At 45.9% G+C, this 57671-nt stretch carries 49 protein-coding genes, 1 tRNA gene and 2 pseudogenes (1 of these 52 running past the window's edge); 8 read left to right on the top strand and 44 right to left on the bottom strand.

Translation table 11 applies throughout. From position 1 onward, the window contains the following. From ACTO17_RS10500 to rimP, 15 genes are all read right to left on the bottom strand, one after another. Positions 1 to 2395, bottom strand: the 5' portion of a protein-coding gene (locus tag ACTO17_RS10500; protein ID WP_482557890.1) for a hypothetical protein. It extends 998 nt beyond the left edge of the window; the window shows 2395 of its 3393 coding nt (coding positions 1–2395); the start codon lies at positions 2393 to 2395; the stop codon falls past the left edge of the window. A gap of 352 nt (positions 2396 to 2747) precedes the next feature. Then, positions 2748 to 4196, bottom strand: coding sequence for a 4Fe-4S dicluster domain-containing protein (locus ACTO17_RS10495; protein ID WP_482557889.1), 1449 nt, complete (start codon positions 4194 to 4196; stop codon positions 2748 to 2750). A gap of 104 nt (positions 4197 to 4300) precedes the next feature. After that, positions 4301 to 6286, bottom strand: coding sequence for a ferrous iron transport protein B (feoB, locus tag ACTO17_RS10490; protein WP_482557888.1), 1986 nt, complete (start codon positions 6284 to 6286; stop codon positions 4301 to 4303). Further along, positions 6273 to 6521, bottom strand: a complete 249-nt coding sequence (locus tag ACTO17_RS10485; RefSeq protein WP_172537412.1) for a FeoA family protein — start codon at positions 6519 to 6521, stop codon at positions 6273 to 6275. The genes feoB and ACTO17_RS10485 overlap by 14 nt, the downstream gene beginning before the upstream one ends. 297 nt (positions 6522 to 6818) lie before the next feature. Then, on the bottom strand, positions 6819 to 7841 hold the full coding sequence (locus ACTO17_RS10480) for a C40 family peptidase (protein ID WP_482557887.1): 1023 nt from the start codon (positions 7839 to 7841) through the stop codon (positions 6819 to 6821). Between the two features lie 197 nt (positions 7842 to 8038). Beyond that, a complete protein-coding gene (locus ACTO17_RS10475) occupies positions 8039 to 9676 on the bottom strand; it encodes a Na/Pi cotransporter family protein (RefSeq protein WP_172537410.1) in 1638 nt (545 codons plus the stop codon). 181 nt (positions 9677 to 9857) lie between these two features. Continuing rightward, a complete protein-coding gene (locus tag ACTO17_RS10470; RefSeq protein WP_172537409.1) occupies positions 9858 to 10796 on the bottom strand; it encodes a bifunctional riboflavin kinase/FAD synthetase in 939 nt (312 codons plus the stop codon). Between the two features lie 9 nt (positions 10797 to 10805). After that, a complete protein-coding gene (gene truB / locus ACTO17_RS10465; protein ID WP_482557886.1) occupies positions 10806 to 11885 on the bottom strand; it encodes a tRNA pseudouridine(55) synthase TruB in 1080 nt (359 codons plus the stop codon). After that, entirely contained in the window at positions 11882 to 12838 is a 957-nt protein-coding gene (locus tag ACTO17_RS10460; RefSeq protein WP_172537407.1) for a DHH family phosphoesterase, read from the bottom strand. Before ACTO17_RS10460 ends, truB begins: the two co-directional genes overlap by 4 nt. A 2-nt stretch (positions 12839 to 12840) precedes the next feature. Next, a complete protein-coding gene (gene rbfA, locus ACTO17_RS10455) occupies positions 12841 to 13203 on the bottom strand; it encodes a 30S ribosome-binding factor RbfA (protein ID WP_172537406.1) in 363 nt (120 codons plus the stop codon). Positions 13204 to 13219: 16 nt separating this feature from the next. Then, positions 13220 to 16150 (bottom strand): translation initiation factor IF-2, encoded by a 2931-nt coding sequence (gene infB, locus ACTO17_RS10450; RefSeq protein WP_482557885.1) that lies wholly within the window; start codon positions 16148 to 16150, stop codon positions 13220 to 13222. Positions 16151 to 16164: 14 nt separating this feature from the next. After that, the gene (locus tag ACTO17_RS10445; protein WP_172535331.1) at positions 16165 to 16485 is read right to left on the bottom strand and encodes a L7Ae/L30e/S12e/Gadd45 family ribosomal protein; all 321 of its coding nucleotides are present in this window, start codon (positions 16483 to 16485) and stop codon (positions 16165 to 16167) included. Continuing rightward, positions 16472 to 16744 (bottom strand): RNase P modulator RnpM, encoded by a 273-nt coding sequence (gene rnpM, locus ACTO17_RS10440; RefSeq protein ID WP_482557884.1) that lies wholly within the window; start codon positions 16742 to 16744, stop codon positions 16472 to 16474. The genes ACTO17_RS10445 and rnpM overlap by 14 nt, the downstream gene beginning before the upstream one ends. Beyond that, entirely contained in the window at positions 16737 to 17948 is a 1212-nt protein-coding gene (gene nusA, locus ACTO17_RS10435; protein WP_172535329.1) for a transcription termination factor NusA, read from the bottom strand. The genes rnpM and nusA overlap by 8 nt, the downstream gene beginning before the upstream one ends. Before the next feature lie 42 nt (positions 17949 to 17990). Continuing rightward, positions 17991 to 18458, bottom strand: a complete 468-nt coding sequence (gene rimP, locus ACTO17_RS10430; protein ID WP_172535328.1) for a ribosome maturation factor RimP — start codon at positions 18456 to 18458, stop codon at positions 17991 to 17993. 267 nt (positions 18459 to 18725) lie between these two features. On the opposite strand from rimP, the gene ACTO17_RS10425 reads away from it, so the two are divergent. Continuing rightward, positions 18726 to 18797, top strand: a tRNA-Glu gene (locus ACTO17_RS10425). Between the two features lie 387 nt (positions 18798 to 19184). Further along, positions 19185 to 20546, top strand: coding sequence for a sodium-dependent transporter (locus ACTO17_RS10420; protein WP_172535327.1), 1362 nt, complete (start codon positions 19185 to 19187; stop codon positions 20544 to 20546). Between the two features lie 213 nt (positions 20547 to 20759). Here the strand turns inward: ACTO17_RS10420 and ACTO17_RS10415 are convergent. Continuing rightward, positions 20760 to 20804 (bottom strand): annotated as a pseudogene (locus ACTO17_RS10415) (hypothetical protein); the annotation flags it as partial. On the opposite strand from ACTO17_RS10415, the pseudogene ACTO17_RS10410 reads away from it, so the two are divergent. Continuing rightward, positions 20787 to 20912 (top strand): annotated as a pseudogene (locus ACTO17_RS10410) (DUF6783 domain-containing protein). The pseudogenes ACTO17_RS10415 and ACTO17_RS10410 overlap by 18 nt on opposite strands. 321 nt (positions 20913 to 21233) lie before the next feature. On the opposite strand, the gene mtaB reads toward ACTO17_RS10410, so the two are convergent. Continuing rightward, the gene (gene mtaB, locus ACTO17_RS10405; protein ID WP_482557883.1) at positions 21234 to 22601 is read right to left on the bottom strand and encodes a tRNA (N(6)-L-threonylcarbamoyladenosine(37)-C(2))-methylthiotransferase MtaB; all 1368 of its coding nucleotides are present in this window, start codon (positions 22599 to 22601) and stop codon (positions 21234 to 21236) included. Between the two features lie 220 nt (positions 22602 to 22821). Between mtaB and ACTO17_RS10400 the strand changes: the two genes are divergently transcribed. Further along, complete coding sequence (locus ACTO17_RS10400) at positions 22822 to 23052, top strand: HPr family phosphocarrier protein (RefSeq protein WP_172535325.1); 231 nt, start codon at positions 22822 to 22824, stop codon at positions 23050 to 23052. 123 nt (positions 23053 to 23175) lie between these two features. Here ACTO17_RS10400 and thiI read toward each other — a convergent pair whose 3' ends face one another. The 13 genes from thiI to ACTO17_RS10335 form a co-directional block, all read right to left on the bottom strand. After that, the gene (thiI, locus tag ACTO17_RS10395; RefSeq protein WP_482557882.1) at positions 23176 to 24363 is read right to left on the bottom strand and encodes a tRNA uracil 4-sulfurtransferase ThiI; all 1188 of its coding nucleotides are present in this window, start codon (positions 24361 to 24363) and stop codon (positions 23176 to 23178) included. An 11-nt stretch (positions 24364 to 24374) separates the two neighbouring features. Then, complete coding sequence (locus tag ACTO17_RS10390; RefSeq protein WP_172535323.1) at positions 24375 to 25529, bottom strand: cysteine desulfurase family protein; 1155 nt, start codon at positions 25527 to 25529, stop codon at positions 24375 to 24377. A gap of 1 nt (position 25530) precedes the next feature. After that, entirely contained in the window at positions 25531 to 26262 is a 732-nt protein-coding gene (locus ACTO17_RS10385; RefSeq protein ID WP_482557881.1) for an RsmE family RNA methyltransferase, read from the bottom strand. 27 nt (positions 26263 to 26289) lie between these two features. Continuing rightward, positions 26290 to 27240 (bottom strand): 50S ribosomal protein L11 methyltransferase, encoded by a 951-nt coding sequence (prmA, locus tag ACTO17_RS10380; protein ID WP_482557880.1) that lies wholly within the window; start codon positions 27238 to 27240, stop codon positions 26290 to 26292. 38 nt (positions 27241 to 27278) lie between these two features. Beyond that, positions 27279 to 28244: a hypothetical protein gene (locus tag ACTO17_RS10375; protein ID WP_172535320.1), complete on the bottom strand. Its 966-nt coding sequence runs from the start codon at positions 28242 to 28244 to the stop codon at positions 27279 to 27281. Further along, entirely contained in the window at positions 28231 to 29769 is a 1539-nt protein-coding gene (locus ACTO17_RS10370; protein ID WP_172535319.1) for an MBOAT family O-acyltransferase, read from the bottom strand. Before ACTO17_RS10370 ends, ACTO17_RS10375 begins: the two co-directional genes overlap by 14 nt. 16 nt (positions 29770 to 29785) lie before the next feature. Then, a complete protein-coding gene (locus ACTO17_RS10365) occupies positions 29786 to 30013 on the bottom strand; it encodes a phosphopantetheine-binding protein (protein ID WP_172535318.1) in 228 nt (75 codons plus the stop codon). Between the two features lie 27 nt (positions 30014 to 30040). Next, positions 30041 to 31264 (bottom strand): diaminopimelate decarboxylase family protein, encoded by a 1224-nt coding sequence (locus ACTO17_RS10360; RefSeq protein ID WP_482557879.1) that lies wholly within the window; start codon positions 31262 to 31264, stop codon positions 30041 to 30043. Beyond that, complete coding sequence (locus ACTO17_RS10355) at positions 31261 to 32796, bottom strand: amino acid adenylation domain-containing protein (protein WP_482557878.1); 1536 nt, start codon at positions 32794 to 32796, stop codon at positions 31261 to 31263. The genes ACTO17_RS10360 and ACTO17_RS10355 overlap by 4 nt, the downstream gene beginning before the upstream one ends. An 11-nt stretch (positions 32797 to 32807) precedes the next feature. Beyond that, complete coding sequence (locus ACTO17_RS10350) at positions 32808 to 33299, bottom strand: molecular chaperone DnaJ (protein WP_482557877.1); 492 nt, start codon at positions 33297 to 33299, stop codon at positions 32808 to 32810. Between the two features lie 249 nt (positions 33300 to 33548). Next, the gene (locus ACTO17_RS10345) at positions 33549 to 33821 is read right to left on the bottom strand and encodes a spore coat protein (RefSeq protein ID WP_172535314.1); all 273 of its coding nucleotides are present in this window, start codon (positions 33819 to 33821) and stop codon (positions 33549 to 33551) included. A gap of 52 nt (positions 33822 to 33873) precedes the next feature. Beyond that, positions 33874 to 34059 (bottom strand): ferritin family protein, encoded by a 186-nt coding sequence (locus ACTO17_RS10340; RefSeq protein ID WP_135989288.1) that lies wholly within the window; start codon positions 34057 to 34059, stop codon positions 33874 to 33876. 339 nt (positions 34060 to 34398) lie between these two features. After that, positions 34399 to 35451 (bottom strand): helix-turn-helix domain-containing protein, encoded by a 1053-nt coding sequence (locus ACTO17_RS10335; protein ID WP_482557876.1) that lies wholly within the window; start codon positions 35449 to 35451, stop codon positions 34399 to 34401. Positions 35452 to 35754: 303 nt separating this feature from the next. Here ACTO17_RS10335 and ACTO17_RS10330 point away from each other — a divergent pair, with 303 nt between their 5' ends. Beyond that, positions 35755 to 37110, top strand: a complete 1356-nt coding sequence (locus ACTO17_RS10330; RefSeq protein WP_482557875.1) for an MATE family efflux transporter — start codon at positions 35755 to 35757, stop codon at positions 37108 to 37110. 159 nt (positions 37111 to 37269) lie between these two features. Here ACTO17_RS10330 and ACTO17_RS10325 read toward each other — a convergent pair whose 3' ends face one another. Further along, complete coding sequence (locus ACTO17_RS10325; RefSeq protein WP_482557874.1) at positions 37270 to 38124, bottom strand: AraC family transcriptional regulator; 855 nt, start codon at positions 38122 to 38124, stop codon at positions 37270 to 37272. Between the two features lie 245 nt (positions 38125 to 38369). On the opposite strand from ACTO17_RS10325, the gene ACTO17_RS10320 reads away from it, so the two are divergent. Then, positions 38370 to 38720: a hypothetical protein gene (locus tag ACTO17_RS10320; protein ID WP_482557873.1), complete on the top strand. Its 351-nt coding sequence runs from the start codon at positions 38370 to 38372 to the stop codon at positions 38718 to 38720. 213 nt (positions 38721 to 38933) lie between these two features. On the opposite strand, the gene ACTO17_RS10315 is transcribed toward ACTO17_RS10320, so the two are convergent. From ACTO17_RS10315 to dapF, 8 genes are all read right to left on the bottom strand, one after another. After that, positions 38934 to 41135 (bottom strand): alpha-galactosidase, encoded by a 2202-nt coding sequence (locus ACTO17_RS10315; protein ID WP_482557872.1) that lies wholly within the window; start codon positions 41133 to 41135, stop codon positions 38934 to 38936. 87 nt (positions 41136 to 41222) lie between these two features. Next, complete coding sequence (locus ACTO17_RS10310) at positions 41223 to 43022, bottom strand: alpha-amylase family protein (RefSeq protein WP_482557871.1); 1800 nt, start codon at positions 43020 to 43022, stop codon at positions 41223 to 41225. A gap of 213 nt (positions 43023 to 43235) precedes the next feature. Next, the gene (locus ACTO17_RS10305; RefSeq protein ID WP_172535308.1) at positions 43236 to 44105 is read right to left on the bottom strand and encodes a carbohydrate ABC transporter permease; all 870 of its coding nucleotides are present in this window, start codon (positions 44103 to 44105) and stop codon (positions 43236 to 43238) included. Next, entirely contained in the window at positions 44105 to 44938 is an 834-nt protein-coding gene (locus ACTO17_RS10300) for a carbohydrate ABC transporter permease (protein WP_172535307.1), read from the bottom strand. The genes ACTO17_RS10305 and ACTO17_RS10300 overlap by 1 nt, the downstream gene beginning before the upstream one ends. 63 nt (positions 44939 to 45001) lie before the next feature. After that, a complete protein-coding gene (locus tag ACTO17_RS10295) occupies positions 45002 to 46297 on the bottom strand; it encodes an ABC transporter substrate-binding protein (protein WP_482557870.1) in 1296 nt (431 codons plus the stop codon). A gap of 324 nt (positions 46298 to 46621) precedes the next feature. Further along, positions 46622 to 47632: a LacI family DNA-binding transcriptional regulator gene (locus ACTO17_RS10290; protein ID WP_482557869.1), complete on the bottom strand. Its 1011-nt coding sequence runs from the start codon at positions 47630 to 47632 to the stop codon at positions 46622 to 46624. Positions 47633 to 47665: 33 nt separating this feature from the next. Beyond that, positions 47666 to 49435 carry an arginine--tRNA ligase gene (argS, locus tag ACTO17_RS10285; protein ID WP_482557868.1) on the bottom strand — a complete coding sequence of 590 codons (1770 nt, stop codon included), beginning with the start codon at positions 49433 to 49435 and terminating at the stop codon, positions 47666 to 47668. A 164-nt stretch (positions 49436 to 49599) separates the two neighbouring features. Beyond that, positions 49600 to 50448 carry a diaminopimelate epimerase gene (gene dapF / locus ACTO17_RS10280; protein ID WP_482557867.1) on the bottom strand — a complete coding sequence of 283 codons (849 nt, stop codon included), beginning with the start codon at positions 50446 to 50448 and terminating at the stop codon, positions 49600 to 49602. A gap of 166 nt (positions 50449 to 50614) precedes the next feature. Between dapF and ACTO17_RS10275 the strand changes: the two genes are divergently transcribed. Beyond that, positions 50615 to 51508, top strand: a complete 894-nt coding sequence (locus tag ACTO17_RS10275) for an AraC family transcriptional regulator (protein WP_482557866.1) — start codon at positions 50615 to 50617, stop codon at positions 51506 to 51508. Here the strand turns inward: ACTO17_RS10275 and ACTO17_RS10270 are convergent. Both ACTO17_RS10270 and ACTO17_RS10265 read right to left on the bottom strand, forming a co-directional pair. Further along, positions 51474 to 51629: a hypothetical protein gene (locus tag ACTO17_RS10270; RefSeq protein ID WP_482557865.1), complete on the bottom strand. Its 156-nt coding sequence runs from the start codon at positions 51627 to 51629 to the stop codon at positions 51474 to 51476. The two genes, ACTO17_RS10275 and ACTO17_RS10270, sit on opposite strands and share 35 nt — an antisense overlap. Further along, on the bottom strand, positions 51626 to 52201 hold the full coding sequence (locus ACTO17_RS10265) for a hypothetical protein (RefSeq protein WP_482557864.1): 576 nt from the start codon (positions 52199 to 52201) through the stop codon (positions 51626 to 51628). Before ACTO17_RS10265 ends, ACTO17_RS10270 begins: the two co-directional genes overlap by 4 nt. Before the next feature lie 416 nt (positions 52202 to 52617). On the opposite strand from ACTO17_RS10265, the gene sigG reads away from it, so the two are divergent. Then, positions 52618 to 53421: an RNA polymerase sporulation sigma factor SigG gene (gene sigG / locus ACTO17_RS10260; RefSeq protein ID WP_172539565.1), complete on the top strand. Its 804-nt coding sequence runs from the start codon at positions 52618 to 52620 to the stop codon at positions 53419 to 53421. On the opposite strand, the gene ACTO17_RS10255 is transcribed toward sigG, so the two are convergent. The 3 genes from ACTO17_RS10255 to ACTO17_RS10245 all read right to left on the bottom strand — a co-directional run bounded on the left by ACTO17_RS10255 (position 53393) and on the right by ACTO17_RS10245 (position 56829). Next, the gene (locus ACTO17_RS10255; protein WP_482557863.1) at positions 53393 to 54988 is read right to left on the bottom strand and encodes an MBL fold metallo-hydrolase RNA specificity domain-containing protein; all 1596 of its coding nucleotides are present in this window, start codon (positions 54986 to 54988) and stop codon (positions 53393 to 53395) included. The two genes, sigG and ACTO17_RS10255, sit on opposite strands and share 29 nt — an antisense overlap. Before the next feature lie 302 nt (positions 54989 to 55290). After that, the gene (sigE, locus tag ACTO17_RS10250; protein WP_172539572.1) at positions 55291 to 56031 is read right to left on the bottom strand and encodes an RNA polymerase sporulation sigma factor SigE; all 741 of its coding nucleotides are present in this window, start codon (positions 56029 to 56031) and stop codon (positions 55291 to 55293) included. A 12-nt stretch (positions 56032 to 56043) separates the two neighbouring features. Continuing rightward, entirely contained in the window at positions 56044 to 56829 is a 786-nt protein-coding gene (locus tag ACTO17_RS10245; protein WP_482557862.1) for a sigma-E processing peptidase SpoIIGA, read from the bottom strand. Positions 56830 to 57671 lie beyond the last annotated feature (842 nt).

Raw genomic sequence — 57671 nt, 5'->3', positions numbered from 1 at the left:
ATCTTTCCTGATTCACCTCAAGCGCGCATGTCCATTCAGACAGAATTAATCCTGACAGATGTCCGGCAGCTTTAAATGCTTCGGACGCTTCTCCCTGAATCTCTGTATCTGTAAGATTCTCTCCATTCAGCAGCATCATTTTACTGCCGCATGTGATTTTACCATCCTCGCCCCGGTAAGTATAAGATGCGTCTGCCGTTGTTTTTCCCTGATATACTGCAACCACATTCAGGCTTGTCACAGACTGGGAAAAGGTATCCTCAGAAACGGAATCTGTCAAAACCCATCCTGCAAACTCCAGGCCGTTTCCTGTCTTTGGCGCCTCCAGTTCTGCCAGGGCATCGCTTATCTTGGTTCCCTCCAGATATGATTTGCTGATCACCTGGGATACTTCCTGGCCGTCCTCTCCCACATATCTTGTATTCCACGCTGCCTGGCAGTTTCTGTACACTGCCTCTGCATAAAGGTAAGCGCAATCTCCTATCCGGGTCGTTTCATTGTGATAATCGTCATTGTAAGTCAGCTGAAGCCCGGCAAAATCTTCTGTTCTGACATCCTCCGGCAATTCCAGAAGTTCCAGGATATTCCCATAAGCCGTTTCTTTATCCGCAATTACGGGAATGCAGATTTCCTTTATGCCGCTGTCCTCTGTCATATAAGTAAGCCTTACATTGGCGCATCCTTTCTCATAGCTGGCATAAAAAGCCAACATCATATCCGTTGAACTGTTAAAAAGCAGTCTCGTATTTTCATCTTCCTCCAAACTTCTCCAGCCATAAGTCCATGCTGCGGTGAGCCCTTCCATTGACTGGGGAAAAGATACTCCCAGCTCCTTTAAAGAAGCTCTCCGCCCTACGTTTTCCACTGTCTGGATGAACATCAAAGAATCGGGCTGAAAGCTTCCGTCCTCCTGCCTGGCCAGGCCATAGAATGTGAAGGTTACATTTTTCATATCTTCCCGGAATGTATTTCCTGACTTTACATTGAAATACCAGGGATAAGTGTCATACACATCCTCCCGGAACTCACTTATATTTGTTATATGCCCAACTTCATCGCACACACTCAGACTTGTCAGCGCCCATTCGCAGGGATACATATCTTCCGTTACGTTGATGACGCCTATATACTCTCCCGTGGAGGCATGGAACTCCAGATCAACATAAGCGGACGCCGATACCTGTTCTACCTGGGGATAAAACCATGCCGATGCATGTTCCAAAGGATGCTCCTCTTTTACTTTCACGGTTATCGTAATCACATCCCCGGCCTTAACTATCTCACCGTTCTTATCAATAGATATATCTTCAATCACAGGTTTCTCAGTATCAAAATTCTCCTGAACCACTGTAAATCTCAGGTCTGCACCCGGCTCTGTCTGAGTGGGATAAAAATTATAGCTCTTTCCGGCTTCCACATACACATAAACCTGCTCCAGTCCCCATTCCGCAGGATACGTTTCCTCAATTACTGTATAAACGCCTGTCAGTGAACGAGTATCAGCGCTGTAATCTGCACTGACAGATTGTGATCCATAATAGCCTTCTGTATTTGTGTAAAGATACAGTTGGAGCTGACTGATGGTTTCATCTTTGCAGGTTACATCGGCCGTATAAGTTACCGTGTCTCCCGCCCTTAATTTACCGTCCGCCTGAGACGCACTCACCTGCATCCTGAAATTCGAAACCACCACATTCTCATCTACGTTTACTTCCGCATCCAGAGTAAACTGGTAACGGTACTGCCCGTTCTCATCCCAGACGTCCCAGTCTGTATAATTGTCCGCTTTATCTTCTGCGCGGACACCGGAAATATAAAAATTCTTCCCTTTCAATTCACTGCAGGAAAGGGCTCCGGTATAGAGATTTCCCTCTCCGCTCTTTTCAAGTCTTACTGATGCACCTGTTCCCTGGGGGTCACTGCAGGATACATAAACATAAATCTCATCAATTTCACCGTCTGCATCATAAGCTGATACGGTAAAACGAAGGGTATCTTTGACTGTCAATGCCTCTCCATTTTCCCCGAATTCAAAGCTTTGAATTACCGGCGGATTAATATCATAGGAATCTGTTCGGGGAATCATTTCATCTTCGCTGTTTCCGGGAAGCATAAATGTCTTTCCTTCCATTTCTTCCACTACAGACCGTTTTGCGCTGTCCCCTGCTTCCGTCTCTTGATTCTGCTTTTGCAAATTCCGCATTTCTGTTACTGTATCTTCAGCGGACGCCTTTCGTTTTACCGTTTCTTTTTCTGCCAAAGAAGCTTTTGCATGTGTCCCGTATTCAGCGCTTTTTGCTCTTTCTGCCGCCATGCTCTGTACGGGAACTGCCGATACAGCAGCAATCACTGCCGCCAGTATAATTCCCAGAAATTTTCTTCCTGATTTTCTCATCCCTTATACCTCCCTGTATTAATTCAAATGGTTTCCAACAACATACAATCTGTCACTTTGACGCGTTATCTCCCTCCCTTTCCATTCAAACACAGTACCTTTTACCTATATACTACATATTATACATCTTTTTTCATAAAATGGAAGATTTTTCTACTATTTTTTTATGATTTTTGGATTAAAAATATAAAAAATTCATCATTTTTCATAAATATTTGGAGAATCACTCAAAAAAGCTGCCGCATTAAGAAATAAACATACAGGATACAATATTTCTTATACCATATCTTGTAATTGCATTTCTTAATGCGACAGCCCTTTATCGTTTTAATCAATCAGGAAGCTGCAATGCCTATTCCCGATGCATGGAAAAACTGTCCATTTTGTAATTGTCCAGGTTCTCATGGATTCCACGGCCATCTGCTTGTGAAATCAAGGTGTCTCTGTTTTTCTTAGAAGAAATCTGATCATTGAATGCGCTTGGCCCGCCGACACATCCGCCATCGCAAATCATGCCCTCCACAAAGTCCTCCGGCAGTTTTGCAGCTCTTAACAGAAGCAGCGCTTTCTTACACTCAGCCGCTCCGTTTGCCTTATAGACTTTTGCGTCAATCTCATGGCCGGATTCTTTTAAGCTCTGCAGTACAGCTCCGGTTACTCCGCCGGAGTTGGCAAAACGCTTGCCGTAGACAGAAGCAATCTGATCCTCATTCTCACATGGCTGCAGTGTAACGTTTTTCGCCTTCATAATCGCGCGGATTTCACTGTAAGTCAAAACATAATCTGCATTTCCCGGGATCTTCTGATCCACTACTTCTGATTTCTTGGCAAGGCAGGGCCCGATAAATACGGTTACCGCGTCCGGTTCCTGGGCCTTAATCAGACGGGATACTGCGCACATGGGAGAAACTGTGGTAGATACGCAGTCTGCCAGCTGCGGATAATGGAGACGGACCATGTTGACAAATGCCGGACAGCAGGAAGTCACTTTCTTCTTGCCCTCCTGGTATGCTTCCGCCCACTCTTCCGCTTCATAAGCCGCTGTCATGTCGCCGCCTAATCCAACGTCATAGAAATCTTCAAAGCCCATTTCCTTCATGGCTTTCTTCCAGCTTGCGGTGGTAATATCTGCGCCGAACTGGCCTTCTGTTGCCGGCGCTGCCATTGCGTATACTTTCTTACCGGATTTTAACGCTTCCACCACATCCACGATAAAGGTCTTAGAGCCGATGGCGCCAAAGGGACAACTGTGAATACATTTTCCGCAGCGAATGCATTTCTCCTTGTCGATGATAGAAATTCCGTGCTCATCGTATGTAATTGCATCCACCGGGCAGCTGAATTTACAGGGGCGTTTCAGATGGGCAATGGCATTGTAGGGACATGCCTGAGCGCACTTTCCGCACTCTTTACATTTGGAGGCGTCAATATGGGAACGCTCCCTGCCCATTTCAATGGCGCCGAATTTGCAGGCGTTGATACATGCCTTTCCAATACAGTTCTGGCAGTTCTCTGTCACTGTGTAACTGGAAATGGGACAGTCCTCGCAGGCAGACTTGAGAACCTGAATAATATTCCCGTCATCCACAGACCCGGGAGCCTTCCCCTCTGCAAGCCGTACCCTCTGGCGGATAATTTCACGCTCTTTGTAGATACAGCAGCGGAATTTAGGCGTGGGCCCCGGAATCAGCTCCATTGCAATGTGATCTCTTTTTGCATCCAGTTCTCCTGCAAATGCCAGCTTTGCCACTTCGTAAAGTACATCATGTTTGATTCTAATTACATTTTCATCAGCATACATCGTATTTTACCTCTCTCTTTTTTGTTTGTTAATAGTTTAACATGCCTGTGGCGGCACTGCAAGAGAATTCTGCCTTGTTTTTCAGAAAATACTTTCCAAAAAGCTTACCCCAACAAACTTCCAATCTGGTAGGTCAGCACAGCTGCAAGCCAGGCAAGAACCATCTGGAATATCAGCATCTTTAATGTAAACTTCACAGAGCCTGTTTCTTTCTTAATGGTTCCGATGGTTGCTGCGCAGGGAACGTACAAAAGGCAGAAAATCATCATGCTGTAGGCATTCAGAGGGCCGAAGCCAACTTCTGCAAGCCGTCCCAGCAGCGCTGTCATTCCTGATGCGGAATTCACATTGCTGATTCCAAACAGCACGCAAAAGCTGCTGACCACCACTTCCTTGGCAGAAATACCGGATATCAAAGCCACTCCAATCTGCCACATGCCCAGTCCCGCCGGAGCAAGAATCGGCTCCATCCAATGGCCCAAAATTGCGCCAAAACTTTCGGAAACTTCCGTTACCATGCCGTGGATACCGAAATTCAAAAGAAACCAGATAATAATGGAGGCAATGAAAATCGTAGTACCCGCTTTCGTCAGATACCCTTTCACTTTCTCCCAGACATAAATGGCAATGGTTCTGGCATTGGGCGTTTTATATTCCGGCAGTTCAATTAAAAGGGTATGATGAGACCGGTGGGTTTCCACACGATGAATCATCAATGCAGCGATAATTGCCACCGCCATTCCGATAAAATACATGGAAAGGGCTGCAAACATCGCGTATTTTCCGAAAAACATATCCGCAAACAGCACATAAATGGGAAGCCTTGCGGAACAGGACATAAAAGGCGTGATGAGTATCGTACGCCTTCGGTCGGATTCTTTCTCCAATGCCCTTGTGGCCATTACCGCAGGAACAGTGCAGCCGAATCCCAGAACCATAGGCAGAAACGCCTTGCCGGACAGGCCTAAATGCCCCATCAGTCCATCCATCACATAGGCCACCCTTGCCATATAGCCGCTGTCCTCCAACATGGCAAGAGCCAGAAACAGGATAAAAATATTTGGAAGGAAGGTCAGGATTCCTCCAACTCCCGCCAGAATGCCGTCCACCACCAGGGAAATCATCCAGTCAGCCACATGAATGCTCTCCATCAAATGCAAAACGCCATTGGCCGCCGTATCCAGAATCACTTCAAACCCGCCCTTTAACGCATCTCCCACGAAAAAGGTCAGAAAGAAAACCACCGCCATAATTCCGAAGAAAATCGGCATTCCCCAGATGGGATGGGTCAGTATTTCATCAACCCTGTCGGTAAATGCGGCTTTCTCTGATTTATAAAATAAAGTATCCTCCAGCACTTCTTCTATGTAGTCGTATTTCTGATTGATAATGTCTTTTTCATAACTTCTGTCCAGCACCTCTGGCAGCTCCAGAGGATACAGCTCTTCAATCTCCGAATCCCGCTCCAACAGCTTCAATGCATACCAGCGGGGATTTTCCAGTATCTGGTATTTCTGTTTTAATTCCGGCTCCAGCAGGCGGATCTTCTCTTCTATCATCGGCTGATAGGTGACAATTTCCGGCCGGTGCTTTTCTTCATAATGATGCACCACTGCATGAAGCAGCACATCCAGTCCGTTTCTTTTCCTTGCCGAAACAGGCACCACCGGAATTCCCCCCAGCATTTCCGGCAGGCGGTGCAGATCAATTTCCATCCCCCGCTCTTCTACAATGTCCATCATGTTCAATGCCAGAATAACCGGCTTTCCCAGTTCCAGCAGCTGCATGGTCAGATACAGATTCCGTTCCAGGGCAGAGGCGTCTACCACATTTACAATCACGTCCACCTCATGCTTCATAATGCACCGCCGGGAGACCTTCTCCTCAATGGAATAAGACGTCAGGCTGTAAATCCCCGGCAAATCAATTAATTTCAGCTTCTGCCCCTTATAACTCGTCTCTCCTTCCACTTTTTCCACGGTAACTCCGGGCCAGTTAGCCACCTTCAGGTTCGCACCGGTATATGCATTAAACAATGTGGTTTTTCCGCAATTGGGGTTTCCCACAAATCCAACTCTAATTACTTCCATCTGACATTTCCTCCTCTGCCGGCTGAACCAGAATTCCCACTGCAATGTCTCTTCCGATTGCCCAGCGGGTTCCCCGCGCCTTGATAATCACTGTGCCGTTCCGTTTCCGGTTCATCAGCAGCAGCCTGGTGCCGCTGTTAATGCCCAGGGATTCCAGGCGGCGCATAATATTCTCTTCCATGGAAATGTCTGTCACTGTGTACGCACAATGGATGGTACCGTCCAGTATTGTCATATTGTAAACCTCGATTCTCTTCTTCTATCACTACAGATAGTACCACAAATGATAATGATTATCAATAGTAAAATACCATAAGAATGATTTCTGTTTGTGTTCCGCTGCATTTTTTACCGAAATATATAAAAAATATTACAGGGTAACGCAAAAGAGACTGCCGCAAATAGCTTCTATATACAAAATATGGCATTCAGAACTCAAAGTTCTCATCCATATTTTGTATATAGCTGCAGTTTGCAACAGCCCCTTCTAATCTCTTATATGTTATTATTGTGTACAAATACGGCCAAATCCTTAATCACTGATCAGTCTTGTGACGCAGATTGGGGAACGGTAAAAGGCATTGGAAATCTTAATTCCCGTCCGGGCAGAGCTTGCATGCACTACCTGTCCGTTGCCGATGTACATTGCCACATGGTTGATACCGCCGCCGTTTCCGTAGAAGAACAGGTCTCCCGGTTTCGCTTCATTGGGGTTGATTCTTGTCCCATATCCAGACTGCGCACTGGAGGAATGAGGCAGATAAATGCCGTATTTCTCATAAATCTTCATGGTAAACCCGGAACAGTCCACACCGTTGGTAAGGCTTGTACCGCCCCAGACATACCGGTTTCCTACAAACTGACACGCATACTGAACCATGTCTACGCGGACATCAGAAATACCTTCTCCATAGCGGATCTCCGTCATGGTCATCGCCTTGGGAAGCTGTTCGGAAAGCTCTACAAACTCTCTTGCCACATAGCATTCGTCGCCGTCCACATCTACCTTCAGCCAGTCGCCCTGATCCTCTATCATCTGGAGTTCTTCTCCTTCTGCAATCATCGTCCAGATGGAACAGTCTGTATTGGGTTCTACTCTTGCATTCAAAGTCTGTGTCGCAGAAGTTGCAACAATGGACTTCACTTCATCTGCACGGGCCGCTGCTTCCTGGCCTGTCAGCAGATATTCGCCCTTCACATATCCGGTTACCTTACCGGACTGAATCTGAAACCATTCTCCCTCCTGGGATAAGATTTCGCACCCGGCGTCCACCGGCAGCTTACCCACCAGATCATACTCTTCTCCGGCGCCCTCCCGAATATTCAAATGATTCTCCACCTGGGCAATTCCCAGATTCGTGTAACCGCACACAGTAGCCGGAGCCGCAGGCTCTTCAGCCGCCCCGTCTGTTTCCGCCGTAAGACTCTGGCTTAACATGGCTGTGACTCCCGCCTCCATGTTCCCGGCTGCCTTCACCGGCATCTGAACTGCCCCAAATACAACTGCTCCTGTCATACATGCTGCAATTACTCTTCTGAACTCACTTTTCTTCATCTTGACCTCCCAGACAATTCTGTATCTTCTATTTTCCTGTGTTATCTGCTTTTTACTAAAATAAATACATGTTTACTAGTATGTGTAAATTATATCAACCGAAAATTACATTGTCAAGGAGGCCGTAATATTTATGTAATATTTGTACAATCTTCACAGTTCTTATCTGGACTTTCCCTTCTGAAAATAGCAGTTATCTACAAAACAGCGCTCCGCTCCTCCGGATCGTTATCAAGAATGGAAAATGCAATATTGGTGGCATGATCCGCCACACGCTCCAATCCGGTTACCATATCCGTAAAAACAATGCCGGACATGGGAGAACATTTCCCTTTTGACATCCGTTTCACATGATTCTGATGCAGTTCCCGCTCCATATGATCAATGTCATCCTCCAGCGCCAGAATATCCGGAAGGTTCTTTTCATCCAGCGTCACAAACATCTCCATGGCCTTTTCCAGAATTATCATGGTTTTGTGATGCATTTCCTGAATCTCCTTTGTGCCTTTTTTAGTAAAATCCAGATTTTCCTCCTGGCATTTCACTGCAAAATCTGCGAAATTTTCTGCGTGATCTCCGATTCGTTCAATGTCGCTTACCACATGAAACAGGCCGCCGATCCGGTTTGCATCCACCACCGGAAGCTGCAGCTGGTTGATTTTTACCAGATAATCCGTCAGCTTATGGCTTAAGAAATCAATCTGCTTCTCTGTCTCATAGACTCTGGAAATTTTCTCCTTGTCTCCTTCAAAAAACGCTTCCATGGAAAGCTTCAGATTTTCGCTTGCCAGCGTGGCCATCCGCTCGATTTCCTGGGTAGTTTCCACCACTGCAGTAGATGGGGAGAAAATATTCTGCTTTCCAATATAGAGAAGCTGGTATCCTTCGCTCTGGGCGTCCTCCCCGGGTATCAGCTTTCTGGTCAGCGCAACAAACTGGGCTGACAGCGGCAGGAACATCAGGGTCTGGAATATCTTAAACAAAGAATCTGCGTTAGCCACGCACCGTCCCACATCAGAGCCGGAAATACGTAAAATAAAGTTTTCAAAATACTCCATTCCAAAGGCCAGAAGAATTCCGATAATCACCATGCCGAATACATTGAACATCACATGGATCAGAGCCGCGCGCTTGGCGTCTTTCTTGGCGTCCAGACTGGCCAGTACTGCCGGCGTACAGGAACCGATATTACAGCCCAGCACCACATAAAAGCAGACGGAAAGATCCACCAGTCCCTGGCTTGCCATCAGCAGAAGGATACTTACAGTCACGGAAGAGCTCTGGACAACAACGGTTATGGCGGTTCCGAGAAGTATTCCAAGGAACGGATTGTCAAGGCTTCCCAGAATATTCAGCACATTCTGGTATTCACGCAGGCCGGACATAGCATCCTTCATCATGCTGATGCCCATAAATAATGCGCCGAATCCCAGAATTACCTCTCCCACTTTCTTCACCATGGGCCGTTTTCCAAACATCATAAATACGGCTCCCACAAACAGAATCAGCGGCGCAATCCCTGTCAGGTTAAATGCTACAAGCTGGGATGTAATCGTTGTACCGATGTTGGCGCCGAAAATAATGCCTACTGACTGGGCCAGCGTCATAATCCCGGTATTTACAAAACTGACTACCATAACGGTAGTGGCTCCCGATGACTGAATAATCGCAGTAAACAATGCGCCGAACAAAACAGCAATGATCTTATTCTTCGTCATCGCCTCTAAGATTGTCCTGAGCTTTGCTCCCGCTGCTTTCTGCAAACCCTGGCTCATAAAACTCATTCCGAATAAAAATAAACCAAGGCCCCCAAGCAATGTTAATATCAATTCCATGCTGTTCTCCCTTTATTCCTGCGGGGCTGTGGCATTAAGAAATGCAATTACAAGATATGGTATTATTTCTATTTGCAAAATGTTGTATCTTGTGTGTTTACTTCTTAATGGGACGGCCCCATTCTTTTCTCTGGTATTAAAATAGTTCTTCCAAACGGAAACCCCTGATTCATCTGTGCAGTCAGGATTTCCGTCCGGCGCGAAAATAATCCTTCCCAAACTGAATATCCTGATTCATCTGTGCAGTCAGCGCTTCCAGATTCGGGAATTTACGCTCCTCCCTCACCCGGGTCAGAAAACTTATCTTTACCTCTTCTCCGTACATTTCTTCTGAAACGTCAAAAAGATGGGTTTCCACCCCTGTGGGGTTCTCCCCTTCAATGGTAGGTTTGCAGCCCACATTGGTAATGCCCGGATACTGCTTCCCCTGCCTTTGCGTCAGCGTCACATATACTCCGAACGGCGGCAGCAGCTTGTCCCTGGGCGGCAGCAGATTGATGGTTGGAATTCCAAGGACTGCTTTGCCAAGCTTTTTCCCGTGAAGGACTGTGCCTTCCACGAAAAATTCATACCCCAAAAGCTCATTTGCCTTTTCCATATGCCCTGCGGCAATTTCTTCCCGCACAAAGGTACTGCTGATATCCCTGCCCTTCTCCTGCATTTTATCCACCACTTTGACTTCATATCCGTAAACTTCTGCAAATTGCTGCAGCAGGCGGTAATCTCCCCGGCGGTTATGGCCGAACCGGAAATCCGTTCCCACCACCATATATTTCACATTGAGCTGAAGGGCTATCTTCTCAATAAAAGTCTCCGGCTCCATACACATAATTTCCCTGGTAAAGGGGCACTCAATCAGATAGTCAATTCCGATGCTTTCAAAAAGCTTCATCTTTTCCTGATTGGTGGTGAGCACCTGGGCCGGAACATTGGAAAACTGTCCCCGGGGCGGTATGTCAAAGGTAAAAATCACCGCTTTTAACTCTGTTCTCTCTTTTTTCTTCTCTGCCATGTACTCCATCAGCAGCTCATGTCCCCGGTGCAGCCCGTCAAATTTTCCCAAAGACAGCACCGTCGGTTCCTTAATTTCAAAGGTGATACTCTGCTTTATGTATTCCATTTTTCTGTCCTACCTTAAAATTTTAACCGGCCTGATATCCTTTCGGCTTTCCTCCCACTGATAAATTCCGGTAAATACCCCGCATTCATCATAAACCCTGAAAATCGTTTCCTGATATTCCGGTTTCCATGCCGTCATCCACTGGGGCTTTAAAGGATTTCCGTTAAGCAGCAGCTTGCGAAACTCCGGTTTTACGGAAACCTCCGGATACTGCCGGAAAACGTAATCTGTATGCTTTACCAGTTCCGGCAAATCTTCTTCTGTTAATTCCTGCTGAAAGCTGCCGGTATTTTCCGGCTGAATCCGGCCGCCGTCTTTCTCTTCCGGCTGAACCTGGCTGCCGGCTCTCTCTTCCGGCTGAATCCGGCCGCTGGCTTTCTCTTCCGGCTGAACCTGGCTGCCGGCTCTCTCTTCCGGCTGAACCCGGCCGCCGGCCCTGACAGAGTGAACCAGTTCTTCAATCTCTCCCAGCTTTCTGGCATCTTCCAGTACAAAGCCCGCCGCTCTGGTGCGGAGCAAGGATTCCATACATCCGCCGCAGCCCAAGGCTTCTCCGATGTCATGGCACAGCGTCCGGATGTAGGTGCCTTTGGAACAGTGGACTTCCATGCGCACCCTCGGCAATGACAGCTCCAGAATACGGATAGAAAATATCGTCACAGTTTTGGGCTTTCTCTCCACCTCAATTCCCGCCCTTGCCAGATCACAGAGCTTCTTACCGTTGACTTTCAATGCGGAATACATGGGCGGAAGCTGATCGTATTCACCAACAAATGACAAAATGGCCTTTTCTGCCTCCTCCTGGGAGCAGGTTACGGGACGCCTGGACTGAACGGTTCCTGTGGTATCCTGGGTATCTGTGGCAGTTCCAAGTAAAAGCTGCGCTTCATATACCTTGTCTTTTTCTGTCAGCATATCGCAGACCCTGGTTGCTTTTCCCAGGCAGACCGGAAGCACCCCTTCCGCTTCAGGGTCCAGTGTTCCGGTATGGCCGATTTTCTTCTGTCTCAAGATTCCCCTCAGCTTTGCCACCACGTCGTGGGAGGTAAATCCTTTTTCCTTGTACACATTGATTATTCCATTAATCATTCATAGACTCCTGCCCCCTGGGCGTCTCTGCAAAGGGCTGCAATAATCTCTTCGGAGCTGCCCTCCATGGTGGCTCCGGCCGCCCTTTCATGACCGCCGCCCTGATATTTCATGGCCAGTTCAGCCACATTGACTTTTCCGTTGGAACGCAGGCTGACTTTCCAGGACTTGTCTGCATTCTCGTAGAGAAAAATGGCCAGTTCCACATCCTTGGTCACCCGAAGCTGACTGACAATTCCTTCCAGATGCTTCGGCAATACCTGATACCGCTCCATTTCCTCTCTGGTAACTGCCGACGCAATTACCCTGCCGTCTAAAAAGAGGCTGCTGTTTAACAATGCCTGGCCCAGTATTTTATTCTGGGCAAAAGTCTTTGTATAGAAGGTGTCATCTACAATTTTACTGAAATTGATGCCCTTTTCCATTAAAACTCCGGCCGCATTCATGGTTTTTGCAGAGGTGCAGGAATACTGGAACACTCCGGTATCGTGCACCATGCCCACGTAAATGCATTCTGCAATTTCTTTTGTAATCTTCTCTTTCTCTATCAGTTCAAAAATCAGCTCCGACGTAGAGCTTGCCTGGGGAAAAATATAATTTTCATCTGCAAAGCTGTCGTTGCTCACATGATGGTCGATGCAGATGGTTTTTTTCGCCGTGTTAAAATACCTGACAGCGTCTCCCAGGCGGCCGGCGTCTCCGCAGTCCTGCACAATACAGAGATCATATACCTGATCGCTTTCACAGCTGTTGTGAATCTTATCTGCATGGGCTAAAAATTTAAAAATATTCGGAATAGGCTCCAGATAGACATCTGCCTGAATCTCCGGAAACCAGGCGGTAATGTAATTATACGTTGCCAGACAGGAGCCTGTGCAGTCGCCGTCCGGCCTTACATGGCCGGCAATGGCAACTGTTTTCACCTGTGCCAGCTCAGATGCTAAATCTTTCATACTCAACGCTCTCCCTGTCTGTTTACATCGTCAATCAGTTTTGACATATTGACGCCGTATTCAATGGACTGATCCAGTACAAAACGAATCTCCGGCGTATTTCTTAGATTGATATTTCTGGCAAGCTTGCTGCGGATATATCCTTCCGCGCTTTTTAAACCTGCCAGTGTGGATTCCTGGGATTCTTCGTCCCCAAACACGCTGATATAGGCTTTGCAGCTCTTTAAATCCGGCGCTACCTCCACGGCCACAACAGAAGTCATGGGATTGATCCGCGGATCTTTGATTTCCCCGCGGATAATATTGCTCAGCTCCCTTAACACTTCTTCATTGACTCTTGTATTCTTAATGCTGTTTTTCCTCATATTCTGCCTTTCTGTCTTAACGCGGCACTTCTTCCATAATATAGGACTCTACAATGTCCAGTTCCTGAATATCGCTGAATCCTTCGAATACCAGTCCGCATTCATATCCCGCTCTTACTTCTTTCACATCATCCTTGAATCGCTTTAAGGATGCCAAATCTCCTTCAAAAATCTGTTCTCCCTCTCTGGAAATGCGGACCTTGCATCCTCTCTGGAACACGCCGTCCAAAATATAAGAGCCTGCAATATTTCCTACTCCGGAAGATTTAAATATCTGGCGCACCTCCGCATGGCCCAGAACCTTCTCCTCAAATACCGGATCAAGCATTCCTTTCATTGCCGCCTGTACGTCTTCAATGGCATTGTAGATGACTTTATACAGACGCATGTCTACGCCTTCCCGTTCTGCGGTAGCCTTGGCGGTGGCATCCGGGCGCACGTTAAATCCAATGATAATCGCATTGGAAGCGGAAGCCAGGCTTACGTCGGACTCATTGATGGCTCCCACGCCGCCGTGGATGACTTTTACCACCACTTCTTCATTGGACAATTTCATCAGACTTTGTTTTACCGCTTCCACAGAACCCTGTACGTCTGCTTTTACAATAATCGGCAGCTCCTTGATGTTTCCGGACTGGATCTGGGAGAAGAGATCATCCAGCGACATTCTGGATTTGGTATCCTCAAGCATCTTCTCGCGGCCTTCGGAAATAAAGGTTTCCGCAAAACTCTTGGCCTCTTTCTCTGAATCTGTACATACAAAGATTTCCCCGGCATTGGGCACATTATTCAAGCCTAATATTTCCACCGGCGTGGAGGGGCCTGCTTCTTTCACCCTTCTGCCTTTATCGTCAATCATGGCTCTCACTTTACCATAGCAGCTTCCGCAGGCAACGGGCTGGCCGACTTTCAACGTACCTTTCTGCACTAAAATCGTAGCTACGGAGCCCCGGCCCTTATCAAGCTGGGCTTCAATCACAAGTCCTCTTGCGTTTCGTTTCGGATTTGCCTTCAGCTCACTGATTTCCGCTGTCAGAAGTATCATTTCCAACAGGTTGTCGATTCCTTCATGGGAATGGGCGGATACCGGTACAAAAATCGTGCTTCCGCCCCAGTCCTCCGGAATCAGCTCATATTCTGCAAGCTCCTGTTTCACCCGTTCAATATTGGCGCTGGGCTTATCAATCTTGTTGATTGCCACAATAATTTCCACTCCTGCCGCTTTGGCATGGCTGATGGCCTCTACGGTCTGAGGCATTACGCCGTCGTCTGCCGCCACCACAAGAATTGCAATATCCGTTGCGTTTGCGCCCCGCATACGCATGGCGGTAAATGCCTCATGGCCCGGGGTATCCAGGAATGTGATTTTCTCCCCGTTGCATTCCACCATATAAGCGCCGATATGCTGGGTAATTCCGCCTGCTTCCCGATCGATGACATGAGTATCTCTGATAGCGTCCAGCAGAGACGTTTTTCCATGGTCTACGTGACCCATCACGCAGACTACCGGCGGACGTTTTACCTGAACGGATACATCCTCTTCTTCTTCCTTCAGAAGCTCTGCGATTACATCCACTTTTTCTTCCTGCTCGCAGATGCAGTTATATTCCAATGCAATTTCTTCGGCTGTGGCAAAATCTATTTCGCTGTTGACGGTCACCATGGTTCCCTGTAAAAACAGCTTTTTGATAATCACAGACGCCTGAATTTTCATCCGGTCAGCCAGTTCTTTGAGGGTCATTTTATCCGGAATGGTAATGGTTTTTATCGTTTCTTCTTCCTTCTGCTGCGGTTTGGGCTGCTGCTGCGGTTTCTTTCCTCTGGTCTTTTTCTCCAGATTATCGAAACGTTCCTTTTTCTTACCCATCAGTTCTTTCTCATGACGCTGGTTATTTCCTTTGCGGCTGTCACGTTCCCGGCTTTCTTTTCCTCTGGTTTCTTCCATGGAACCGGAACTGTTGTTCTGATTCAGCTTATTAATTTCCTGTTCAAAACGGTTTTTCTGTCCGGGACGTCCATTCTGGAAAGAACGGTTATTTCTGTCTCCCTGGGGACGGCCGGTTCTGTCTCCCTGAGGACGGTTGTTTCTGTCTCCCTGAGGACGGCTGTTTCTGTCTCCCTGGGGACGGTTATTCCTGTCTCCCTGGGGACGGTTATTTCTGTCTCCCTGGAAACGGTTGTTTCTGTCTCCCTGGGGACGGTTATTCCTGTCTCCCTGGGGACGGTTATTTCTTTCATTCCGATCATTTCTGTCATTCCGATCGTTCCTGTCATTTCTGTCTCCCTGGGGCCTTGACTGACGGTCTTCCTGGGGTTTAAAAGCTCTGTCCTGCCTTGGCTGACGGTCTCCCTGAGGACGGTTATTCTGCCTGTCTCCCTGAGGACGGCCGGTTCTGTCTCCCTGGGGACGGTTATTCCTGTCTCCCTGGGGACGGTTATTTCTTTCATTTCGATCATTTCTGTCATTCCGATCATTTCTGTCTCCCTGGGGCCTTGACTGGCGTCTCGGAGCTGTTTTGCTGTTCTGGGGATTATAAACCGCCGTAATACTGGATTTTTTCCTGGGGCGTTCCACTTCTTCTTTTCCGTCCTCTGAAGCCTTTCCTGCTTCTGTCTTATTCCCTTTTGCCTGCTGTGATTCAGCTTTGGCTGTTACTGCCTTTTCCGGCTCTGTTTTTGCTGTCTGCGCTGTTTCTGTTTTGATTGATTCTGTTTTCACTGGTTCCTCTTTACTCTTTCCAAAAGACTGTCCCGCAGATTCCGGCTGGGGCTTTCTGTTTTCGCTTTTTCCTCCGGTAAATTTTCCTCTGACCATATCGATCACGTCATCTTCTATGGCGCTGCTTGCCGTCTTTTTAATAATATTTTTTTCTTTTAAAAACTCGATTACATCTTTGGACTGTATTTTTAATTCATTTGCAATTTCATAAATCCTGACTTTTGCCATAGGTACTACCTCCGTTATTCCGTTTTGTCTGCTATTTTCAATTTCTCTATCAGGCTTTTTGCAAATCCCTCATCCAATACCGCAAGGCTTGCCCGGTACTGCTTTCCGATTGCGCGGCCCAACGTCTCTTTGGATTCATACAAATACATGGGAACCTGATAGAAGGAACACATATTGCGAAACATTTTCTTCGTATTTTCCGATGCTTCTACTGATACAATCACAAGAAATGCCCGGTGGGATTTCACTGCTTTCTCTGTAGAAAATTCTCCGCTGGCTATTTTGCCGGCTTTCATGGCCAGGCCAAGTGTGGACAGTATTCTATCTTGCTGCAATCCCTTCCATCTCCTTTGTCAGATTCTCTACAATCTCTTTGGGTATGGCTGTCTTTAAGGAACGTTCCAGTCCCTTTGCCCTGACTGCCTTTTTCAGACATTCCTCATTGGGACAAAGATACGCGCCCCTTCCGTTTTTCCTTCCGGTTGCATCCAGAAGGATTTCGTCCTCCGCTGTCCGTATAACCCGCAGCAGTTCTTTCTTGCTTTTCATTTCGCCGCAGCCTACGCACTGGCGCATAGGGATCTTCTTACTCATTTGTTCTGTCCTCATCTTCGCTGTCGGAATCATCCTCGTATACTGCATCTTCTTCGTATACAGAATTTTCTTCGTACGCTGCATCTGCTTCGTAATCCGGATTCTCTTCGAACTCCAGATCCTCTTCATACTCCTCATAGTCATTTTCATAATCCATGAAATCTCCGGCTTCTCTGGCCTGGGTTTCACTCTTAATGTCAATTTTAAAACCGGTCAGCCTTGCGGCAAGCCTTGCGTTCTGTCCTTCTTTTCCAATTGCCAGGGATAACTGATAATCCGGCACTACCACTTTGGCGGTCTTTTCTTCTGCATCTGCAATTACGGAGATTACCTTTGCAGGGCTTAATGCGTTCTCAATCAGCATGGCCGCATTGTCGCTCCAGTTAATAATGTCAATTTTTTCTCCCCGCAGCTCATTGACGATGGCATTGACCCTGGCTCCGTTTAAGCCCACGCAGGCTCCCACCGGATCTACGTCCGGGTCATTGCTCCATACTGCGATTTTCGTTCTGCTTCCGGCTTCTCTGGAAATGCTTTTGATTTCCACAATGCCGTCCTTCACTTCTGTTACCTCGGATTCAAAGAGGCGCTTTACCAATTCCGGGTGGGTTCTGGATACCAGGATTTTCGGCCCCTTAGAAGTGGATTTTACCTCCAGGATATAGAGCTTAATCCGCTCGGTGGGCTGAAACACTTCGCTCTTTACCTGTTCATTTTCACTTAAAATGGCATCTACTTTTCCCAGATTAATACTGATGTTTTTGCCCACATACCGCTGTACAATTCCGGTCACTACGTCCTTTTCCTTGCCGTAATACTGTTCAAACAGCACCTTCCGTTCTTCCTCCCGGATTTTCTGCAGAATGACGTTCTTGGCGTTCTGTGTGGCAATCCGGCCGAACTCTTTGGATTTCACTTCAACGTTTACAATGTCTCCCACTTCATATTTGGAATTGATCATTTTCGCATTGCCTGCGCTGATTTCCAATACCGGGTCCTCTACCTCTTCTACTACGGTTTTTTCTGCATATACATGGAACTCACATGTTTCCGGGTTGATATTTACCTTAATATTGTCAGATTTGCCGAAATGGTTTTTACATGCGGTAATCAAGGAATTCTCAATGGCTTCCAACAGCGTGTCTTTGCTGATGTCCTTTTCCTTTTCCAATATGGTTAACGCTTCCAATAACTCGTTGTTCATTTTTTTATCCTCCTGAAAAGTGTTCTTCTTATTTGACGCATTTTAAAAATCAAAAGCCAGGCGAATCAATGCAATATCTGTTTTTGCAAATATCATTTCCTTGTCTTCTTCCATTTCTATTGTTACCGTAGTTTCATCATATGATTTTAAGAGTCCATAAAATTCTTTTTCTTTCTCTATGGCTTTGTAAGTCCGGATTTCCACTTCTTTCCCTAAGCTTCTCTGATAATCCTTTTCCTTCTTTAAGGGCCTGCCCAGCCCTGGAGAGCTGACTTCAAAAATATAGGACTCTTCCACAAAGTCCTTTTCATCCAGCAAATCACTCATTCTTCTGCTGACCAGTTCGCAGTCGTCTACCGTGATTCCGCCTTCTTTATCAATATAAGCTCTCAGATACCAGTTTCCGCCTTCTTTCACATATTCCACGTCTACCAGTTCAAACTGGTACTCTTCTATGATTGGAAGCAGCAGTTCTTCTGTCCGCTGCTCATACATTTCTTTTCTCGACATTTACGCACCTTCTTTCTTCCTATTTTATATCAGACCCTGCCGGCTTACATAAAATTGAGAGTGGGCTTTGCCCACTCTCAAGTCTGATGATTATCATGTTATCGTATTTATGATAGCACTTCACAATGGTAAATGCAAGGGAAATTGGAAATATTTTTAAGGCAAACGCCTGAAAAGAAAAATTTGTAAAATTTTAAAAATAATGCTTGACTTTTTGAAGGAGTGAAGATATAATGAGTTTGTTGCTGAGTTACACCTACAGAACATGGCTCGTTGGTCAAGCGGTCAAGACGCCGCCCTCTCACGGCGGAAACAGGGGTTCGATTCCCCTACGAGCTGTTAGCTATAATTAAATAGCCCAACCCTGAAGTACTGGAATCGTTTGAAACAGAGCGGTTCCAGTACTTTTATATTGTAAAAATATTCGCCGCAATATCAATTATTCTCATGTTTTCAAGTTATTACTTCCTTTCTTCCCTGTCATATGATATAGTAAACATAATCTGCCGTTTTGGGAATGTATGGCTCTTGCAGTTAAAATCACAGCAGATGGAGATTCCGTCCGTATCCAAATATAAAGCGTTCTCTGCAGTACCAGAACATACTGGAAAAATGCTAAAATACTGTGATATTTAACCGCCGGCATACTCTGCACTGTTTCACATCCCGGCAGAAGAACCAGGAAAGGAGTGAGGCTGTCTATGCGGGCAGCCAGGTACAATTGAAATGGAACGAGAAAAATTAGGTTCGCGGATGGGATTTATTTTGCTGTCTGCAGGCTGTGCAATCGGAATCGGCAATGTCTGGAGATTCCCTTATATTGCAGGAATGTACGGAGGAGGAATCTTTGTGCTCTTCTATCTGTTCTTTCTGATTATTATGGGGGTTCCGGTTATGACTATGGAATTTGCCGTAGGCCGGGCAAGCAGGAAAAGCATTATCAAAAGTTTTCAGGAGTTGGAAAAACCGGGACAAAAATGGCATCTGAACGGATATCTGGGCATGGCCGGCAATTATCTTCTGATGATGTTCTACACCACAGTAACCGGCTGGATGCTGTATTATTTCTATCGGATGCTCACTGGAAAATTCCAGGGAAAGACCACGGCCCAGGTGGAGGAACTGTTTCAGTCCATGCTGTCAGATCCGAAAATTCTGGCAGGAGCCATGCTGATTATTGTAATTGCCGGTATTTTCGTCTGCTCCATGGGACTGCAGAAAGGGGTGGAACGAATCACAAAAGTCCTTATGACGCTGCTTTTGGCCATTATTGTGATTCTGGCAGTACATAGCTGCACCTTAAAGGGCGGCATAGAAGGATTGAAATTCTATCTGCTCCCTAACTTTCAGCGGATGAAGGAAGCCGGCGGATGGGAAATTGTCACTGCAGCCATGAACCAGGCGTTTTTTACCCTGAGTCTGGGTATCGGCGCCATGGGAATCTTCGGCAGTTACATTGACAAAACCCACAGTCTGTTGGGGGAATCCGTAAACATCGCCATACTGGATACTTTTGTGGCATTTGTTTCCGGCCTGATTATTTTCCCCTCCTGCTTTGCTTTTGACATCAGTCCGGCACAGGGCCCGGGGCTTATTTTTATCACGCTGCCCAACGTGTTTAACGGCATGGCCGGCGGCCGGATCTGGGGAACGTTGTTTTTCATCTTTATGACCTTTGCAGCGTTTTCCACCATACTTGCCGTTTTTGAAAATATCATTTCCTGCGGCATGGATTTATTTCACTGGAGCAGAAAAAAGTCCTGCCTGATTAACCTTTTTGTCATCGCAGTCTTGTCTCTGCCCTGCGTCTTTGGTTATAATTTGTGGTCTGCTTTTCAGCCTTTAGGGGACGGCAGTACGGTTCTGGATTTGGAAGATTTTCTGGTCAGCAATCTTATTCTGCCTATAGGTTCTCTGTGCTATCTTCTGTTCTGCGTAACCCGCCTGGGCTGGGGATTTGAGAACTACCAAAAAGAAGCCAATACAGGAAATGGATTGAAAATTCCTGGATGGATTCGGGTTTATGTGACGTATCTTCTGCCGTTGATGATTCTGTTTTTGATTGGGAAGGGACTGTTGGGGAAATAGGCTCTTTAGGGATGAGACGATTCTATCTTTGGGTATGAACGAAGATGATTCTGGCTTCGAATACGGACGAAAATGATTCTGGCTTCGAATACGGACGAAAATATCGGATGCCCCTTTCACACGCAAACAGGGCAGCGTTCGGCAAACTAACTGCCAACTGCGGCTAGAGCGGGCTTGAAAAATGCTTTCTGACAGATGTATTCTCCACTTAGTGGGAGATTTGTGACAAATGAAGGGCGCATAGCGGGCTATGTAACCTGAATTTGGCGCAAATATCGCGCTAAGTGGGGGATGCAGATGGCGGGAATGATTTTTCAAACACGCTCAAGGGAAGTCAGGAAAGCCTTCCTTCCCAAGTCTCCGTAAGCAGTGGATTTTGCCTGCACTAAAAACGCCCATGAATTGTTTGCTTTGTGAAAGGGCCATCCGGTATTTTCTGTGTATCGAAAGGCAGAACATTTACTTCTGGGCATGTTTTTCATAATCTGATTGTACATCTGTTCAGGAATCAGATTTGTACTTTGTATGATTTCTATCGGGGTTGTCGCATTAAGAAATACGACTACAAGATATGATATAATTTCTACTTACAAAATATTGTATCTTGTATGTTTACTTCTTAATGCGACAGCCCCAAAATGTTCGCCAAAATACCGCCTGATTTACATGAAAAAGGATACACCCACTTTAACAGTGCAATTCCCCCACCTCTAACAGCAAAACATGCTCCTTCAGCATCGAAACCGCCTTCCCTTTCACCAGTTTATTTTCCAGCCGGTGAATTTCTCCCTCCGGCAGCAATACGGCTGCCTTCACATATTCCCTGGTGTGGCCCAGGAAATATTTTTTTCCTCCGAAAGACACTTCCTCCTCCATCAGAACTTCCAGTTCCCGGCCCAGATGCCAGTTCAGATATTCCCGGTTCATAACAGAGAGCTCCTCAAACAGACTGTCGCTTCTTTGTCCCTTGATTTCCTCCGGCACCTGGGGTTTCAGTTCTGCCGCTCTGGTTCCTTTCCGCATTGAGTATTTAAAGATATGAATTTCAAAGAAATTAATTTGTTTTAAAAATTCCCTGGTTAGTTCAAATTCTTCTTCGGTTTCTCCGGGAAAGCCCACAATCACATCAGTGGTAATGGCCGGGTGGGTGAAATATTTCCGCAGCAGCCGGCAGCTCTCTCTGTATTCGGCGCAGGTGTATTTCCGGTTCATTCTTTTTAAAGTGGCGTCGCAGCCGCTTTGCAGAGACAGGTGAAAATGGGGGCAGACCTTTGGAAGTTCAGACAATGCTTTTGCAAATTCTTCTGTGACAATTCCGGGCTCTAAAGAGCCGAGACGGATTCGGTCAATTCCTTCTGTCTCATGGACGCTGCGGATTAAATCCAGCAGTCCCACTGTTTCTCCGCCGTCCTCCGGCTGCAGATCCACGCCGTAGGAGCTTAAGTGGATTCCGGTCAGCACCAGTTCCCGGTATCCTCTCCCGGCAAGGGTTTTTACCTCGCGGATTACCTCCGGCATTTTCCGGCTTCTCACTCTCCCTCTGGCATAAGGAATGATGCAGTAGCTGCAAAACTGATTGCAGCCGTCCTGCACTTTGAGAAAAGCCCTGGTATGTTCTCCGGTACGGCTGATACTCAGCTCCTCATATTCCCGTTCTTTTCCAATATCTGCAACAGAACTGCAGAAATCCTGTTCCGATTCCGGCGTATGGGACTGGAAAAACCGCTCCAACAGTTTCGGCAGCTCATGCTTTTTGTTATTTCCAATTAAAATGTCTATGGCCGGATCTGCCTGGGCCTGCTCTTTGGAAGTCTGCACGTAACACCCTGCCGCCACCACCACGCTGTTTGGATTTTTCTTCCTGGCCCGGTGAAGCATTTGTCTTGATTTGCGGTCTGCCACATTGGTAACGGAACAGGTGTTAATTACATAAACATCTGCCATGGCGTCAAAGGGCACAATTTCATATCCTGCCTGTTCTAACATCTGGCGCATACTGTCAGTTTCATATGCGTTGACCTTGCATCCCAGATTGTGCAACGCTGCTTTTCTCATTTTATGTCCTTTCTTCTCCTGTATTTCATGGTCCAAAGGGCTGATGCCAATGCCTGCCGCTGTGCCGCTTTGTGAAAATCAACAAAAACTTTTCTGTTTTTTCCGCTAAATTGGTAATGGCGCCATTGACTTTTTCCATGAAAGAGGATACTATATAGAAAACAATTTGCTAAATATTTCAAGCAAAACCAATATTAACATATTAAGGAGGCTATTTTACATGAAAACAGTACAGATTTCTTTAAATTCTATCGACAAGGTTAAATCTTTCGTAAATGCAATTACACAGTTTGACTATGATTTTGATTTGATTTCCGGCAGATATGTCATTGACGCCAAATCCATTATGGGTATCTTCAGCCTGGATCTTTCCAAGCCGATTGATCTTGCCATTCATGTGGAAAATGACATTGATGAAATTCTGGAAGCATTGAAACCATATCTGGTGTAAGCAAAACCGGCGCCCTTCATCAAGGCAGACTGCATACATGCAACACTCTCCATGCTACCCTTTGGAGAGTGTTTTTATTTCATAGGAAAGTGGTCCTATGAAACAAAAACGCTCCGTTCTTTTTCAGGATAACGCATCTACAATTATGGTTTCCGCCGTCTCAATGGCTGTCTTTACCAGTTCCCCGATTTTTTCCTCCAAATGGGTTTCCGAACGCCGGATCACCTTAAGGTTCGGCTTTGTCACGGGATGCTTTGCCACAAAGATGGTGCAGCAGTCCTCATAGGGCAGAATGGAGGTCTCATAGGTGCCGATTTTTTCTGAAACTGCAATAATCTCCTGTTTATCAAAGCCAATCAGAGGCCGGTACACCGGAAGCTCACACACTTCATTGGTGGCGGCTAAAGACTGCATGGTCTGGCTTGCCACCTGACCGATGCTCTCGCCGGTAATCAGGCCAAGGGAATTGGTTTCTACGGCAAAATACTCCGCAATCCGCATCATGTAGCGCCGCATAATAATCGTCAGCTCCTCGTGGGGGCATTTTTCGTAAATATACATCTGAATGTCTGTAAAGTTCACGACCTTCAGATAGATGGGGCCGGAATACTTTGCAACGATTCTGGCCAGATCCACCACTTTCTGCCTGGCCCTTTCACTGGTGTAGGGCGGCGCATGAAAGTAAACCGCATCAATTTTTACGCCCCTTTTTGCAATCATGTATCCGGCCACCGGACTGTCAATTCCGCCGGATAACAGAAGCATTCCTTTTCCGTTGGTGCCTACCGGCATTCCGCCAGGCCCCGGAATAATTTCTGAGTAGATATTGATTTTTTTGCGGATCTCCACATGAATCATAAGCTCCGGATGATGGACATCCACTTTCATTTCCGGAAAAGCCTCCAGAATCCGCCCGCCTAAGGCCGCGCTCACTTCCATGGAGGTCATGGGATAGCTTTTTTTCGCCCTTCTGGTATCCACCTTAAAGGTCATGTCCGGCTGCGGATAACGCTGTTTTAAATATTCAATTACATCTTCTGCCAGCTGCTCCAGTCCCTGCTCCTCTTTCAGCACTACCGGACAGATGCCCACAATTCCAAAGACGCACTGCAGACGTTCCATCGCCTCGTCGTAATCGTATTCCCCCAGAGCTTCAATGTAAATACGACCCTGTTCCTTGGTAATCAGAAATTCTCCCTCCACCGGCTTTAAGGCATACTTAATCTGATGCACTAAGGCGTCCTCAAACAGATGGCGGTTCTTTCCCTTGATACCGATTTCACCGTATTTTATCAAAAATGCTTTATACATAATTCCTCCTGCTAATGCCTGGTAAATTTCCGAAGCCTGGGCGTTAGTTCTTTTAATATATCCAGGCAGTAATTTACCTCTTCCAACGTATTTTCCGGACTGAAACTAATCCGTACCGTAGATTCCAACAAATCTTTTTTCACTCCGATTGCCTGCAGCGTACTGCTTTTGGCCGGCTTGTTGGAGGCGCAGGCGCTTCCGGCAGACACGTAAATCTGCTTGTTCTCCAGGGCATGGAGCAGCACTTCACTCCTGACTCCCTCTACGCTTAAGCTTATAATATGAGGCGCGCTGTCACGTCCTGTCCGCCCGTTTATTTTCGCCCATTCCACATCTGCAATGCCTGAAAGAAAGGCGTCTTTTAACTGAAAGAGATGCTCCTGTTTTTTCCCAAATTCTTCATATGCTTCCTTTGCCGCCTGTCCCATACCTGCAATGCCCGGCACATTTTCCGTTCCGGAACGGATGCCCCGCTGCTGTCCTCCGCCGTAAATCACCGGCTTTAACCTGGTCTTTTCTTTTGCATACAAAAAGCCGCTGCCCTTAGGCCCGTGAATCTTATGACCGCTGACTGACATCAAATCAATCCCCAGCTTCCCGGGGTGAATCACATATTTTCCGTATGCCTGAATGGCGTCCACATGAAATAAAGCCAATGGATTTTTCTCCTTGATAATCTTTGCAGCCTCCGCCACAGGCTCCACAGCTCCGATTTCGTTGTTGACATACATCACAGACGCCAGAATGGTTTCTTCTGTAACCGCATCTCTCAATTGCTCCAGGGATATGAGGCCGTCAGAATCCACATCCAGCCAGGTAACGGAAAATCCCTGTTCTTCCAGATACCGCATAGGGGCAGCCACCGCCGGATGCTCAATCTTTGTGGTAATCAGATGCATCCCCTGTCTGCGGTTTGCCATGGCCGCGCCGATAATGGCAAGATTATTGGCTTCTGTGCCGCCGGAAGTAAAAATCAGCTCGTTTTCACCGGCTTTTAGCGTTTTGCAGATATTTTTCCTGGCCTCCCTGATATAATTCTCTCCCTCCATGCCCTTTCGGTGCAGGGAGGAGGGGTTGCCGTAATCCACAGACAAGACCTGCATCATCACTTCTTTTGCCCCGTTGGAGCAGCGTGTGGTCGCCGCATTGTCAAAATATGCTTCCATTTTAATCCTCCATCTGGTAAATCAGCATGGCCATCGCCGCAAGACCTGCCGTTTCTGTCCGCAGAATCCGGTTTCCCAGAGAAATAATTTCTGCCCGGTCTTTCATCAGCTCTAGTTCCTCAGAAGAAAAACCGCCCTCCGGGCCGATAAAAATTCCCACAGAATCTCCCTGTTTTATTCTGCCAAACACTTCTCTGGTATAGGCCATCCCCCGGGCCTGCTCATAAGGCATGAGCCGCATATCCATAGCCGCCGCGTATTCTGCCGCCTCCTTTAAGCTGCAGACCGGTTTCACGTTCGGAACCATGCTCCGTTTGGACTGCTTTGCGCCGCTTTCGGCAATGGACTGCCAACGGGCTCGCTTATTTTCTGCTTTTTTTGCATCCAGCTTCACTACACAGTTTCGCATGGCTACCGGAACAATTTCGCTGACCCCAAGCTCCACGCTTTTTTGGATCACCAGCTCCATTTTATCGCTTTTGGGGAGCCCCTGAAACAGCGTCACTTTGACCGGAAGCTCCGTTCCCCGGCACGGCTCTAAAATGTTAAGGAGAATCTGCTCCGGATGGATTTCTGCAATTTCACAGAGGAAATCTCCGCCTGTTTGATTACTGATCCGAACCTGTCCGCCGGGCTTCATCCGAAGGACATTCCGGATATGGTTTACATCACTGCCGGTAATCACTGCCTGGCCTGCTGTGATCTGCTCCGGCTCAACAAAAAACTGAAACATGACTGCCTCCATTCTTTTCGCTGATTCTCAGTCTTTTCTGGCTGTAATGCTGACCCACTCTCCCAAACGCACCGTTTCCAGAATGGTAAATCCTGCCGCCCGGACTGCATCCGCCACCGCCGCTTCCTTAAAATCAATAATGCCGCTTGTAATGTAAATGCCTCCCTGTTTCAGACAGGCCGGAATCACCGGCGTCAGCGGAATAATAATATCCGCCAGGATATTGGCAGTTACCACGTCATATTCGCCGCCCACCGTCTCTCTGAGCTTTTCATCCTCAATCAGATTTCCCTGGAAAAACCTGCTTTTTTCTTTCGGAAGGTGATTGGCGTTCATATTGTCCCGGGAAGCTGTCATGCACAGAGGATCAATATCCGTCCCTGTCACCTCGTCTGCCCCCAGTTTTAAGCTGACCACTGAGAGTATCCCGCTTCCGCAGCCTACGTCCAATACCCGGGCTCCCTGCTTCAGATAGTTCCGGAGCTGCTGAATGCACAGCCGGGTCGTCTCATGTTTTCCCGTTCCAAAAGAAGTGCCCGGATCAATCTCAATGACGCAGCGGTACTCTCCCATCCCGGTTTCCTCTTCCCAGGCAGGCTTAATCAGAATATCCTCAATGGCAAAGGACTTAAAAAACTGTTTCCAGTTATTGATCCAGTCCTTATCCTCGGTTTCGCCCTGTGTGATGGTTCCTGCCCCAAGCTCTACAAACAGCCTCAAACCTTCCAGCTCTTCTTTCACCTGTTTCAGCAGCGCTTCCTGTTCTTCTTCTGCATCCAGAAAGAAGCTGACCCATGCAATCCCATCGTCTGCGGGAAGCTCCGGCAATATATCAATGTACATCTTTTCCTTATCCTCAGCAGACAAGGGCACATTGTCCTCAATCTGAACCCCCTCTATCCCAAGCTCCGCCAACATGCTGCTGACAAAATCCTCTGCCTGGGTGGTGGTCTGTATCGTATATTTATTCCATTTCATAAAACACTTTTCCTTCCCTAAAACATGTTTAAAAGCTTCTACCAGAGATCTTCTGCCAACTGTGCACTGAAGGTTTCCGCCTGCTGAAAATCCATATGCCCTTCATAATCACTAAACCCGTTCAAACTGTAATCAAAATTCGGAATGTTCCTTTCTCCCCGATTGTAATTATGGTATTCCAGGCCAAGTCCTTCCAGATACTTCCTAAAGAATGCATCCGCCTCCTGAAATTCTTTCTGATACTTCTTTAGCGTTTCTGCCGGAACAGGCGTTGTTATCACAATCAGTTCTATCTTCTGCTTTTTGCAGAATGACGCCAGTTTTTCAAAATACCGGAAAGAGTCTTTATTCTTATTTTCTTCTTTCCATAGCTCCAGATCGCTTTCTTCTTTTCCTCCAGGCACCGGAGCATTGCGCACAAAGCCGTCTGCAAACTCCTGTCCGCCGCTTTTGAAGGCAGCCGCTCCGTAATTCTTATAATCCTCTCCCTGTTTTACCTGTATGATCCTCTCCATCTCGCGAAACTGCCCTCTGTAATAAAACCATGGAAACAGGGTGGCACGAAAATCCAATTCCCTTTCCTTGGCAAAAAAATACTCCGCTTTTGCCAGTGATAAAGGCATTTCATAAAATATACGGTTAAAATCTCCCCTCTGTCCCTCCGGCGTGCAAAAATAACCCGAATCCAACTCGTAAACCACCCGCTGAGGTTTCTTTTTTTCACAAACCTGCCGCAGAAGATAATAAGCGTCTCTGGGATATTCCCCGCCCAGGCACAGGTTTATGGCATTTTGCCCTGTTTTTTCAGAAACCACCTTAGGACTGATCCCGTTCAGCCCATGGGAAGTTCCCAGAAATACTGTGTCGTACTCTTCTGTCTGGATTTGATGCATCATGATTCTTACATAACTGTAGGGAATCAGCGCATAGTTCAATCCCAGATTCACTGCCGTAATTGCCAGAATCAGCGCAGCCGGCAGCAGAAATTTTTTAAAATTGCGCATAAATAAACCCTCCTGCCTCTCCGGAAGGCTGTCCAAACACAGGCAGCGCCAGAATCAGACAGAGATAAACAAAAGCCTTTACCATCCAGTTCTGCCTGATAAATAGTTCTGTCAAATCCTTCCCTCTCTCCTGAAGGACGCTTACAAGAAACAGCAGTAAGCACCCTCCCAGTATTACCCCAAGGGCTATCATGGTATAAGCGGTTCCGCTGGCCTCTCCCACATCAATTCCAGGCTCTAAGATCTGACGCAGATCAAATTTCGTCAATGTATGCTTCATCATAAGAAGCGCCGTCTTGACGTCCCCCGCCCGGTCAAAATACCAGCTGATATTCACCAGGACAAAAGTCCTGAATATCTGAAACAGATGAAAAGCTCTGCTGTCATCGGAAATATGCAGGGCCTTTTTCCATTTCCGGTAAGAGGGAGCCATCAGCCCGCTGAATGCAATAATCAGTCCGTTGTAAAGTCCGTAAATAATGAATTTCCAGGCCGCCCCATGCCAGACGCCCACCACCAGAAATACAATCAGGTTGGCAAGGCAAATCGGCAGCGTCCGTCCGGTCTGTTTTCCAAAGGTTTTCTTGGCAAACTTGGAGAAGCTTTTCATCCACCCGGACAAAGACGCCGGATAAAACACATAATCTTTCATCCAGGTTCCCAGGGTAATATGCCAGCGATGCCAGAAATCTGTAATGGAAACTGCAAAATAAGGACGTTTAAAGTTCTCATCCAGCTGAATTCCGAATAATTTTGCAATGCCCAGCACCACATCCATTCCGCCGGAAAAATCACAGTAAAGCTGTATGCTGTAAGCCAGCACGCCCACTATCCCAAGTCCGTCATAGAGATCCGGATGGTCAAAAATTGCATTTACAAAAATCACCGCATTGTCTGCAATGACCATTTTCTTAAAATATCCCCAGAGAATCCGCAGAAATCCGCCCTCTATGTTCTTTCGGTCCAGAGAATGGGAAGCGTACAGCTGCCTGCCCAGACTGCCGAACCTGCCGATAGGCCCCTGTAAGATCTGAGGAAAAAAGGATACAAACAAAGCAAAACGGAACAGATTATGTTCCGCCTGACTCCTGCCCCAGTAGACATCCAGAAGATATCCCATAGACTGAAAGGTATAAAAAGAAATTCCAAGGGGAAGCAAAAGAGTAAGAGGCTCAAATTCCCCGCCGGTTATGCTGCTGATTGTGTCCAGCATAAAATTCGTATACTTCAGCACTCCCAGCACACCAAAATTCAGAATAAGCGTTCCCGCCAGTATCTGTTTTTTCCTCTTCTTTTCCTCCTTCTTATCCTGCATGGATTGGGCGGTCTGTTCCATCCACCTGCCGGCAAAATAAGTGGTTACTGTGGTAAAGAGCAGAAAACAGGTGACGCGGATTCCCCCGCTGACATAGTAAATATAACTGAACGCCAGCAGCCACACCCACTGAAATCTCCGGGGAATCAGGTAATATCCTGTCACCGCCGCAATCACAAACAGTAAAAACTCCATGGAAATCAAAGACATAACGATTCCTCCGTTCTTACTCTGCCCGCAGTCTTTCTACCATTGCATATAATGCTTTGGCGGAATTAAAATTCTCCGGTATAATGTCTGCCGGGGTAATGGTAATGCCGAACTCATCCTGCAGTTCGCTGACAATGGACAAAATGGCAAAAGAGTCCAGAATGCCGTCGTCAATCAGCGTCTCGCATGTCTCATAATCTGCATCCGGCTGAATGTCCTCCAAAATCTCAAGTAACTGTTCCATAATGCTTCATCCTTTCTGATTTTTATTTTAAACTGCAAATCCTTCAGCAACTGCTGAATTGATGCTGTCTGTTTCTATTTTATCCCGCACCAGGCGGATTCCCTCTTTCCGGGAATAAAACAGGACTTTTGGCAAATCCCTGCTGAGAAAAAGGCTGATCCCCTCTGTTACAGAGTAGGCGCCCGTTCGCTCAAACACCAGTACGTCTCCCACCTTCCCGTCAGTCAGGGGATACTGTTTCACAATCACATCTGCCGTGGTGCACAAAGATCCGCAGAGGTTCCATTTTTCTTCCCCTTTCGCCGGCGTACATTCCTGCGCCGCTTTATGTTCACAGGAAATATGCTGAACAAAAGGAAGCTTCATGGCCATCGTCTGTCCGAAATAATTTAACTGATGGATTCCTCCGTCCACAATGCCGTAAATCTGTCCGCCGTTTTCCTTCCGATCCACAATCCTGGTCAGGTAGCTTCCGCATTCCGCCGCCAGAAACCTTCCCATTTCCAATGTGATTTTCCCGGCAAAATCCATCCGGCCAATCAATGCTGTCAGCTCCTCCAGAAGTTCTTCTAAATGCTCCTCCTGCTCCGACTGAAAATAAGGCACAAAAAGCCCCGGCCCGTATTCCAGTTCTGAAACTGCCACGCCCAGTTCTTCCTGCACTTCCCTGCAAAACGCGTCCAGCATCTGAAGCTCTTTCTCCAGTACAGACAGCTTCTTTTTCTGGGTGCCGGAATAATACTGAATGCCCTGCAGGAAAAGCTCCGGATATAAATCCTGTTCCCGGAATATCTGTCTGGCCAGTTCATAATCAACGCCGAACTGATTGCCGCTTGTAATGCGTACCAGAAGCTTCAGCTTCACTTTTGCCTTCCTGGCGCACTCTGACAAAAGCCGGAAATGCTGCATGGATTCCACTGTGAATATTCCCCTGCCCTGGTTCTCTTCTATCATCCGGAATATATCTTTCCGTTCTTTGTTCACGCCGGAAATAACCAGCCGTTCCATGGGAAGTCCCTCTTTCTCACAAATCCGGAATTCTCCCGGCGAACACACCTCAAACCGCTCCACCAAAGGCTCCAACGCCCCTGTCAGAAAGGGATTGGCTTTCATGGCGTAGCATAAATCAATGCCTGATTTTTTCAGGCAGGCTGAAATCCGCTGCACCCGCCGGGTGAGGGCATCCAAATCAAACACATAGGCCGGGGTCTGATATTCTTTCAGGATCAATTCTAACTCCTGCTGTTTCATGGCTGTTCCTCCTGATAAGATTTTTTCAGGGCTGCCCGGTCAATTTTACCGTTTTTGGTTACCGGCAGTCTCTCCATCCGGCAGAACACATTGGGGATCATAAAAGCCGGAATCAGTTCCCGCAGCTTTTTAACAATGGCTCTCTTTTCCGCTGCGCCCTCATAAAAAGCAACGATTTTGCCGGAAATTTCATCATAGACGCAGCAGATGCGGCTGACATGCTCCGCCTGTTCCATGGCTTTCTCAATTTCACCCAGTTCAATCCGGTGCCCCATATGCTTAATCTGAAAATCCTTGCGGGTAGCGTAACACAGTTCTCCCTGTTCATTGTAATATCCCAAATCTCCGGTGCGGTAAATGGTCTCTGAATACTGATGGTTCAGAGGATTCTGCACAAACGCTTTCTCTGTCTGCTCCCGGTTGTTATAATAGCCCAGGGAAAGAGCTGTGCCGCCGACACAGATTTCTCCCCGAAGCCCCGGCTCCGTCAGAAGCCTGTCCGCTTCATCTAAAAGGAACACCTTTTCATTCTGAAAGGGACTGCCAATGGGAATGGTCTCTCCCGGCTCAAATTCCCGGTCAATCACATAATACGTACAGTTGCAGGTGATTTCTGTGGGGCCGTAGAGATTCACATACATGGCCTCCGGCAAAAACTGCCGCCAGATATTCAGATGATGCACCGGCATTACTTCCCCGCTGAACAGCACCTTGTTCACCGCCTTCGGCACACGGTAAGAAAATCCTTTTAATTCACTTACCATACACAGGGCAGACACGGCCCAGATCAGCGCAGTCACGTTTTTCTCACATAAAAAATCCAACAGCTGCGTGGGAAAAGAAAACATCCGTTTGGGGATAATCTGCACGCTGGCCCCGGTTTTTAAAGCGCTGTATATGTCCTTGACGGAAACATCAAAGTCGAAGGGCGCCTGATTTCCAATCACATCCTGCTCTGTAATGCCGAAATTCCCGGTAAAATAATTGATAAAATCTATCACTGAGCGATGGCTGACCACCACTCCCTTGGGAATTCCGGTAGAGCCGGAAGTGAATATTCCATACAATGGCGCTGTATCCGTCATCTTCTTTCGGATTTCCTGTAAAATCTCTGCATCTTCCGGTTCTTTCTCTAACTCTTCACCATCCAGAATCTGAAATCCCCGTCCCGCGTCTCCCGCCTGTTCCAGTTTTTCCCTTTCTTTTCCCGGTTCCCCGTCTGCAAGGACAAGGGGCTGTTCCAGGGTATCCAAAATCTGCCGGATGCGCGGCAAAGGCTGCTTTTTATCCAGCATTACATAAAAACAGCCGGCATATACAATTCCCAGAAAAGCCGCAACGGCATTTACGCTTTTTTCCATCCAAACTGCAACCGGCTTTCCCGGTTCTGTCCTGCCTGCAAGGGCGCTTCCGATCCTTCTGGCTCTTTCCTGCAGTTCTTTAAAGGTGCAGGAATTGTTCTCATCTGCAAACGCTTCTTTCTCCGGGTATTTCCCGGCAGTTTCTTCTAAATATTCTAATACATTTGTCATATTGCTACCGCCTATGCTGAAAACTGTTTCTTTAACATATCATACGTTCGATTAATCATCTGAAGGGTTCCCGTATCCCCTGAAAGGTTATCGGGATGATAAATTTTAATCAGTTCCTTATAACGTTTCTTCAAGGCAAGCTCACTGTCCACACCGGAAAAAAACATATCCGCATTTTCTCCGGAGCCTGTAACGGTGTAAGAACGGCCCCTGTCCTTCCTCTGGTAATACCTCTCTTTCTCTTTGGCTGTCTCCTGCTTCTCCCGGGCCAAGTTCTGCAGCTCTTCTTCTAATATCTTCCATTTCATCTGGAACAAACGCTTCTCCTCTGTGAGACGCTTTTCTTCCATCTTTTTGCGAAAATAGAAATCCTTCTTCTCCAGTTCAAAATTCCGTCGTTCTTCTTCTAATTTTCTCTGTTCTTTTCTCAAATTATTTCTCTGCTCTTCTTCTGTAACTGGTTTCGGAATCCACTCCATTACAGTTTCTTCCGGCTGACTCATTGCGCCGCCTCCTCTTTCTGCAATTCTCTTCAACGACTTATTATACCCGATCTTATTTTAAATAGCAATGGAAAATCAGGCCGCATATAAGATAAAAAAAGGATATTTCCACAAAATACTGCCAATTTATATCCGTGGAAACATCCTTTTTAAAAATTTTTAAGAATTTCTTGATTTCTTCCTTACCTATAGCATACGCAAACTTTTTTGAACGAAAGATATTTCAAAAACACTTGTATACATTGATCCTTAAAAGCTCTGCATGCACTGTCCAAACTTCTGTTTTGCCTCGTCTACCTTCTGCAGCTCTGCAGAGGGTGTCGGATAATATCCTCTGTCGTGCATCATGGTAAAGACTTCATTCTGGATATTGTGTTCTTTTTCCAGACAATCCAGAATCGCATTTCTTACATTGTCATGGACACATTCATTGGAAAATGTGTTATACAATGTGGTTGCTGTTTTTTCTGCGGTCAGCGCATCCGCAAACATTTCTTTTTCTGAATAAAATGACTGCTGCATAATTTCCTCCTGATTTCACCTGTGATTTTCCTTGAAATTCAAATTAAAAAGGTTAGCTTAACTGGGAGTAAAGGGAACGGAAATGCTCTTTGTGCTCGTTGGAAATTTCAGTGAATTTCGCTTTCATTTCCGCATCGCCGCAGTTATCCGCCAACACCTGGAACTTCTTAATCAGCAGTTCCTCGCCGGAAAGCAAATCGTTTAAAGCAGACAGTTCTTTTTCTGATATCTGGTTCATGGGAATCTCCTTTCACTTGTCTGTATCAGGCCCTTTAAATGCCTGTCAAGATTATCTTTCCGATTTTTAAGAAAAATATGCATGTCCGTGTCTCAGAAACGTCGGACCGGGTTTCAGATTTTGGGCACTATAATGGAAAAATTTTCAAAAATTCCGGAAATAACTTCCTCTTCAAACGAATATTCCTCCATGGTAATATGTTCAAAATTATAGACCATTTTTTCCCTGATTACCAGAGAGAACCCCCAAATCCATATATTACTCCGTCGATATTCAACCGCCGGAGTAATACCGATTCAGAAAAGAATTTCTGCATGTTCCGTTCAGGTTCAAATACTTTTATCGGAGAAGCATCAAAAGCGTTACCGCAAATGCCGCTGCCGTACTGATCCAAAATGCCGCTCCCGGCCGGTAACTTCCTGTTTGGGCCAGCTTCTTTTTCACCCTGTGCTGTTCATAGAACAATTCGGTCACTGTCACCAGAAGAAACAGAAACATCCAACCCAGATATCCGATTGCCTGAGGCGAGTTATTTTTGATATTGAAACACAGGAACTTCGTAAAAGTTGCGCCTATAAAAATCAAAACCCAGGCTGCAAACCAAATATCAGACAGAAATCCCGCTTTTGCTGCATTCCTGTCTTTTTCTTTTATCAGGATTTTGTCCAGGCTACGGTAATTATACAACAAAAGCGCAGTGATCAGATCACAGCAATAGCCAAAAATTAAGACACAATAAACTATATCCGACCGGCCGCTTTCCCAGAATGCGCCGAAGGCATACAGCAGTATGGTTCCAAAGGAAATGCAGGCTACATGGCAGTCCATCTGAACCAGAACCTTTTTCACCTCCTTGTGGTTATATTCCACTTGACTGTTATAACCTGCAAGAGCGGAAAAATTTCCAGTCTTGACTGCGCCGGAAAAATACAAATGCAGAAACAACTGGATAAAAATCCCGATTATGATCATAAGCACTATAGTTTCCACATACAGATGCCCGGTGACTTTGCCTGCCAGAAGATAACAGAATATCGCAAGTCCCGTTGCCGCTGCAAGTCTCCCCGGCGCTTTGGGCATTGTGACCTCCGGCTCTTTCGTCCCTTCCACAAATTCATCCAATGTCACTTCAAAATAAGCCGCTATCCGCTGCAGCATATATATGTCCGGCAGTGTTTTCTCCCGTTCCCAGTTGGAAACTGCCTGCCGGGTGACAGACAGTTCTTCTGCCAGTTCTGACTGGGTAACCTGACGCTGTTCCCGGAATTTCCTGATTTTCCTTCCCAGGCTTTGTTCAGAATCCGGACACTGATTCCTGTTATGTTCCAGAACTTCCCCGCCCTTTCTTACATCCTTTCCCTGATTTGGATTAATATTATTCTGCTGATTCATGCAATCCCTCCTTTTGCCTGTAACAGTTTCGTCTTTTGTGAATAAACCATACAGACTCCTGCAAAACTGATCCTGGCACGTTTTGTTTCTGTTATCCTATCATTTTTTCCCGAATTGCGCCAGCAATCATTTGTTGCATGCCTGAATTCGGCGGATTTTCCTGAAAAAAATGTTTCAGTCTCACAGATGGAAATTATCTTGAACTTCATATTTTGTAAAATAATTTGACAAAAACAGAATTTCAGGCTAAAATCTAACAGATAATTCCATTTACATTAATATAGAAAGAAGGTAATGATACAAATGAACGAAAATCCTCTAGGATACGAAAAAATACCAGTTCTTTTAAGGAAGTTTGCCATCCCCTCCATCATCGCCATGGTTGTCAGCTCCCTGTACAATATCGTGGATCAGATTTTCATTGGACAGGGTGTGGGATACCTTGGAAACGCAGCAACCAATGTGGCATTTCCAATTACGACCATCTGCCTTGCCGCCGCGCTTTTAGTGGGAGTTGGCGGCGCAGCCAAATTTTCTCTGGAGCTGGGAGCCGGAAATATGAAAGAAGCCCAGCAGTGCATTGGAAATATGTTCTGGATGGCCGCTGCCTTCGGACTTATCATCTGCGCTGTTACAGAGATTTTCATTACTCCTCTGCTGTATGCTTTCGGCGCGACAGAAACGGTTCTGCCTTATGCGCACAGTTATGTGCAGATTATCGGCCTGGGAGTCCCCTTTTTGCTTCTCACCAATGTTTTGAGCAACATCATCCGGGCAGACGGAAGCCCTAAATATTCTATGGCCTGCATGGTAATCGGAGCGGCGGTCAACACTGTTTTAGATCCCATTTTTATTTTTGGCTTTCAAATGGGAGTTGCCGGCGCAGCCTGGGCCACCACCATTTCCCAGGTGATATCTTTTCTGGTGGCTTTCCGATATCTGTTCCACTTTCAAACCGTCAAACTGGGCAAAGATTTTTTCCGTCTCTCTCCTGTGAAATGCGTGGAAATCGCATCTCTGGGCATCAGCAACAGTTTAAACCAGCTGGCTCTTACGCTGCTGCAGATTGTTGTGAACAATTCTCTGACCCACTACGGCGGACTCTCTGTCTACGGCTCGGACATTCCTCTGTCCGGCGCAGGCATTGTGATGAAGGTCAATTCCATCGTGATTGGAGTATTTGTGGGACTGGCCCAGGGTTCTCAGCCGATTCTGGGATTTAATTACGGAGCAAAACAGTACAGCCGGGTAAAAGCCCTTTACAAACTGGAAATCCAATGTTCTTTTGTAATGTCCACTCTGGCTTTCCTCGCCTTCCAGCTGTTTCCCCAGGCAATTATTTCTCTGTTCGGCTCCGGAGAAGGGCTGTACATGGAATTTACCGTCCGTTTTATGCGGATATTCCTGATGATGGTTGTCATTAATAACGTTCAGATGCTTTCTGCCAGCTTCTTTTCCGCCATCGGAAAGCCCATGAAAGGCGTACTGCTGTCGCTCTCCAGGCAGGTATTATTGCTGATTCCCCTTATTCTGATTTTACCGTTGTTCTGGGGATTAGACGGAATTTTGTATTCTGCTCCTGTAGCTGACGTACTTGCATTTTTCTTAAGCATCGCTGTGGTGCGGAAAGAATTTCGGAACATGGAAAAGCTTTCATAATATTTAACCGCAAAACAATAGCTACCGGTAGATGAAATTTTCAGACAATGGATTGCTGTGATACTAAATGAACACAATAGATTGCCGGAAAATCATTTCCCGGCAGTTTCTTTAAGATACTGTCTGCGAAGTGTATGTTCAAGTTATACCATCCCCTTTTTATTCCCTTGCTTCTTTTCTGTACTGATTCGGAGTAAAGCCGAACGCCGACTTAAATTCCCTGATGAAATAATTTGCATCCTCATAGCCGCTTTGATAAGCAATGTCATTAATATTATCATTGCTTACCAGCAAAGCTCTGGCCGCCGCAGTAAGGCGAATTTCCCTTACATATTCCATGGGCGTTTTTCCCATATTGATCTTAAACAGGCTGCTGAATCTCTGTTTGCTAAGCTCCGCCATTTCCGCCATTTTCTGGGGCGTGTATTTTTCCTCAGGATGCAGAACGATGTAATCCGCCACCATTTGAATTCTCGGATCGATCTGCTCCTTCTTCTTTATCTCCTTATGCTGAAGCTCTTTTGTTTCCTTCTGTTCCAAAAAGTTCTCCCGTCCTGCACGTTCCATACTCCCGCGCATCGCCAGTGAACCAATCAGCAGATCCAGATATCCTCTTACAAAGCACTTTTTCACTGCAGATTCTTTTTTGACCCATTGATAGATTTCCTTGAAATACATGTCCTCTCCCTGATTTTCCTGTACTCTTGGAATCCCATAATATTCTTTCAGCACATCTTCCCCTTCATAAAATACAGATGTTGTAAACCGGATGCTGTAAAACTCAAAGGATTCACTGAGAACATGACAGGACATCCTGCAACCCGAAGGAATATAGACGATTTGGTTCTCTTCCACAGTCACCACTTCATCGTCAATGCAGAACACTGCTTTTCCCTTTGACACGTATCTGAAAATATTATAGGGAATATAAGTCTCCGGATACACCCAGGTCTTTCCCATGGAATAAAATTCTATATATAAAAATGTGAAACGTATATTATCTACCACTGACATTGCATCTTCTCCTTTCTCCTTCTGATTTCTATTATAAAAAAGAAACCCCTTTCCCGATACGGAATACACGCTCATAAATAGCACTACGCTCTTATTTTATTTCTTTTTTTGCTACTTTGCAACCTCCATCTTTCTGTTTAAAAGTTCCATAAGACGCACTTTCCTGTGAAACAAGAAAGTATCCCATAGACTTTTCCCGTTCCATATGATATACTAATCGAAACTACAATGAAAGGAGGAGTTGTATGACAGATACAGAATTACTGCAGGCATTGTATAATGATATGCAGACTGTAAAACACAAAGTTACTTCTATGGAGGATAAGGTTACTTCCTTAGACGGGAGAGTCGCTTCTTTGGATGAGAAGGTCGCTTCTTTGGATGAGAAGGTCGCTTCTATGGAACACGAAATTTTAAAGATTAATGTGACACTCGAAAATGAAACAAACCGCAACATCCAGATCATAGCAGAAGGCCATCTTGATTTATCCAGAAAATTAAACGAAGCCATCAAAATCAGCAGCGACGTCAAGGCAAAACAGGAAATTCAGGACATCTACATCAATATGCACCAGAATCAATTAAGAGCCTTATAAACGCATCTTTTTAAAATCCAATACAGCCTACATAAAAACAGGGATACAGCATTCCCCTTTGCTGTATCCCTGTTTTTTATATAGACATTTATCATAAAACCTATAATTTTCATAACTCACAGCGCAGGTCTGAAAGAACCCATTTTCGAACTTTCTTAAGAGCGTATTTCAAGCATGCTCTGCCACGCTGCAAAATCCCCGTCCGGCAAACCTCTATTCCTCCAGGCAAATATAAATCTGGCAGGAATCGTAATTCTCCACCGGCACCGGCAGAAGTATCCCGCTGTTCATCAAAGCAACGCCGGAATATGTTCCTGCCGGTTCATTGTTTTTCCACATGGTATATCTTCCCTCTGAAAGAAGCCCCCGGAATTTCACTGACTGGGCTGCCGGATTCCCATGCAAATCCGTATAAATCACGCCCATATAGGCCTCTTTCCCATCCTTATCCGCATACTCCCAGGCAGTAAAATCACGGTTCTCCAGAGGAGAAGTAATTCTGTAATAATTTCCGAACTGGAATAAGCGGTAACGCTCTTTAAAGGCATGCACCTGTTCTCTTGCCTCTTTTTTCTCTTCCTCTGTCATTTTGCTTAAATCCAGTTCATAGCCAAAGGCTCCCTGCATGGCGCAGATTCCTCTGGTCTTAAAAGGCGTAACTCTTCCGTTCTGATGGTTGGGACATACAGACACATGGGCAGACAAGGATGACATGGGATAGCCAAAAGACGTTCCGTACTGAATGCTCAGCCGCTCAATGGCGTCCGTATTATCACTGCACCAAATCTGCGGGGCATAATAAAGCATTCCCGCATCGTATCTGCCTCCGCCGCCGCTGCAGCCCTCCAACAGCAAATCCGGATACCGCTCCAACATGGCTTCCATCACTTCATACAGACCCAGCACATACCTGTGACGCAGTTCTCCCTGGCGTTCTCTGGGCAAAAGAGCGCTGTAGGCAGCCGCCACTGAACGGTTCATATCCCACTTCACATACTGAATGTTGGCAGAATCCAGAATGTCAAACAGACGCTCCTTAATATATTCCCGCACATCCTCCCGGCTCATATCAAGCACAAGCTGAGCGCGGCTTCGAATAGGCTTCCGATCCGGCACCACCATCGCCCAGTCCGGATGGTTCCGGTATAAATCACTGTCTTCGGAAATCATCTCCGGTTCAAACCACAAACCAAACATCAGACCCAGTTCATTGACCTGATCCGCCAGTTCTTTCAGGGAACATCCCAGCTTGTCCTCATTCACATACCAATCTCCAAGCCCGGAATCATCGTCGTCCCTTTTTCCAAACCAGCCATCATCCAACACAAGCATATCCAATTCCAATTCTGCCGCTTCTTTTGCAATCTTCAAAAGTTTTTCCCCATTAAAATCAAAATAAGTGGCCTCCCAGTTATTCACAAGAATGGGGCGTCTCTTATCCTTCCAGCTGCTGCGGATTAAATTCTTCTGAAACCCGTTGTGATAACAATGGGACAACTGGGACAATCCTTCCTGGCTGTATGCCATGGCAAGCTCCGGCGTCACAAAATGCTCTCCCGGCTGCAGGCTCCAGGTAAACACAGAATCGTCAATTCCCATTACCAGCCTGGTTTGGTGGAACTGATCCACCTCTGCATGCATATGAAAGCCTCCGCTGTATAACAGAGAAAATCCATAACAGGCTCCCTGCTCCTCGCTTGTGGTTTTTTCCGTAAGAATCACAAAGGGATTGTGCTGATGGCTGGAAGTTCCGCGGGTACTCCGCAATTCTGTCACACCATGGAATAAAGGCACCCGCTCCATCTCCCGTTCACCGGCATGGCGTCCGTAGAAATGAATCATATCCATACCGTCATGATCCATATCCAGACAGGCAGACATAACCTTTGACAACCGAATTTCCCGATCTGTCCTGTTCTCCACCATTGCCGCCCTGGTGATGATATCATGTTCTTCAAACACTCCGTAATAAAGATGTACGTAAAATTCCTCCTGGCTGTCTTTTAAAATGATTTCCAGTGTGTCAACCGCCTCTTCCTCCGAAGCAAACATTGCCGGAAGCCCTTCCAGTTCATATTTTCCATGCCGGATTCGGTAATTGTGAAAAAACAGCAGGCAATCCCGGACTCCCGTTCCCAAATCTGCATGCATACAGCTAATCCGGTAATCTCCGCTTCCCCGCACCGGGAATTCCTGAGGCAGAAAATCAAGAGAATACGTCCTGTCTTCCCGCGCTTCATAAATATTCCCGGAAAATCCCCGATCTGCCATGGAAATCATATAGGAGTAATCTGTTTCATCCGTCTTTCTGCCGTAATAGGTATGAAGCAGGATGCCTTTGCTGTCTGCCTTCATTTGGTATGTGCTGTTCTTGGTCTGAAGGGTAAATACGTTGTCTTTGATTATAATTGCCATAAATGAACTGCCTTTCCTTATATATTGGTATCTAAAATTTGTGGGAACCTTTGTATTTTTTGTATCGAATCTCTCCGAAGGGCAAACTTAAACCAGCCAAAGATATTCATAGGGTCCTAACTGAATCTGATTATGATAAGACCTGATATATCTTCCGGTTATCATATCCTGCATTTCTCCAGGCAGGCCGAACCAGTCAAATGCACGGGAATCCACCCACTGCTCCCGTTCAGAAAAATTGGCCAGCACCAGCATCTTATCCGCCTTGTGGAAACAGAATACCGCCGAATTCCCGGTATCCACCGGAACCGCCCGATAACTGGAGCTGAAGAACTCACTGGACTTGCGGAGTTCTATCATTTTCCGGATTCTTGTGAAAATCTGTCCCTGAACCATGCTCAAATCATTCCGGCGCTCCACTGCGTCCCAGTCCATCATACCCCGGTGAAGCCAGCGGGAATCCGCTGCATGTTCCGGTACCTGCTTATAGCCCCAGTCATTTAACTGTCCGATTTCATCGCCGCTGTACAACAGAGGAATACCGGTGTAAGAAATCACCATTCCATGAAGCAGAAGGATTCTCTTAACGGCCAGTTCCACCTTGTACATGTGTTTTTCCCGCAGCGCCTGTTCCAGTCCGCACATGGAAGCCAGCGTCCCGCTGTTTCTGGCATCCTGGGTCACCGGATTGTATTCATATAATTCTCCGGTGGAAAAACTGCCCGGATATCTGCCTTCCATAAACTGTATCATATACTGTTTATGACGTTCCGGGTCCAGTCCCAGTCCCTTTAAAATTTCTTTCTCAAATCCCCATCCAATGTCATCGTGGCAGCGCACATAATTAATCCATGTGCCGCTGTCCGGTATTCCATAGTCGATGGACAAAGAGCGCTCCATCACCCGAACGTCACGGGTGGCCAGAGAATTCCAGAGAAGCACCATAAAGGAAGCATTGTACATCACGTTGCATTCCTTCATTTCCTGGTTTCCGAAATATTTGACAATTTCAAAAGGCTCCACAATGGCTTCTCCCAGGAATACCACGCCGGGACACACCTGCTGCGCAATTTCATACATCATGCCCAGCAATTTATGTACATTGGGATGGTTCATACAAACAGTTCCCAGTTCTTTCCACATGTATGGTATCGCATCCAAACGGAAGATGTCAACCCCTTTGTTGGCAAGGGTAAGCATTACCTCCACAATCTTGTTGAATACCTGAGGATTTTTGTAATTCAGATCCCACTGGAATTCATAAAACCGGGTCATTACGAATTTCTGAAGATCCGGATACCAGGTAAAATTCCCCGGAGCCACTCCCGGAAAAATTTCTGTCATGTGCTTCTCATATTCTTTGGGGATCGTGTCGTCATCAAACATAAAATACATGTCGTCATAGTCGTGATCGCCTTCTTTGTATTTCTGTACCCAAAGGTGCTCTTTTGCCGTATGGTTCAGCACAAAATCAATACAGGTGCGGATACCCTTTTCTTTTAAAAGCTTCATCACCCGCTCTAACTGCTTCATGGTTCCGAACTTATCATCCACCATCAGATAATCTGACACTGCATAGCCGCCGTCGTTGTTCCCTTCCCGGGATTTTAACAGAGGCATAAAATGCACATAGCTAATCCCCAGTTCCGCCAGATAGTCAATCCGCTGTTCAAATTCCACCAGATTATTGCTGAACCGGTCCACATACAGCATCATACCCACCATTTTTTCTGACTGATACCAGTGATTGCCGTCTTTGTCTGATTTTTTCAAGGCGGCGGGGCGTTTCTTTTTGGCATGTTCTATGATGGACATCAGCTGTCCCCAGCGGTATTCCGTAATCTCATTTCTGCCATAAAGCTCATAATAGCTGTTCTGCAAGTCCATACCGTATGTTCTCCTTTCTGAAATATTATGTGATTCACACATAGCCTGTAAATGCGCGCATACAATATCCAAAACACACATATACAGGCTATGGCTGAACTTTTACCCTTTATATTTCTTTTCCTGGAAAACAAAAGCTTTCCCAGGGTGAATGGCTGCGGGCCCCGCCCAGGGGCAGGCTGCACAGCATGCACATTCACTGTAAAACAAGAATTATTTTACGGCTCCGTTAACTACACCGTTGATAATCTGCTTCTGACATACAATGTAGAAAATCAGAATCGGCAGCAATGCCAGCAGATAAGATGCAAACGCCAGGTTATAGTTGGTTCCGAACTGTGACTGGAAATTCAACTGTGCCAACGGAAGGGTATTCACGTCGCTTCCTGACATAATAACCAGCGGAGTCATAACGTCATTCCATGTGCTCATAGCGGTAAGCACTGCCACGGTTGCATGCATGGGTTTCATATTCGGGAAAATAATTTTCCAGTAAGTCTGCCATATGCCCGCACCATCCACACAGGCTGCTTCCTCCAATGCCATAGGGATATTTTTCAGGTATCCGGAATACAACATAATATTCATAGGCATAAAGAACACCACATACAACACGATAACGCCAAACCGGTTTGCAATTCCCATCTGAGAAGTCTGTTTTACCAGAGGCATCATCAGTACTGCAAAAGGTACAAACATACCGCTTACAATATAGAAATAGGATATTTTAAACACTTTCAGCTTCGCCATTTTTCTTCCAATGACATAACCTGCCAGAGAGTGCAGTAAGATACAGATGATTACCGTTGCTCCGGTAAGCAGCAAACTGTTGCCCAGGGAACGCCAGAAATCCGTTACCCGCATTGCTTCTGCAAAATTGCTGAAACTCCAGCTGGATGGAAAGCCCAATGCTCCTGCCACGTCATTTGTCATTTCTGAAGGCTTCTTAAATGCAATGATCACTGTCATATAAATAGGAAATAATATGGTAAGACAGCCAATTGCCAACAGTATATTGATCACATTATTTACGGTCTTGCCGCCGACTGCTCCTTCGCTTCCTTTGGTTCCTTTTTTTCCCATTATAACTGCTCCTCCTTACCTCCTAAGAATCTCATCTGCAGGAACGAAATTACTACGATCACGATAAAGAATACAAATGCATTCGCACTCTGGAATCCAAACTGTCCGCCGCTCATACCATTGTTGTAAATCAGGTAAGAAATAGATTCTGTACTCTGGGACGGACCACCCTTTGTCAAGGACATAATCTGGTCAAATACCATCAGCGCATTCTTCATACACAGCACCAGGTTAATGCTGAAGAACGGCAGGATCAACGGGAAGGTAAGGTTCCAGAATTTTTTCCATCCGCTGACGCCGTCAATCATTCCCGCTTCATAAACTTCCGCCGGAACGGTCTGCAGTCCTGATATGTAAATAATCGTATTCATTGCAATTCCCTGCCATGCACCTACAATCACAATGGCAAACCATGCGGTTTTGGTGCTTGCAAGCATACTGTTCTGGAGAAAACCGATTCCGGTTGCTTCTCCCACTGCCGGAAGGATGTATGTAAATACAAAGCTGAAGATATAACCTACAACCAGTCCTCCCAATATATTCGGTACAAAATAAATTCCTCGTAACGCACTTTTTCCCCGTATTTCACGATTTAATCCCAAAGCAAGGATTAAACTGATAAGATTGACCAAAATGGTCATAACTACTGCATACTTAAAGGTAAACAGATAAGATTTTCCTACACGCAGGTCTGTAAACAAATCTTGGAAGTTTCTAAGACCTACCATATCGTAATCGCCGTATCCTCTGTAGTTGGTAAGGCCGTAATAGAAGCCTTTCAACAGCGGAAGGGTATTAAAAAGGAAGAACAGAATCAACACAGGAATCAGCATCCCAAGAAAAACCTTATCGTTTTTAGTCCATAATTTATCTCTCTTTCCTTCATTTCCCACGGTCTATTCCCCCTTTTCCTGATATTCTTTTACTTTACTGATAATATCCTTGTTGTATCTAACCCATTCTTTGTCAAATCTGGTAAGGAATGTGTCCAGCGCATTGTCTTTATTATCAAACAGATATGTCTGAATCATAGCGTCCACTGCCATCTCCGTAGGATAATGGTGGTCCTGATAGTCAGCAACAATTCCATTCTCTATGTACTCTTTCATGCCGTCCAACTCCGGCGCAATGGTAAAGTCACCTTTCTTGCAGGGAACTGCACTCTGATCGTCCAGATATGCCTGAACATTTTCATCTTCTAACAGAAATCTTAATACTTCGTAGGCTTCCTCTTTGTGCTCGCAATCTTCCATCACACAGAACATCAAATCGTTACCGGAATTCAGAATATTTTCATCTGCATTGCTGCTTGCCGGGAACACAAATGAATCAATGTTCATATCCGGGTTTACGGATTTAATCTGAGGAATTGCATAGTTACCAATCACGTACATGGCTGACTGTCCTCTTGCAAACGCCGTACAGGCATCGTTATAACTGAAAGCCACCGGATCAGACTGTCCATATTTCAGAAGTTCTTTATCTTTCACTGCAATTTCTTTATATGCTTCTGAAAATGTAGCGTTGCCGCTGTTCACCTGATATGCAATATCGGTTGCGCATAAGTTTACTGCAATTGCGTTCCACGGCGCAAGACAGGTCCAGGTATCTTTATATCCGAAATACAAAGGCTGGATTCCTTCTGCCTGTATGGTTTCGCAAAGCTCGTTAAACTCTTCCCATGTGGTGGGAATCTGCCAGCCATGCTCCTCAAACATATCCCTGTTGTAGAGCACACCTGCCGCATTCGCCATGTAAGGCACGGCATAAACACCTTCCTGGGGAACATATTCCAAATCTTTATTAGTAGCAAGGTAATTTTCTTTGATGTCCGCAAGGCCATCAAAATCGGAAATGTCCATTAACATTTTGGCATCCAGGAAATTGGAATAATTGATGTCTCCGCCAATCCCGATAATGTCAGGGTTGTTCTCACGGATAAATCTGGTCTTTAAAATTACCATGGCATCATTGGGAGAATCAATCACCAGCTTGATGTTGTCGTGAGTTGCGTTGAACTTTTCTTCCAGGGCTTCAAATGCGTCTACCGCCTCTGGCTTGTAATGCACCAGTTCAATCACTACCTTCCCGTCCGCATCGTCATTCTTGCTGCCGCAGCCACCAAGCAAAAGCCCTGAGACAGTTGTCACAGCAAGGAATAATGCCATTAATTTTTTCTTTCTCTTCGCCATTTTCTACCTCCTCGTCTTTTTCAACAAATTTTCTGTTAGAACCTTGCTTTTTGTATTCTTGATTTTATTTTGTTATGTTTTGTTTTGCAATATATTATGTGCATAACCAATTTTTTATACAAATTTTAGAAATAATTTATGTATAATTTATACAAAAAATTTCTCTTAATAAATATTTTATTTTCCCCAAACAGGACATTCGGCCTTATGGCCGCTTCCGGCATATCATTCTTACCAAAATTCACGCAAAAACAGACAGAAGATCACTGTTCTGTCCTCTGTCTGTTTCTTATCATAACTTCTCTTTTGCGTATCTTCTGCCAGTTACCCGCTGATATTTCTCACGCTTTCTCTGACGATCAGCTCCACCGGCAGTTTAAAAGATTTGGCGACAATTTCTTCCCCTTTAATCCGCTGCATCAACAGCTTCACCGCCTCTTCTCCCTTCTCTGCCACAAACTGGCGGACTGTGGTCAGCATCGGGCGGCTCAGCCTGGCATATACATTATCGTCAAATCCCGCCACCGAAATATCCTCCGGCACCTTAAGCCCTTCTCCAAAGAAAATACTGATGGCTTCATTGGCCAGAAGATCCGAAACTACAAAAACCGCCGTATATCCTTCCTGTTTGGCGTTATGGGCAAAACTGCGCAGCGCTTCCCGTCTGGCATGACGATCGTCCGGCAGATAATAATAATCCCTGTTGTTATAGGCAATCCCATAGCTTTCCAGAGCGTCGCAATAGCCCCGGAACCGCTCAAAGGTACTTGACACCGGACTTTTTTTGTCACAGAAAAACCCAATTCTGCGATGCCCCTGTTTCAGCATATATTCCGTAATTTCCCTGCCGCCCTTATAATCAGCAATTCCCACATTGTCATAATTCCCCTCGCCGCAGTCTACAAAAACCACCGGCTTTCCCGCTCTTTTTACAAAGTCTTCACACTCCCAGGGATGGAACCCCACTACGATCCCGCCCTCAATATTACGTGCCTGAAGCTTACGGCAAATTTCTGCCTCTTCTTTTGGAATTCCGCATACCGGATACCTGCCGGACTCCTGCAGTTTAATGCAAATTGCATTCAGCAGTTCCGAACAGAAGGGGTCCATAAAAACATTTTCTTTCGAACTTAAAAAGAAATCCACAGATATCAGCTTTAATGCCTTACCGTGCTCTTCCTGATGGACTGCCTTCTGAAACCCATACTGGATCAGCGCCTCTTCAATTTTCTGCCTGGTCGTATTTGACATCTTTTCTGTATGCCCATTCACAACATTTGATACTGTCGTTGGACTAAAACCCAATATTGATGCAATTTCTTTAATTGTAATCATAATATCCCCCGAATTCCTGCCAGTGGAAAAATACTACATCCGTTCCGGCGCTTCAAATCCCAACACGTCAATACAAATCTCCAGCGTCCGCTTAGTCAGCTCTAACAATCTGATATACCCCGCCTGAACCATTTCGTCCTGTTCTTTCATAATATTGGTCTCATGATAGAAATGGTTAAAGGCATTGGCAAGATCATAAATATAGGCGCAGACCTTATGGGGCGCAGTTTCGGCAAATGCATTTTCCATCATACCGTTAAATCTGCTGAGTTCTGACATCAGAGCCTTCTCACTGTCAGAATGAGCAGGAAGAATCCGGGCCTGCTCCGGTAAGGATTTCTCTGTCTGATAGTTTCTCAGAATAGACTTAATCCTTACAATGGTATATAAAATATAGGGGCCTGTATTTCCTTCAAAAGAAGTAAAACGGTCAATATCAAAAATATAATCCTTCGAAGCCTGATTTGACAAATCACCGTATTTAATGGCTGAAAGAGCCACTACCTTGGCTGTCTCCCTCCCTTCTGTCTCTTCTACCGTATGGTTGTCCGCAATTTTTTGGTACATCTCCTCATTAATCCCCGATACCAGATGTTCCAAACGCATCACGCCTCCTTCCCTTGTTTTGAAAGGTTTGCCGTCCTTGCCGTTCATGGTGCCGAACCCCAGAAACTTTAATTCTGTTTCCGGCTTCACCAGACCGGTTTTCCTTGCGCAGCGGAATACCTGGGTAAAATACAGCTCCTGCCGTTTGTCCACCACATAAATAATCTCGTCCGGATGATAGTCTTTCATCCGCCACACAATGGTGGCAAGATCTGTTGTATTGTAAAGAGATGCTCCGTCTGATTTGAGAATCATACAGGGAGGAACCTCCTTGGCATCCGTTTCTTCCTTCACATCCACCACCAACGCCCCCTCGCTGATGTAGGCAAAACCATCGTCTTTCATCTTCTGCACCATGTCCGGAATAAAGGGCTGTGCGTCCGATTCCCCTTTCCAGAGCTCAAAGGATACGTTCAGGTTCTCATAATTACGTTTCAAATCGCTGACAGATACGTCTAAAATATGGTTCAGCAATGCGCCGTACCCTTTCCTTCCGTGCTGCAGTTCATAAGTGGCAGTCATAGCCGCTTCCTTATAGGCCTCGTCTTCTTTGGATTTTCCGCTGGCTGTTGGGTAAATCTCCTCCAGTTCTGAAATGGTAAAGGGGGGCTCTTTGGGATATTCTCCCTGGTAGTTCTCGTCAAAATACACAAGCTCCGGCTTCCGTTCCCTCAGTTCTGTGATAATCAGCCCCATCTGAAGCCCCCAGTCTCCCAGATGCACGTCTCCAATCATGTTATGGCCCATAAATCTGCCGATCCGTTTCACGCTCTCCCCGATAATCGCCGAACGCAAATGCCCCACGTGCAGCGGCTTGGCCACATTGGGCCCGCCGTAATCTATCATAATCGTCTTAGGCGCTTTGCATTTCTCACAGCCCAGACGCTCTTGGTCAGATTCCATTTCCCGCAGATATTCCGCCAGATATTCCGGATGGATCTTCAGGTTCAAAAATCCCGGCTTCACCGATTCCGCAGACGCAAAAATTCTGTTTCCCGCCAGGCTCTGTGCAATCTTGTCAGAAATCAGGAAGGGAGCGCATTTATACTCCTTTGCAGCTGCCATAGCTCCGTTGCACTGATATTCACAGAGATCCGGCCGGTTCGACAAGGTTACTTTGCCGTATTTTTCTTCATACCCGTTGGCTTTCATTGCTTCCATAACTTCTTTGCTGATAATGTCTAATATCTTTTCCATCGTTCTCTCCTGTTGCTCTTGAGTTCTTCTGCAATCCCCTCTGACACCCTGGGAATTGCCTCTTTCTTCTTATTTATATATAATAACAAAAAGTGGGTAAAATGTCACCCACTTTTTCGATTTCTAATGATACTTTAGTCCTATCGCTATATTTTTCAGTTCAACTATGCAAAAAAATTCTCTGCCAGGGTAAATGTTCCCACACTCCCCACACTTCCAGTCATAAAGATAGTTCCGTCCTCCTCCATCTCAATCAGCAAATCGCCGCCCTGCATGTGCACCGTCACTTTATCATCCACCAGTCCCATCCGCCTGGCTGCAGCTGCTGATGCGCAGGCGCCTGTGCCGGAGGCAAGGGTATAGCCTGCGCCCCGTTCATAAATCTCAATGGCAATATTCTCCCGATCTGTCACTTTGCAAAGCTGCATATTCATCCGATTAGGAAAAAAGTCCGAACTCTCCACATAAGGCCCCAGTTCTTTTGCTTTTCGGGGAGTTACCTCCTCCATCATAATCACGCAATTGGGATTTCCCACAGACAGACAGGTGGTATTATAATCATTGTCGTGGAACCTTAAATGGGCATTCACAATCTCTCCCTCCAGTCCCGCCAGAGGCATTTCTTTGCCTGCATAGGCAGGTTTTCCCATATTCACCCGCATCACATTGCCGCCTGGTTCCACAAATTCAATTTCCACATCTCCCGCCAATGTATTCAGGATAAATTTCTGCTCCGTCACATATCCTTCATCCAACAGATACTTTGCAAAAATTCCCACGCCGTTGCCGCTTTTTTCTGCTTCCGATCCATCGGAATTGAAAATCCGCACTTTTATTTTGCCTTCTTCCATCAGAGGCCCGTATAAAAGGCCGTCCGCCCCTGCGCCGAAATTCCTTCGGCAAAGGCGCTCAATATTCCGTGTCTGAAGCTCCAAATCATTTTTATTGGGGTCCAACACCAGATAATCGTTTCCAAGCCCGTGATACTTTTTCATTGTGATATTTTTTTCCATACCGTTCACCCTTTCTCTGCCTGCCGCAATCTCTCCATTCAGACTATGCCTGAAGTTCCGTTTTCATTCTGATCCTATTTTAACTCTTTCTTTTTGCATATCATAGAGAATAAATTGCTTGAAATATTGCAAAAAATGCGGTATATTAAATAAAAAGGAGGTCATTATGGAAGATATATCACAAATCAGCAATGAGATGCAGACGGGATACCTTCATCAGAACTTTCGTCTGTTTCATCTGAAGGACAAAAAGAATCAGGAATTTGAATTCCATTATCATGATTTCAATAAAATTATTATATTTTTATCAGGCAATGTCACCTATCTGGTGGAAGGAAAAGCCTACGACTTAAAACCCTGGGATATCCTGCTCATTAACCATCATGACATTCACAAGCCTGTGATCGACCCGGAAACCACCTATGAGCGGGTAGTTTTGTGGCTGCAGCCGGACTATATCAAAGCCCAGGCGGATCATGCCTGTGATCTGACCCAGTGCTTTACCGCCACCACGAAAAAAAGTTTTAATCTGATCCGGCTGAACCCTGCGCTGCAGACAGAAATCCAGACATTGCTCCAACAGTTGGAATCTTCTCTGGAAAGCAGGGAATTCGGCCATGAACTCTTAAGTCATTCTTATTTTCTGCAGTTTATGGTCTATTTAAACCGGGTGTTTCTCCCTGAAACATACCAGTTAGATGCTTCCGCTTCCCGCTATGATCAGCAGATTACAGAGATTTTAACTTATATCAATACCCATCTGGGCGAAGATTTATCCAATGAATCCCTGGCAGATCGCTTCTATGTCAGCAAATATTATTTAATGCACAAATTTAAAGAGACCACCGGCTATACCCTGCACAGTTATGTCCAGCAGAAACGTCTGTTACATTCTGCGGATCTGATGCGGGGAGGCACCCCTGTCCTGAAAGCCGCCGCCCTATGCGGTTTCTCAGATTATTCCACTTTTCTGCGGGCTTTCCGGAAATTTTACGGGATCTCTCCGAAAACTTTTTCACTTTCTGCTACTGACGGATATAAATTCCCTGTTGCTCAATAAAATCTTCCAGTTCATCCTGGGCGTCCTGGGACCAGGTTTCACTCAGAGGCATTTGTTCCCTCTGAGTCTCCCGGGGCGGTTTTTCTGCCTGCTGTTTTCTTACAGCTGTCTCGTTCATCATTCTGCTGTTACACCTTCTTCCTGCAAACTACCGGCTTCTTCCGCGGAAACGCCCGGCTCACCATCTGTTTCACCATCCAAACTGCCATCTTCAGCAGCCGATACAATGTGCTGCGCAGCTTCTGCTTCTCCTGCGGACTCATGGAGCAGATTCTCTTCTGGTACAGGTACTTCCACCGGAGCGGCTTTCTGCTCCACCTGTACAGCGTTGGCAGATATAATACTTTCCAGCTGTTTGCTTTTCTCACTTAAAATCGCCTCTACTCTTTCCTGGGTAACATCATCCATAAGCTTCTTTCCGGTAGCGTCCATTCCTGTTTCCAGCTGTTTCTCCAACATAGCCTGTTCCGCCAACAGCCGCTCAATCTCCATGGCCTGTTTTTTCTTGGCTTCGTCCTTAAACTGCTTCACCAGCTGTTCTGCGGCTTCGGTTCTGTCCTGTTTTAATTTCTGGGCTTCTTCCTGACGTCTCCGATCCAGTTCTGCCTGACTGGTATATACGATATTTCTGCGTTTTACAATGCTTCTTGCAATTCTTTCTCTGTCATTTCTCTTATCTATTGCATCTTTCATAATCTTTCTCCCATAAAATTTTTCTTTATGAAATGTGGCCCTGGGGGAACCTTTTGGGGAAAAGGGGAGCCAGGGGGGGTGGGAAAATCATCAGGTCTCCTCCCAGCGAAGCTGGGTCCCTCCTCATGATAAACATCAGGACTCCTCCCAGCGAATTTGGGTACGGGACGAATCATCAGGTCTCCTCCCAGCAAAGCTGGGTCCCTCCTCATGATAAACATCAGGGCTCCTCCCAGCGAATTTGGGTACGGGACGAATCATCAGGTCTCCTCCCAGCAAAGCTGGGTCCCTCCTCATGATAAATTATACCACGAAAATTTGTTGAATAAAAGTGGCAAATTACGTGCATTCTTTTAATACATCGAATTAGCGCATCAGGCTAGACTAATTACATCAAACTTTCCGGAGGTAGCATCATGGCTGCATATAAAGTAGAGATTTGCGGGGTCAACACAGCAAAACTCCCTGTATTAAAAGAAGAAGAAAAAAGCGACTTGTTTTCCCGCATAAAAGCAGGGGATCAAATGGCGCGGGAAACTTACATTAAGGGCAATCTCCGCCTTGTTTTAAGCGTAATCAAAAGATTTTCCAACAGTAATGAAAATGTGGATGATTTATTCCAAATCGGCTGTATTGGATTAATAAAATCCATCGACAATTTCAATCCTGACATCGGCGTAAAATTTTCCACTTATGCAGTTCCCATGATTATCGGCGAAATCAGGCGGTATCTCAGGGACAATAATTCTATCCGGGTCAGCCGTTCTCTCAGAGATACAGCTTACAAAGCAATCCACGCAAGAGAGCTGTTGTCCAAGGAACTGTCCAGAGAACCCACAATAGAAGATATTGCCAAGGAAATTGAGATTCCCAAAGAGGATATCGTATTTGCCTTAGACGCCATTCAATGCCCGGTCAGCCTCTATGATCCAGTCTACACAGACGGCGGCGACACCCTCTATGTGATGGATCAGATCAGCGACAAAAAGAACAAAGAAGAAACCTGGGTGGAAGAGCTTTCTTTAAGCGATGCCATGAAACGGCTGAATGAACGGGAAAATTATATCATCAAGCTTCGCTTCTTTGAGGGTAAAACCCAGATGGAAGTGGCTGAAGAAATCCACATCTCCCAGGCCCAGGTCAGCAGACTGGAAAAATCTGCCTTAAAAAATATGAAAAATTATCTGTCTCTTACTCCCACTTATCGCAGAGAGAGTTAATCTGATCTGCAAATTTTCCAAGCTCTTTGTTGGGACGCCCTTCGGACTTGCGGATGAGGGCAAGCAGCCGTTCTCCAGCCGCCAAAAGCCTTGCAAACACGTTGGAAACGACGCGTTCTTTCGTCCTGCGCACTTTCTTTTCCCTGCTTCCCTGAGCCAGACAAAGATTCGTTTCCAAATCATAAACATCCCCGCTGTAGGGCGCTGTGGCCTCCAGCCCGGTTTCTCTGGAAATCAGGGATGCAAAAGTATCGCAGACACGATCTTCACCGTGTACCACAAATACCCTTTTCGGCGTCTCTCCGAATGCTTTCACCCATTCCAGAAGATGCTGCTGATCCGCATGGCCGCTGATTCCGGCCAGATTTTTAATCTTTGCGCGTACCTCAATGGTTTCGCCAAACAGCCTTACTTCTCTTCCGCCGTTCAGAAGAATATTGCCCAGAGTTCCCGGCACCTGATATCCCACAAAAAGAATGGTGGAATCCTCACGCCAGAGATTGTGTTTCAAATGATGGCGGATTCTTCCGGCCTCGCACATACCGGAAGCTGAAATGATCACAATGGGCTTCTGGATGAAATTTATCATCTTGGATTCCTCACTGGAAACTGCCACCTTAAGCCCTGGAAAACGAATGGGATTCTTTCCCTTGCGTACCAATTCCAATGCTTCGTCATCAAAACACTCCCGCACATTCTTGTGAAAAATACTGGTTGCCTCTACTGCAAGCGGACTGTCAATATATACTTCAAAATCAGAAAATTCCGGCAAAAGATTTTCCGTTTTTATTTTCCGGAAAAAGTACAGCATTTCCTGAGTTCTTCCTACGGAAAAAGCAGGAATTACAAGATTGCCTCCTCTGGCAAAAGTTTCCTGACACACAGCTGCCAGTTCTCTTGCATAATCCGGCGGATCTTCATGCAGACGATCCCCATAAGTGGACTCCATAATCACATAATCCGCTTCCCGGATATACTGAGGATTGCGGATTAACGGCTTATTTCCATGGCCGATATCGCCGGAAAATGCCAGTTTTACCTGTTTATCCCCTTCCGTCCCCCAAATCTCAATACTGGAAGATCCAAGCAGGTGACCGGCGTCCACAAACCGAATCGTAATTTCCGGACACAGCGTAATAATCTCCCCATATTCACATGGAATAAAATGATCCAGTACTCCGATGGCGTCCTCCATTGTGTACATAGGCTCCACCTGGGGTTTTCCCGCACGTCGTCCTTTCCGGTTCCGCCATTCCGCTTCAAACATCTGAATGTGGGCGGAATCCTTCAGCATAATATTGCACAATTCTGTCGTTGCTCTGGTGGCATAGACTTTCCCCCGAAAACCATGGCTGTACAATAGCGGCAGCAGGCCCGAATGGTCAATATGCGCATGCGTAATCAGAATATAATCAATTTCGGCTGTTTTCACCGGAATCTCCTGATTCTCATACAAATCCGGCCCCTGCTCCATGCCGCAGTCTACCAGAAGATGCACATCCCCCATCATAACATAATGACAGCTTCCGGTTACCTCATGGGCTGCTCCCAAAAATTCAAGCTTCAAATTACCATCTCCTTTGTGTAAAAATATATATGTGTAAAATAAAGATTTATTATGTTTTTAAAATATCATTAAGGGGGGGATTGGCTGTGATGCGAATCGTCAGGACTCCTCCCAGCGGAGCTGGGTTCCGGACGAATCATCAGGTCTCCTCCCAGCGGAGCTGGGTTCCGGACGAATCATCAGGTCTCCTCCCAGCAAAGCTGGGTCCCTCCTCATGATAAATATCTCGGGAGCCGTGATGTGAATCATCAGGTCTCCTCCCAGCAAAGCTGGGTCCCTCCTCATGATAAATTATACCACATCTACTCAAATTTTACGATTTCTTTTTTTAGGCGTTTCATGATCTTTTTTTCCAGACGGGAAATATAAGACTGGGAAATTCCGAGCAGGTCTGCCACTTCTTTCTGTGTCATTTCCTCGCCCTGAGGGCTGTTTAAACCGAACCGCAGCTCCACAATGGTGCGTTCCCTGTCTGACAGTTTTGCCACTGCTTTTTTCAGAAGATTCTTCTCTACTTCTGTTTCGATATCCCGATAAATAATATCTTCATCTGTTCCTAAAATATCTGACAGAAGAAGCTCATTTCCATCCCAGTCCACGTTCAGGGGTTCGTCAATGGATACTTCCATTCTGGTTTTGTTATTCCGCCTTAAATACATGAGGATTTCATTTTCAATGCACCGGGAAGCATAGGTGGCAAGCTTGATGTTTTTGGTGGGATTAAAGGTATTGATTGCCTTTATCAGACCTATGGTGCCAATGGAAATCAAATCCTCCACACCGATTCCCGTATTGTCAAATTTCTTGGCTATGTATACCACCAGACGCAGATTATGCTCAATCAGCACGCTTCTGGCATTTTCTGACTCATCTCCGGCAAGCATCTGGATGCACCGGTTTTCCTCCATCGTTTCCAGCGGCGGCGGCAGAATTTCCGCGCCTCCGATATAGTGGATATCCCCTTTTTTCAATAACAGCAGATTCCTGATATTCGGGATCAGCTTTAACTGAAAATGCCGCGGTATTGTGATTTTTATATACATCATCGTCCTCCTTTAACTCTCCATACTTTTTCCGTTTAATATCACATCGCATCTGTCATTCTGGAACAGTTTTTCCTCCGCCATGCCAAACACAGGCTTTTTCAGATACAGCGGATGGTTTTCCTGCATAATATACATTCCCTCCAAGGTAACCGCCTCCAAAAGCCCCGATTCCTGTCCCAGAGAATGATAGGGAATCAGCCGCACCGGCAGCTTTCCCTGCTGTACCTGTTCATTTAAAATTTCCTTTTTAATAATATGTACCGGCCTGCCTACCAGAGGGTCTGTCAGCAGATTGCCTGTATCATAAAAACCCTTTACAGAAATATTCCCTTCCCCGGTAATCAGAAGAAGGTCATATACGGTCTCTTTTTCTCTTTTTAAATATCCCAGCATTTTTTCTGCCGCTGCAAGAATCAGCAGCGCGCCTAAAAGATACCATACAAAGTGCACATTTCCTGACGTACTCTGCATAAGCCATTCCAATGCGCCTCCCAGAAGGATAAATGCCAGATAAGTAACAGCGTATTGACTGAGAAATTCTTTTTTCTTCCTGCTGCGGTAACATAGAAATACCATTCCGGGATTTACCAGAAAATGTACACAGATTTGATACCAGGTATAATCATCCCATACAAAAAAAAGGAGCATGGAAACAGCCGTTCCCGCAAAACTTCCCAATAACAGCCTCCCTGCCCGAATCTGCTGCTTCATAAGCTTTCCTGCAATCCAGAGCGCTGTACTGTCCATGGTAAAATTTGTCAGAAACCACACGTCTGCATATAGTTCATAGTTCACCTACACCCTCCTTTCCGAATATCGACAAATACAGTATAAACGGAAGGGGAAGATTTTTTTGTCAAACTGTTGTCCGCTTTGGGGAAAATTCTTTTACAGAAAACGACAAGGAGGGATGTTTTCAGAAATGGAGATCAGTTTGGAGGGGGTAACAGCAGGCTGAATTCAGCACGGAGAAAATTTTAAAAAAACAGACGGCAATTCCGGCCTGTCCTTCCTCACACAAACCGGGCAGGGATGCGGTGAACTAACTGCGAACTGCGGCTGATACTGCAACGAACGTTTTATATTTGGATACGGACGGTACTACCGGATTGCCCTTTGACACACAAACTGGGCAGCGTTTTGGCGAACTAACTGCTAACTGCGTCTAAAGAGTTCCGGAAAGCCGTCACTCCTAAGACTCCGTAAGCAGTGGATTTCGCCTCCACACAATACGCCCAGGAACCGTTTGCTTAGCCAAAGGGCAATCCGGTAGTTCCTGTGTATCGAAATATAGATTATTCGCTGTAGTACTAAGGAAATCAGGAAAACCTTCCTTTCCAAGTCTCCGTAAGCAGTGGATTTCACTTTCGCTAAATACGCCCGTAAATCGTCTGCTTAGAGGAAAGACAGGCCGGAATTGCCTGGATTTTGAAAAATATTTCTGCTGTGAATAAAAAACGTGCTCAGAATCATATGTAAATCTTATTTTTTGTAATATCCTCAGCAATTTCCCAATTATAATCTACAATTCCCCGCCCTCAGGTAAAATCCCTTTCAAACATATAGCAAACAGTTTCTAAAAATGGAATTTTAGAAACGCTTTTTGAAAACCAGGCAATTCAGTCCGGTCCTTCCTC

Source organism: Petralouisia sp. (assembly GCF_056822245.1).
The sequence above is the reverse complement of the archived record's forward strand: the minus strand, read 5'-3'. Positions and strand labels throughout refer to the sequence as shown.

Excerpts from the sequence above, each read along its gene's own strand:
- ACTO17_RS10495 (WP_482557889.1), bottom strand. The coding sequence starts at position 4,196 with ATGTATGCTGATGAAAATGTAATTAGAATCAAACATGATGTACTTTAC.
- feoB (WP_482557888.1), bottom strand. The coding sequence starts at position 6,286 with ATGGAAGTAATTAGAGTTGGATTTGTGGGAAACCCCAATTGCGGAAAA.
- ACTO17_RS10485 (WP_172537412.1), bottom strand. The coding sequence starts at position 6,521 with ATGACAATACTGGACGGTACCATCCATTGTGCGTACACAGTGACAGAC.
- ACTO17_RS10480 (WP_482557887.1), bottom strand. The coding sequence starts at position 7,841 with ATGAAGAAAAGTGAGTTCAGAAGAGTAATTGCAGCATGTATGACAGGA.
- ACTO17_RS10475 (WP_172537410.1), bottom strand. The coding sequence starts at position 9,676 with ATGGAATTGATATTAACATTGCTTGGGGGCCTTGGTTTATTTTTATTC.
- ACTO17_RS10470 (WP_172537409.1), bottom strand. The coding sequence starts at position 10,796 with ATGGAATACATAAAGCAGAGTATCACCTTTGAAATTAAGGAACCGACG.
- truB (WP_482557886.1), bottom strand. The coding sequence starts at position 11,885 with ATGATTAATGGAATAATCAATGTGTACAAGGAAAAAGGATTTACCTCC.
- ACTO17_RS10460 (WP_172537407.1), bottom strand. The coding sequence starts at position 12,838 with ATGAAAGATTTAGCATCTGAGCTGGCACAGGTGAAAACAGTTGCCATT.
- rbfA (WP_172537406.1), bottom strand. The coding sequence starts at position 13,203 with ATGAGGAAAAACAGCATTAAGAATACAAGAGTCAATGAAGAAGTGTTA.
- infB (WP_482557885.1), bottom strand. The coding sequence starts at position 16,150 with ATGGCAAAAGTCAGGATTTATGAAATTGCAAATGAATTAAAAATACAG.
- rnpM (WP_482557884.1), bottom strand. The coding sequence starts at position 16,744 with ATGAGTAAGAAGATCCCTATGCGCCAGTGCGTAGGCTGCGGCGAAATG.
- nusA (WP_172535329.1), bottom strand. The coding sequence starts at position 17,948 with ATGAACAACGAGTTATTGGAAGCGTTAACCATATTGGAAAAGGAAAAG.
- rimP (WP_172535328.1), bottom strand. The coding sequence starts at position 18,458 with ATGTCGAGAAAAGAAATGTATGAGCAGCGGACAGAAGAACTGCTGCTT.
- ACTO17_RS10420 (WP_172535327.1), top strand. The coding sequence starts at position 19,185 with ATGGAACGAGAAAAATTAGGTTCGCGGATGGGATTTATTTTGCTGTCT.
- mtaB (WP_482557883.1), bottom strand. The coding sequence starts at position 22,601 with ATGAGAAAAGCAGCGTTGCACAATCTGGGATGCAAGGTCAACGCATAT.
- ACTO17_RS10400 (WP_172535325.1), top strand. The coding sequence starts at position 22,822 with ATGAAAACAGTACAGATTTCTTTAAATTCTATCGACAAGGTTAAATCT.
- thiI (WP_482557882.1), bottom strand. The coding sequence starts at position 24,363 with ATGTATAAAGCATTTTTGATAAAATACGGTGAAATCGGTATCAAGGGA.
- ACTO17_RS10390 (WP_172535323.1), bottom strand. The coding sequence starts at position 25,529 with ATGGAAGCATATTTTGACAATGCGGCGACCACACGCTGCTCCAACGGG.
- ACTO17_RS10385 (WP_482557881.1), bottom strand. The coding sequence starts at position 26,262 with ATGTTTCAGTTTTTTGTTGAGCCGGAGCAGATCACAGCAGGCCAGGCA.
- prmA (WP_482557880.1), bottom strand. The coding sequence starts at position 27,240 with ATGAAATGGAATAAATATACGATACAGACCACCACCCAGGCAGAGGAT.
- ACTO17_RS10375 (WP_172535320.1), bottom strand. The coding sequence starts at position 28,244 with ATGCGCAATTTTAAAAAATTTCTGCTGCCGGCTGCGCTGATTCTGGCA.
- ACTO17_RS10370 (WP_172535319.1), bottom strand. The coding sequence starts at position 29,769 with ATGTCTTTGATTTCCATGGAGTTTTTACTGTTTGTGATTGCGGCGGTG.
- ACTO17_RS10365 (WP_172535318.1), bottom strand. The coding sequence starts at position 30,013 with ATGGAACAGTTACTTGAGATTTTGGAGGACATTCAGCCGGATGCAGAT.
- ACTO17_RS10360 (WP_482557879.1), bottom strand. The coding sequence starts at position 31,264 with ATGAAACAGCAGGAGTTAGAATTGATCCTGAAAGAATATCAGACCCCG.
- ACTO17_RS10355 (WP_482557878.1), bottom strand. The coding sequence starts at position 32,796 with ATGACAAATGTATTAGAATATTTAGAAGAAACTGCCGGGAAATACCCG.
- ACTO17_RS10350 (WP_482557877.1), bottom strand. The coding sequence starts at position 33,299 with ATGAGTCAGCCGGAAGAAACTGTAATGGAGTGGATTCCGAAACCAGTT.
- ACTO17_RS10345 (WP_172535314.1), bottom strand. The coding sequence starts at position 33,821 with ATGCAGCAGTCATTTTATTCAGAAAAAGAAATGTTTGCGGATGCGCTG.
- ACTO17_RS10340 (WP_135989288.1), bottom strand. The coding sequence starts at position 34,059 with ATGAACCAGATATCAGAAAAAGAACTGTCTGCTTTAAACGATTTGCTT.
- ACTO17_RS10335 (WP_482557876.1), bottom strand. The coding sequence starts at position 35,451 with ATGAATCAGCAGAATAATATTAATCCAAATCAGGGAAAGGATGTAAGA.
- ACTO17_RS10330 (WP_482557875.1), top strand. The coding sequence starts at position 35,755 with ATGAACGAAAATCCTCTAGGATACGAAAAAATACCAGTTCTTTTAAGG.
- ACTO17_RS10325 (WP_482557874.1), bottom strand. The coding sequence starts at position 38,124 with ATGTCAGTGGTAGATAATATACGTTTCACATTTTTATATATAGAATTT.
- ACTO17_RS10320 (WP_482557873.1), top strand. The coding sequence starts at position 38,370 with ATGACAGATACAGAATTACTGCAGGCATTGTATAATGATATGCAGACT.
- ACTO17_RS10315 (WP_482557872.1), bottom strand. The coding sequence starts at position 41,135 with ATGGCAATTATAATCAAAGACAACGTATTTACCCTTCAGACCAAGAAC.
- ACTO17_RS10310 (WP_482557871.1), bottom strand. The coding sequence starts at position 43,022 with ATGGACTTGCAGAACAGCTATTATGAGCTTTATGGCAGAAATGAGATT.
- ACTO17_RS10305 (WP_172535308.1), bottom strand. The coding sequence starts at position 44,105 with ATGGGAAAAAAAGGAACCAAAGGAAGCGAAGGAGCAGTCGGCGGCAAG.
- ACTO17_RS10300 (WP_172535307.1), bottom strand. The coding sequence starts at position 44,938 with ATGCTGATTCCTGTGTTGATTCTGTTCTTCCTTTTTAATACCCTTCCG.
- ACTO17_RS10295 (WP_482557870.1), bottom strand. The coding sequence starts at position 46,297 with ATGGCGAAGAGAAAGAAAAAATTAATGGCATTATTCCTTGCTGTGACA.
- ACTO17_RS10290 (WP_482557869.1), bottom strand. The coding sequence starts at position 47,632 with ATGATTACAATTAAAGAAATTGCATCAATATTGGGTTTTAGTCCAACG.
- argS (WP_482557868.1), bottom strand. The coding sequence starts at position 49,435 with ATGGAAAAGATATTAGACATTATCAGCAAAGAAGTTATGGAAGCAATG.
- dapF (WP_482557867.1), bottom strand. The coding sequence starts at position 50,448 with ATGGAAAAAAATATCACAATGAAAAAGTATCACGGGCTTGGAAACGAT.
- ACTO17_RS10275 (WP_482557866.1), top strand. The coding sequence starts at position 50,615 with ATGGAAGATATATCACAAATCAGCAATGAGATGCAGACGGGATACCTT.
- ACTO17_RS10270 (WP_482557865.1), bottom strand. The coding sequence starts at position 51,629 with ATGATGAACGAGACAGCTGTAAGAAAACAGCAGGCAGAAAAACCGCCC.
- ACTO17_RS10265 (WP_482557864.1), bottom strand. The coding sequence starts at position 52,201 with ATGAAAGATGCAATAGATAAGAGAAATGACAGAGAAAGAATTGCAAGA.
- sigG (WP_172539565.1), top strand. The coding sequence starts at position 52,618 with ATGGCTGCATATAAAGTAGAGATTTGCGGGGTCAACACAGCAAAACTC.
- sigE (WP_172539572.1), bottom strand. The coding sequence starts at position 56,031 with ATGTATATAAAAATCACAATACCGCGGCATTTTCAGTTAAAGCTGATC.